This is a genomic window from Halomonas faecis, assembly GCF_010993975.1.
GTDB lineage: Bacteria > Pseudomonadota > Gammaproteobacteria > Pseudomonadales > Halomonadaceae > Halomonas > Halomonas faecis.
The window spans coordinates 167,503-223,021 of sequence record NZ_JAACZO010000056.1; the positions used below are offsets into that span (position 1 = coordinate 167,503).

At 63.9% G+C, this 55,519-nt stretch carries 59 protein-coding genes, 4 tRNA genes and 1 pseudogene (1 of these 64 cut by a window edge); 13 read left to right on the top strand and 51 right to left on the bottom strand.

Going from position 1 to position 55,519, the window contains the following annotated elements; genetic code table 11:
* The first annotated feature begins 23 nt into the window (after nt 1-23).
* Nucleotides 24-824 (top strand): TlpA family protein disulfide reductase, encoded by an 801-nt coding sequence (locus tag GFD32_RS16640; protein ID WP_163577712.1) that lies wholly within the window; start codon nt 24-26, stop codon nt 822-824.
* Between the two features lie 107 nt (nt 825-931).
* Nucleotides 932-3,880 (top strand): RNA polymerase-associated protein RapA, encoded by a 2,949-nt coding sequence (rapA, locus tag GFD32_RS16645; protein ID WP_163577713.1) that lies wholly within the window; start codon nt 932-934, stop codon nt 3,878-3,880.
* A gap of 6 nt (nt 3,881-3,886) precedes the next feature.
* Here rapA and GFD32_RS16650 read toward each other — a convergent pair whose 3' ends face one another.
* Nucleotides 3,887-4,792 (bottom strand): TIGR01777 family oxidoreductase, encoded by a 906-nt coding sequence (locus tag GFD32_RS16650; protein WP_163577714.1) that lies wholly within the window; start codon nt 4,790-4,792, stop codon nt 3,887-3,889.
* Between the two features lie 87 nt (nt 4,793-4,879).
* Between GFD32_RS16650 and GFD32_RS16655 the strand changes: the two genes are divergently transcribed.
* From GFD32_RS16655 to GFD32_RS16690, 8 genes and pseudogenes are all read left to right on the top strand, one after another.
* Entirely contained in the window at nt 4,880-5,911 is a 1,032-nt protein-coding gene (locus tag GFD32_RS16655; protein WP_163577715.1) for an NAD(P)/FAD-dependent oxidoreductase, read from the top strand.
* 185 nt (nt 5,912-6,096) lie between these two features.
* On the top strand, nt 6,097-7,005 hold the full coding sequence (locus GFD32_RS16660) for a MerR family transcriptional regulator (protein WP_163577716.1): 909 nt from the start codon (nt 6,097-6,099) through the stop codon (nt 7,003-7,005).
* Between the two features lie 28 nt (nt 7,006-7,033).
* Nucleotides 7,034-8,461: a deoxyribodipyrimidine photo-lyase gene (gene phrB / locus GFD32_RS16665; RefSeq protein WP_163577717.1), complete on the top strand. Its 1,428-nt coding sequence runs from the start codon at nt 7,034-7,036 to the stop codon at nt 8,459-8,461.
* An 18-nt stretch (nt 8,462-8,479) separates the two neighbouring features.
* Entirely contained in the window at nt 8,480-8,920 is a 441-nt protein-coding gene (locus GFD32_RS16670) for a nuclear transport factor 2 family protein (RefSeq protein WP_163577718.1), read from the top strand.
* A gap of 41 nt (nt 8,921-8,961) precedes the next feature.
* Nucleotides 8,962-9,753 carry an SDR family NAD(P)-dependent oxidoreductase gene (locus GFD32_RS16675; RefSeq protein WP_163577719.1) on the top strand — a complete coding sequence of 264 codons (792 nt, stop codon included), beginning with the start codon at nt 8,962-8,964 and terminating at the stop codon, nt 9,751-9,753.
* On the top strand, nt 9,750-11,078 hold the full coding sequence (locus GFD32_RS16680; RefSeq protein ID WP_163577720.1) for an NAD(P)/FAD-dependent oxidoreductase: 1,329 nt from the start codon (nt 9,750-9,752) through the stop codon (nt 11,076-11,078). The genes GFD32_RS16675 and GFD32_RS16680 overlap by 4 nt, the downstream gene beginning before the upstream one ends.
* A complete protein-coding gene (locus GFD32_RS16685; RefSeq protein WP_407081084.1) occupies nt 11,075-11,872 on the top strand; it encodes a DUF1365 domain-containing protein in 798 nt (265 codons plus the stop codon). Before GFD32_RS16680 ends, GFD32_RS16685 begins: the two co-directional genes overlap by 4 nt.
* Nucleotides 11,869-13,138: pseudogene (locus tag GFD32_RS16690) on the top strand (class I SAM-dependent methyltransferase). Before GFD32_RS16685 ends, GFD32_RS16690 begins: the two are co-directional and overlap by 4 nt.
* A gap of 6 nt (nt 13,139-13,144) precedes the next feature.
* Here GFD32_RS16690 and GFD32_RS16695 read toward each other — a convergent pair.
* A complete protein-coding gene (locus GFD32_RS16695; protein WP_163577722.1) occupies nt 13,145-15,013 on the bottom strand; it encodes a putative bifunctional diguanylate cyclase/phosphodiesterase in 1,869 nt (622 codons plus the stop codon).
* A gap of 247 nt (nt 15,014-15,260) precedes the next feature.
* Here GFD32_RS16695 and fabA point away from each other — a divergent pair, with 247 nt between their 5' ends.
* Nucleotides 15,261-15,776 (top strand): 3-hydroxyacyl-[acyl-carrier-protein] dehydratase FabA, encoded by a 516-nt coding sequence (gene fabA, locus GFD32_RS16700; RefSeq protein WP_163577723.1) that lies wholly within the window; start codon nt 15,261-15,263, stop codon nt 15,774-15,776.
* Between the two features lie 13 nt (nt 15,777-15,789).
* Complete coding sequence (gene fabB, locus GFD32_RS16705; RefSeq protein ID WP_163577724.1) at nt 15,790-17,007, top strand: beta-ketoacyl-ACP synthase I; 1,218 nt, start codon at nt 15,790-15,792, stop codon at nt 17,005-17,007.
* 70 nt (nt 17,008-17,077) lie between these two features.
* Here the strand turns inward: fabB and GFD32_RS16710 are convergent, their stop codons facing one another.
* From GFD32_RS16710 to GFD32_RS16725, 4 genes are read right to left on the bottom strand one after another with little or no spacing between them, the layout of a single operon-like run.
* Entirely contained in the window at nt 17,078-17,839 is a 762-nt protein-coding gene (locus GFD32_RS16710) for a lysophospholipid acyltransferase family protein (protein WP_163577725.1), read from the bottom strand.
* Nucleotides 17,836-18,723, bottom strand: a complete 888-nt coding sequence (locus GFD32_RS16715) for a sugar nucleotide-binding protein (protein ID WP_163577726.1) — start codon at nt 18,721-18,723, stop codon at nt 17,836-17,838. The genes GFD32_RS16710 and GFD32_RS16715 overlap by 4 nt, the downstream gene beginning before the upstream one ends.
* A gap of 24 nt (nt 18,724-18,747) precedes the next feature.
* Nucleotides 18,748-19,290 (bottom strand): single-stranded DNA-binding protein, encoded by a 543-nt coding sequence (gene ssb, locus GFD32_RS16720; RefSeq protein WP_163577727.1) that lies wholly within the window; start codon nt 19,288-19,290, stop codon nt 18,748-18,750.
* A gap of 57 nt (nt 19,291-19,347) precedes the next feature.
* Nucleotides 19,348-20,769: an MFS transporter gene (locus GFD32_RS16725; RefSeq protein ID WP_163577728.1), complete on the bottom strand. Its 1,422-nt coding sequence runs from the start codon at nt 20,767-20,769 to the stop codon at nt 19,348-19,350.
* Nucleotides 20,770-20,930: 161 nt separating this feature from the next.
* On the opposite strand from GFD32_RS16725, the gene uvrA reads away from it, so the two are divergent.
* A complete protein-coding gene (uvrA, locus tag GFD32_RS16730; RefSeq protein ID WP_163577729.1) occupies nt 20,931-23,801 on the top strand; it encodes an excinuclease ABC subunit UvrA in 2,871 nt (956 codons plus the stop codon).
* A 145-nt stretch (nt 23,802-23,946) separates the two neighbouring features.
* Here uvrA and rplQ read toward each other — a convergent pair whose 3' ends face one another.
* From rplQ to GFD32_RS16955, 45 genes are all read right to left on the bottom strand, one after another.
* Nucleotides 23,947-24,339 carry a 50S ribosomal protein L17 gene (rplQ, locus tag GFD32_RS16735; RefSeq protein WP_163577730.1) on the bottom strand — a complete coding sequence of 131 codons (393 nt, stop codon included), beginning with the start codon at nt 24,337-24,339 and terminating at the stop codon, nt 23,947-23,949.
* Nucleotides 24,340-24,378: 39 nt separating this feature from the next.
* Nucleotides 24,379-25,377 carry a DNA-directed RNA polymerase subunit alpha gene (locus GFD32_RS16740; protein ID WP_163577731.1) on the bottom strand — a complete coding sequence of 333 codons (999 nt, stop codon included), beginning with the start codon at nt 25,375-25,377 and terminating at the stop codon, nt 24,379-24,381.
* 84 nt (nt 25,378-25,461) lie between these two features.
* The gene (gene rpsD, locus GFD32_RS16745) at nt 25,462-26,082 is read right to left on the bottom strand and encodes a 30S ribosomal protein S4 (protein ID WP_163577732.1); all 621 of its coding nucleotides are present in this window, start codon (nt 26,080-26,082) and stop codon (nt 25,462-25,464) included.
* Between the two features lie 12 nt (nt 26,083-26,094).
* Nucleotides 26,095-26,481, bottom strand: coding sequence for a 30S ribosomal protein S11 (gene rpsK, locus GFD32_RS16750; RefSeq protein ID WP_163577733.1), 387 nt, complete (start codon nt 26,479-26,481; stop codon nt 26,095-26,097).
* A gap of 39 nt (nt 26,482-26,520) precedes the next feature.
* On the bottom strand, nt 26,521-26,877 hold the full coding sequence (gene rpsM / locus GFD32_RS16755; RefSeq protein WP_089688508.1) for a 30S ribosomal protein S13: 357 nt from the start codon (nt 26,875-26,877) through the stop codon (nt 26,521-26,523).
* 122 nt (nt 26,878-26,999) lie between these two features.
* Nucleotides 27,000-27,113 carry a 50S ribosomal protein L36 gene (gene rpmJ / locus GFD32_RS16760; protein ID WP_031384759.1) on the bottom strand — a complete coding sequence of 38 codons (114 nt, stop codon included), beginning with the start codon at nt 27,111-27,113 and terminating at the stop codon, nt 27,000-27,002.
* Between the two features lie 29 nt (nt 27,114-27,142).
* Entirely contained in the window at nt 27,143-28,474 is a 1,332-nt protein-coding gene (gene secY, locus GFD32_RS16765) for a preprotein translocase subunit SecY (RefSeq protein ID WP_163577734.1), read from the bottom strand.
* On the bottom strand, nt 28,475-28,909 hold the full coding sequence (rplO, locus tag GFD32_RS16770; RefSeq protein WP_163577735.1) for a 50S ribosomal protein L15: 435 nt from the start codon (nt 28,907-28,909) through the stop codon (nt 28,475-28,477).
* A gap of 3 nt (nt 28,910-28,912) precedes the next feature.
* On the bottom strand, nt 28,913-29,095 hold the full coding sequence (gene rpmD / locus GFD32_RS16775) for a 50S ribosomal protein L30 (RefSeq protein WP_089688582.1): 183 nt from the start codon (nt 29,093-29,095) through the stop codon (nt 28,913-28,915).
* Between the two features lie 5 nt (nt 29,096-29,100).
* Entirely contained in the window at nt 29,101-29,601 is a 501-nt protein-coding gene (gene rpsE, locus GFD32_RS16780; protein WP_089688515.1) for a 30S ribosomal protein S5, read from the bottom strand.
* A gap of 11 nt (nt 29,602-29,612) precedes the next feature.
* Entirely contained in the window at nt 29,613-29,963 is a 351-nt protein-coding gene (gene rplR, locus GFD32_RS16785) for a 50S ribosomal protein L18 (protein ID WP_163577736.1), read from the bottom strand.
* Nucleotides 29,964-29,972: 9 nt separating this feature from the next.
* The gene (rplF, locus tag GFD32_RS16790; RefSeq protein ID WP_163577737.1) at nt 29,973-30,503 is read right to left on the bottom strand and encodes a 50S ribosomal protein L6; all 531 of its coding nucleotides are present in this window, start codon (nt 30,501-30,503) and stop codon (nt 29,973-29,975) included.
* A 9-nt stretch (nt 30,504-30,512) separates the two neighbouring features.
* Nucleotides 30,513-30,905: a 30S ribosomal protein S8 gene (gene rpsH, locus GFD32_RS16795; protein ID WP_163577738.1), complete on the bottom strand. Its 393-nt coding sequence runs from the start codon at nt 30,903-30,905 to the stop codon at nt 30,513-30,515.
* 35 nt (nt 30,906-30,940) lie between these two features.
* Nucleotides 30,941-31,246, bottom strand: a complete 306-nt coding sequence (rpsN, locus tag GFD32_RS16800) for a 30S ribosomal protein S14 (RefSeq protein WP_163577739.1) — start codon at nt 31,244-31,246, stop codon at nt 30,941-30,943.
* Between the two features lie 10 nt (nt 31,247-31,256).
* Nucleotides 31,257-31,796 (bottom strand): 50S ribosomal protein L5, encoded by a 540-nt coding sequence (gene rplE / locus GFD32_RS16805; RefSeq protein ID WP_089688526.1) that lies wholly within the window; start codon nt 31,794-31,796, stop codon nt 31,257-31,259.
* A gap of 18 nt (nt 31,797-31,814) precedes the next feature.
* A complete protein-coding gene (gene rplX, locus GFD32_RS16810) occupies nt 31,815-32,132 on the bottom strand; it encodes a 50S ribosomal protein L24 (protein ID WP_163577740.1) in 318 nt (105 codons plus the stop codon).
* Nucleotides 32,133-32,146: 14 nt separating this feature from the next.
* Nucleotides 32,147-32,518, bottom strand: a complete 372-nt coding sequence (gene rplN, locus GFD32_RS16815) for a 50S ribosomal protein L14 (protein WP_163577741.1) — start codon at nt 32,516-32,518, stop codon at nt 32,147-32,149.
* 39 nt (nt 32,519-32,557) lie between these two features.
* A complete protein-coding gene (gene rpsQ / locus GFD32_RS16820; RefSeq protein WP_163577774.1) occupies nt 32,558-32,818 on the bottom strand; it encodes a 30S ribosomal protein S17 in 261 nt (86 codons plus the stop codon).
* 1 nt (nt 32,819) lies between these two features.
* On the bottom strand, nt 32,820-33,011 hold the full coding sequence (gene rpmC, locus GFD32_RS16825; protein WP_163577742.1) for a 50S ribosomal protein L29: 192 nt from the start codon (nt 33,009-33,011) through the stop codon (nt 32,820-32,822).
* Nucleotides 33,011-33,424, bottom strand: coding sequence for a 50S ribosomal protein L16 (gene rplP / locus GFD32_RS16830; RefSeq protein ID WP_163577743.1), 414 nt, complete (start codon nt 33,422-33,424; stop codon nt 33,011-33,013). The genes rpmC and rplP overlap by 1 nt, the downstream gene beginning before the upstream one ends.
* Before the next feature lie 15 nt (nt 33,425-33,439).
* The gene (rpsC, locus tag GFD32_RS16835; protein WP_163577744.1) at nt 33,440-34,138 is read right to left on the bottom strand and encodes a 30S ribosomal protein S3; all 699 of its coding nucleotides are present in this window, start codon (nt 34,136-34,138) and stop codon (nt 33,440-33,442) included.
* A gap of 11 nt (nt 34,139-34,149) precedes the next feature.
* On the bottom strand, nt 34,150-34,482 hold the full coding sequence (rplV, locus tag GFD32_RS16840; RefSeq protein ID WP_097790618.1) for a 50S ribosomal protein L22: 333 nt from the start codon (nt 34,480-34,482) through the stop codon (nt 34,150-34,152).
* 18 nt (nt 34,483-34,500) lie between these two features.
* A complete protein-coding gene (gene rpsS / locus GFD32_RS16845; protein ID WP_009098993.1) occupies nt 34,501-34,776 on the bottom strand; it encodes a 30S ribosomal protein S19 in 276 nt (91 codons plus the stop codon).
* Nucleotides 34,777-34,798: 22 nt separating this feature from the next.
* Nucleotides 34,799-35,626: a 50S ribosomal protein L2 gene (gene rplB / locus GFD32_RS16850; RefSeq protein ID WP_163577745.1), complete on the bottom strand. Its 828-nt coding sequence runs from the start codon at nt 35,624-35,626 to the stop codon at nt 34,799-34,801.
* 17 nt (nt 35,627-35,643) lie between these two features.
* Nucleotides 35,644-35,940, bottom strand: a complete 297-nt coding sequence (rplW, locus tag GFD32_RS16855; RefSeq protein WP_089688543.1) for a 50S ribosomal protein L23 — start codon at nt 35,938-35,940, stop codon at nt 35,644-35,646.
* Nucleotides 35,937-36,542 (bottom strand): 50S ribosomal protein L4, encoded by a 606-nt coding sequence (gene rplD, locus GFD32_RS16860; RefSeq protein ID WP_163577746.1) that lies wholly within the window; start codon nt 36,540-36,542, stop codon nt 35,937-35,939. The genes rplW and rplD overlap by 4 nt, the downstream gene beginning before the upstream one ends.
* A gap of 14 nt (nt 36,543-36,556) precedes the next feature.
* Nucleotides 36,557-37,195, bottom strand: a complete 639-nt coding sequence (gene rplC / locus GFD32_RS16865; RefSeq protein WP_163577747.1) for a 50S ribosomal protein L3 — start codon at nt 37,193-37,195, stop codon at nt 36,557-36,559.
* 153 nt (nt 37,196-37,348) lie between these two features.
* A complete protein-coding gene (rpsJ, locus tag GFD32_RS16870; RefSeq protein ID WP_089688549.1) occupies nt 37,349-37,660 on the bottom strand; it encodes a 30S ribosomal protein S10 in 312 nt (103 codons plus the stop codon).
* Nucleotides 37,661-37,823: 163 nt separating this feature from the next.
* Nucleotides 37,824-39,017 carry an elongation factor Tu gene (gene tuf / locus GFD32_RS16875; protein ID WP_163577748.1) on the bottom strand — a complete coding sequence of 398 codons (1,194 nt, stop codon included), beginning with the start codon at nt 39,015-39,017 and terminating at the stop codon, nt 37,824-37,826.
* A gap of 29 nt (nt 39,018-39,046) precedes the next feature.
* Nucleotides 39,047-41,167 (bottom strand): elongation factor G, encoded by a 2,121-nt coding sequence (gene fusA / locus GFD32_RS16880; protein WP_163577749.1) that lies wholly within the window; start codon nt 41,165-41,167, stop codon nt 39,047-39,049.
* Between the two features lie 96 nt (nt 41,168-41,263).
* Nucleotides 41,264-41,734 carry a 30S ribosomal protein S7 gene (gene rpsG, locus GFD32_RS16885; protein WP_163577750.1) on the bottom strand — a complete coding sequence of 157 codons (471 nt, stop codon included), beginning with the start codon at nt 41,732-41,734 and terminating at the stop codon, nt 41,264-41,266.
* 133 nt (nt 41,735-41,867) lie between these two features.
* Complete coding sequence (gene rpsL / locus GFD32_RS16890) at nt 41,868-42,242, bottom strand: 30S ribosomal protein S12 (protein ID WP_089688555.1); 375 nt, start codon at nt 42,240-42,242, stop codon at nt 41,868-41,870.
* Nucleotides 42,243-42,420: 178 nt separating this feature from the next.
* Nucleotides 42,421-46,638, bottom strand: coding sequence for a DNA-directed RNA polymerase subunit beta' (gene rpoC, locus GFD32_RS16895; RefSeq protein WP_163577751.1), 4,218 nt, complete (start codon nt 46,636-46,638; stop codon nt 42,421-42,423).
* A gap of 86 nt (nt 46,639-46,724) precedes the next feature.
* Nucleotides 46,725-50,804, bottom strand: coding sequence for a DNA-directed RNA polymerase subunit beta (gene rpoB, locus GFD32_RS16900; RefSeq protein WP_163577752.1), 4,080 nt, complete (start codon nt 50,802-50,804; stop codon nt 46,725-46,727).
* A gap of 233 nt (nt 50,805-51,037) precedes the next feature.
* A complete protein-coding gene (gene rplL, locus GFD32_RS16905; protein ID WP_163577753.1) occupies nt 51,038-51,412 on the bottom strand; it encodes a 50S ribosomal protein L7/L12 in 375 nt (124 codons plus the stop codon).
* Between the two features lie 92 nt (nt 51,413-51,504).
* Entirely contained in the window at nt 51,505-52,008 is a 504-nt protein-coding gene (rplJ, locus tag GFD32_RS16910; protein ID WP_089688564.1) for a 50S ribosomal protein L10, read from the bottom strand.
* A gap of 265 nt (nt 52,009-52,273) precedes the next feature.
* Complete coding sequence (gene rplA, locus GFD32_RS16915) at nt 52,274-52,966, bottom strand: 50S ribosomal protein L1 (protein ID WP_163577754.1); 693 nt, start codon at nt 52,964-52,966, stop codon at nt 52,274-52,276.
* A 2-nt stretch (nt 52,967-52,968) separates the two neighbouring features.
* A complete protein-coding gene (gene rplK / locus GFD32_RS16920; RefSeq protein WP_163577755.1) occupies nt 52,969-53,400 on the bottom strand; it encodes a 50S ribosomal protein L11 in 432 nt (143 codons plus the stop codon).
* An 89-nt stretch (nt 53,401-53,489) separates the two neighbouring features.
* Nucleotides 53,490-54,023, bottom strand: coding sequence for a transcription termination/antitermination protein NusG (nusG, locus tag GFD32_RS16925; protein WP_089688567.1), 534 nt, complete (start codon nt 54,021-54,023; stop codon nt 53,490-53,492).
* Between the two features lie 8 nt (nt 54,024-54,031).
* Nucleotides 54,032-54,400, bottom strand: coding sequence for a preprotein translocase subunit SecE (gene secE, locus GFD32_RS16930; RefSeq protein ID WP_163577756.1), 369 nt, complete (start codon nt 54,398-54,400; stop codon nt 54,032-54,034).
* A 75-nt stretch (nt 54,401-54,475) separates the two neighbouring features.
* Nucleotides 54,476-54,551: transfer RNA gene (locus GFD32_RS16935), tRNA-Trp, on the bottom strand.
* A gap of 139 nt (nt 54,552-54,690) precedes the next feature.
* Nucleotides 54,691-54,765, bottom strand: a tRNA-Thr gene (locus GFD32_RS16940).
* 11 nt (nt 54,766-54,776) lie between these two features.
* Nucleotides 54,777-54,850: transfer RNA gene (locus GFD32_RS16945), tRNA-Gly, on the bottom strand.
* A 48-nt stretch (nt 54,851-54,898) separates the two neighbouring features.
* Nucleotides 54,899-54,982: transfer RNA gene (locus GFD32_RS16950), tRNA-Tyr, on the bottom strand.
* Nucleotides 54,983-55,092: 110 nt separating this feature from the next.
* Nucleotides 55,093-55,519 carry the 3' portion of a type III pantothenate kinase gene (locus tag GFD32_RS16955; RefSeq protein ID WP_163577757.1) on the bottom strand. 413 nt of this gene lie beyond the right edge of the window, so the window shows 427 of its 840 coding nt (coding positions 414-840); its start codon lies beyond the right edge, outside the window — the gene reads right to left on this strand; the stop codon is at nt 55,093-55,095.

Genomic DNA, 55,519 nt, shown 5'->3' on the forward strand with positions numbered 1-55,519 from the left:
CGACCCGTAACGGAGCCCCTTCCATGGACGCTATCGCCCTTGGCCCCGTGCTGATTTCCATGCCGCGCCTGTACGCGCTGGTCTGCGCTGCGCTACTGCTCGTTGCCGCCTGGCTGCTGCTGGGCCTCTCGTCGGCCGCGCGAGCGCACTGGTTCAACGGCCTGATGCTGACCTGGCTGGTGGGCGCCCGGCTGGGCCATGTGGCACTCAACCTGGATGCCTACACTGCCGCGCCGCTGGATGTCCTCAAGCTGTGGCAGCCCGGTTATCACGGTCTGTGGGGACTGCTCGCGGCCCTCGTCTGGACCGGCTGGACCCTGCGCGACCACCTGCTGCGCCTGATCGGCGCCATGGCGCTGACGCTCGGCGCCTCGGTGCTGTGGCTGGTGCTCGTCACCCTGGCTCCACTGGGCAGCGATGGCGGCCTGCGCGAACTGCCCGACCTCACCCTGGAGAACCTTGAGGGCGAAGCGGTCGAGCTGACGTCGCTGGCCGGCGAGCCCGTGGTGCTCAACCTGTGGGCCACCTGGTGTCCGCCCTGCCTGCGCGAACTGCCCCTGCTCGCCGAAGCCGATCAGCGCGACGACGTCACCGTGGTGGTGGCCAACCAGGGCGAAGAGCTGCTCCAGGTAACCCGCTATCTGGACGAGCAGGAGCTGAACTTCCGCTATCCGCTGCTCGACCCCAAGCAGGAACTGATGGTGCTCAGCGAATCGCCGGGGCTGCCCACCACCCTGCTCTTCGATGCCGAGGGCCGCGTGGCCGAGCGCCACGTGGGCGAACTGACTCGCGCTCAGCTCGATGCCTGGCTCGATCACGACTAACACCCTCTTAAGCCGCGCGGGGCTTTCAGGTAGAATCCTCCGCCCCATGGCCGCCAGCCTCACGATGGCGGCTCGCGCACCGTGACATCGGCATCCTTCGAGGCAGCATGAGCGACTTTTTCCCCGGCCAGCGCTGGATCAGCGACGGCGAGGCCGAACTCGGCCTGGGCACCATCTTGAACAGCGATTCACGCAGCGTCACCGTGCTGTTCGGCGCCAGCCAGGAAACCCGAACCTACAGCAGCCGCCAGGCGCCGCTGACCCGGGTAGTGTTCGGCAGCGGCGACCGCATCCAGGCCGCCGATGGTTGGACGTTGACCGTCGACGATACCAAGGAGGTGAACGCTCTGATCGTCTACATCGGCGAGGACGAGCAAGGTGAACTCACCGAGCTGCCCGAGGCGCGCCTGGCCGACACCATGCAGTTCGACCAGGCCCGCGACCGCCTACTCACCGGCCAAGTCGACCGCAACGACTGGTTCGACCTGCGCTTCCGTACCCTGCATCACCATCACCGCGTGGAGCAGAACCCAGCGCTGGGCCTGGCCGGCCCACGCATCGACCTGATTCCCCACCAGCTCTACATCGCCGACGAAGTCTCGCGGCGCCATGCACCGCGGGTTCTCCTGGCCGACGAGGTGGGGCTGGGCAAGACCATCGAGGCAGGGCTTATCCTGCATCGCTTGCTGCTTACCGGCCGCGCCGAGCGCGCACTGATTCTGGTGCCGGCGAGCCTCAGCCATCAGTGGCTGGTGGAGCTGCTGCGCCGCTTTGCCCTGGAGGTGACGCTGCTCGACGAGCAGCAGAGCCAGGCCCATGGCGACACCAATCCCTTCGATGCCGGCCAGTTGATCCTCGCCAGCCAGGACTGGCTGTTCGCCAACCCTCACCGCCAGACCCAGGCCGCGGCCTGCGACTGGGATCTGCTGATCGTCGACGAGGCCCACCACCTCGACTGGAGCGAGGACCGGGTCGGCCCCGGCTACGCCTGCGTGGAGCGCCTGGCCGCCGAGAGCGAGGGCGTGCTGCTGCTCACTGCCACCCCTGAGCAGATGGGCATCGAGAGTCACTTCGCCCGCCTGCGCCTGCTCGACCCGGACCGCTACCACAGCCTGCCGGCCTTCCGCGAAGAGGAAGCCCACTACGTCGAGGTCGCCGATGCCATCGACGCCCTGGAGCGCCTGCCCGGTGCCGAGACCGACCGTCAGCGGGTCGCCGCGGTGATCGACGAACCCGACAGCCTGGCGCTGCTCGCCACCCTGGCCAACGCCGAGGCCGACGAGCCCCAGCGAACGACCGCCCGGGAGCAGCTGCGCGATCAGCTGCTCGACCGCCATGGCACCGGCCGGGTGATGTTCCGCAACAGCCGCCGCCACGTGGGCGGTTTCCCCGAGCGCCGCCTGCACGTGGCGCCGCTGGCACCGCCTGCCGCCTACCGCCGGGTGCTGCGCAGACTGGCCCGCGACGAGGACTACCTGGACGAGCTGCTGATCGAGACCGGCCTCGGCCATCCCGAGGTGCTGGTCTACCCGGACGCCATGTACCGGGCGCTGACCGATGACCCACTGAACGAGGAACCCTGGTGGCAGATCGACCCGCGGGTCACCTGGCTGCTGGAGCGCCTGGCCGATGACGGCGAGACAGGGCTCGCCGGCGACAAGGTGCTGGTGATCGCCCACGATCGCGAGACCGCCGAAGGCCTGGCCGAGGCGCTACGCGTGCTGGGCGGCTACCACGCTCCGCTGTTCCACGAAGGGCTCTCCCTGGTCGAGCGCGACCGCGCCGCAGCGGCCTTCGCCGACGAGGAAGAGGGCTGCCAGGTGCTGGTGTGTTCGGAGATCGGCTCCGAGGGACGCAACTTCCAGTTCTGCCGCCACTTGGTGATGTTCGACCTACCGCTGCACCCCGACCAGCTGGAACAGCGCATCGGCCGCCTGGACCGCATTGGCCAGCGCCATGCCATCGAGCTCCACGTCCCGGTGTTCGAAGCCAGCCCCGGCGAGCAGCTGCTACGCTGGTACCGTGATGGCATGGACGCCTTCAGCTCACCCCACGGCATCGGCAGCGAGATCTTCGATGCCTTCGGCGATGCCCTGGCGGATGCCCTGCTGGACGATGCGGCCCTGGATGAAGTGATCGAGGAGACTCGAGCGCTGTTCGAGAGCCGCCTGGCCGAGCGCGATGCCGGCCGCAATCGCCTGCTGGAGTGGGGCGCCTGCCGTTCCGAGCGCGCCGAGGCGGTGGCGGCGGAAATCCACGAACTGGACGAAGATCACGCCCTGCCCCGCTACCTGGACCTGGCACTGGACATCTTCGGCGTCGACAGCCAGGAGCTGGGTGGCGGCATCCAGCATCTGGTGGCGGGACCGCAGATGCTAGATGGCCTGCCCGGCCTGGCCAAGGGCGAGGAAGGTTTCTCCGCCACTTTCTCCCGCTCGCGGGCCCTGGCCCGGGACGACGTTCAGCGGCTTTCCTGGGAACATCCGTTGTTGCGCGAGATGATGGGGCGCATCCTCGACGGCACCATGGGCAACACCGCCCTGGCGCTGCTCGAGCACCCGACGCTGCCCGCCGGCCGCGTCATGGTGGAGCTGATCTACCGCACCCACTGCCCGGCACCGAGAAAGCTGCATCTCAACCGTTTTCTTCCGCCTACCGCCGTGCGCGTACTGCTCGACGAGTCCGGCGCCAATCTCACCGACAAGATCTCCTTCACGGGGCTGGCCAGGAACGTGAAAAAGGTGAAGAAGGCCATGGCCCGCGACCTGATCCGCAGCCGCCTGACGGTGCTGCGCGAGCTGCTCGATAGCGGGGAGGCCGAAGCGGAGCGCGAGCTGCCGAGCATCGTCGAGGCCGCCCAGGCCCGCATGCGCGAGGAGCTCGACGGCGAGCTGGCGCGCCTGATGGCGCTGGCACGACGCAACCCCGCAGTACGCGACGACGAGCTGACGGCGCTGCGCGACGAGCGCGCCGCGCTGGACGCAGCCATCGAAGGCACCCGCCTGCGCCTGGACGCCGTTCGGGTGGTCGTCACCGTCGGCGAGGAAGCGCGCTGAAGGCATCTAGCCCAGGATATCCGCCAGGGCGGCCTCCAGCGTCTCAAAGCGGAATGTGAAGCCCGCCTCGAGCAGCCGCTTGGGGCGCATGTCGGCGCCGGTGAGCAACAGCCGCGACATCTCACCGAGCGCGGTCTCCAGCACGATGGCCGGTACCGGGAAAAACGCCGGGCGCCCCAGCTGCCCGGCCAGAGCGCGGGCGAACTCGGCGTTGGTGACCGGATGCGGAGCACTGCCGTTGAACGGTCCCTCCAGGTCGTCGCGCTCCAGCAGAAAGAGAATCGCCCGCACCAGGTCCTCGCGGTGAATCCATGGCATGGACTGCCGCCCGCTGCCGAAACGCCCGCCCAGCCCCAACTTGAAGGGCGGCAGCATCTTCTGCAGGCTGCCACCGTCGGCGTCCAGTACCAAGCCGATGCGCAGCAATGCCACCCGCGTACCGAACTCCTCCGCCTCCCTGGCGGCATCCTCCCAGCGCTTGCACAGCCGATGGGCGAACTCGTCATGAGGCGGCGTCTCCTCGCTCACTTCGCGATCGCCCTGGTCACCGTAGTAGCCCATGGCCGAGCCCGACACCATCACCTGCGGCACGGGGTCGCCGCGCTGTGACAGTTGCTCGCATAGAATCACCAGATCGCGAGTGACATTGACCCGCGAATCGATCAGCCGCGTTTTCTGCTCGTCGCTCCAGCGCTTCGCAGCGATGGACTCACCGGCCAGGTTGACGATGGCTTGCGGTGGCGATTCAACGAAATCGAGCACCGAATGGCGGATGTCGGTACCCGTCGGCAGACGCGAACGCACCGCTTCGGGGTCGCGGGATACCACCAGCAGCTCATGCCCAGCCTCCGACAGTCGCTGACACAGCCGCTGGCCGACGAAGCCGCTGCCTCCCGTAATCAACACGCGCATAGCGATTTCCTCCCGTGAGACAGATATTGTACATATATTGTACATACCTGTTAGTCTAGTAGAAACTCTACCCGGTGCGAGACCGTAATGACCACGATCGACCGCCCCAACACCGCCGTCATCGGCGCCGGCGTTGCCGGACTGGCCTGCGCCCGTGCTCTCCAGGACGCCGGCCATCCGGTCACGCTGTTCGAAAAAGCCCGCGGACCGGGAGGACGCATGGCGAGCCGGCACCTCGGCACGGTCACGGTGGATCTCGGTGCACAGTACTTCAGCGTAAGGGATGAAGCCTTCCGAGGCGAAGTCGAGCAGTGGGTGGCCGCTGGTGTGGTGGCCACTTGGCCAGCCAGCCACTACCGGGTCGACGGCAATGCTTGGCAGGCACACAGCGACCGAGCCCAGCGCTACGTCGGCATGCCGCGCATGAGTGCGGTCACCCGCCATCTGGCACGGGGGTTGTCTGTGGTGACCGAGACCCGAATCTCGCGTCTTGCCGAAGAGGCCGATGGCTGGTGGCTGAGCGATCCCGAGGGAGTGGAACACGGCCCTTTCGACCGGGTAGTGATCAGCGCCCCGGCTCCCCAGGCACAAGCCCTGGTGGAGCCACACGACACCACCCTGGCCTCGGCCTGCCGACGACTCGCCCAGCATCCCTGCTGGGCCGCCTGGGTACGCTTCGATGCAGCACTGCCGGCGATGCCCGGTGTGGCGCCGGGGTGGCAGGCGGCAACGTTGCACGACGGCCCGTTACGCTTCGTAGCCCGCAACGACCACAAGCCTGGCCGCGAGCGGCAGGGCGAAAGCCTTACCCTGCTGGCCCGTACCGACTGGAGCGAAGCCCAATACGATGCGTCTGCCGACTGGGTCGCCGAACAGCTTCTGGCCGCCTTCTTCGCTGCCCTGCCCGATGGCACCCACCTGCCGCTGCCCGTAGCCACGGGCGCGCATCGCTGGCGCTACGCGCAACCGGCATCGCCCGGCGACACCCGCTCTCATGACTACCGCACGACCGCCAGCGGACTGGCCCTGTGCGGCGATGGCTGGCGTGGTCCCCGAGTGGAGGATGCCTGGCTCTCGGGGCACCATCTCGGCCAATCCCTGACTCGCTCCCAGCCATGAGCCGGAAGCGCATTCTCCGCCTTCACGGGGGCATTGCCCGCCGTCATCGCGGTGCGCGCCATGAAAACCACGGCGATCGAATCGCAACGGTTGTACATGGCGCGTTTGGTGTACAATATTAGGCGACACAGAGCCCCGCGCGCTTCACCGGGCCGAATTCGCGCAAGCAAGAGGCAAACTCCGTCATGACCGACCCCCATCCGACCGACACACCGCTCTACCCCATTCGCGAGGTGTCCCGTCTCACGGGCGTCAATTCGGTCACCCTGCGCGCCTGGGAGCGCCGCTACGGCCTGATTCGCCCCCAGCGCACCCCCAAGGGGCACCGCCTCTATGCCCGGGAGGACATCGAGCGCGTCGAGCGAATTCTTCAGTGGCTCAACCGGGGCGTGCCCGTCAGCCAGGTCAAGGATCTGCTCGACCAGCCGGAAACCGCCGGCGCTCCCGAACCCGCCTCCGACGACTGGCCCAGTCAGCGTCGCCAGCTTGCCGCCGCCGTCGAGGCCCTCGACTTGGCACGTCTGGAAACGCTGTTCAATCAGAGCCTGGCCCTGTACCCGGTAAACACCTGCCTCGCCGAGCTATGGCAGCCAACGGTGCGCCAGTTGGAAGAGCACTGGGACGAACAGCTGGGAGCCCGCTTGCAGCGGCTGAGCCTGGAAGCCTTCCTGCGCACGCGCATCGGCACGCGCCTGTATCACGCCAACCAGATCTCGCTGGGACCCACGCTGCTCATCACCCCGCTGCCCGACGACCCCGGCCCACTTTGGCTGCTGTTGACCGCCCTGGCAGCCAGCGATGCCGGCTATCGCGTCCAGTTGTTCGACGCCTCGCTGCCCCTGGCCGAACTGCCCCTGGCAGTCGAGCGCCTCAAGGCCAACGCCCTGCTGCTGGCCAGTGGCCGTGCCGAGCGCGCCGAACTGATTCGCCGCCAGTTACCCAGGCTCGCCGAGCAACTCGACGTACCCCTGGCACTGTGTGGCCCGGTAGCGCGAATTCGCGAGGCGGATCTCACCGACAGTGCCGTGGCGCTGCTGGGTGATGATCTCCCTCAGGCCGTGGCACGTCTGCGCCCGTTACTGCGCGAAGGCTGAGTCCCACCGTGACCGAAGGATCCCTGCCATGTCGCCCGTGCTGATGTGGTTTCGCAGCGACCTGCGCATCCACGACAACACCGCTCTGGCAACCGCCGCCCGGCAAGGGCCGGTGATCGCTATCTTTCTGCGTAGCGTGCCGCACTGGCGTCGCCACGGCCACGGTGCCAACAAGCTCGACTTCTGGCAGCGCGGCGTGGTGGCGCTGCGCGAGTCCCTCGCCGGTCTTGGCATCCCTCTGCTGCATCGCGATATCGACGACTTTCGGGACGCCCCCGGCGTCTTGCTGGCCCTGGCACACGAGCACGGCGCCAGGGCACTGCATTTCAATCACGAGTACCCGCTAGACGAACAGCGCCGCGATAGCGCGGTGATGGCCGCCTTCACCCAGGCAGGCCTGGCAGTCCATGGCCACCATGATGCCGTGGCCTTCGCGCCGGGTGAACTGCTCACCGGGAAAGGTGACTACTATGGCGTTTTCACCCCCTTCGCCAAGGCCTGGCACCGTCAGCTGACGCCGCGGCGCTTGGCACTGCATGATGCGCCCGCGCCTCAGACGACGCCGGGGATCGAATCCAGCCCGCTACCCGAGCTGCCTGCAGTGGAGGATGCGCCCGTCGATGCCAGTCAGTGGCCCGCGGGCGAAGACGCGGGCGGCGACCGCCTCGAGCGCTTCCTGCGATTTCGCGGGCGCCACTATTCCGCGCAACGCGACTTCCCCGGCGTGCGGGGCACCAGCGAGCTATCACCCTACCTGGCGTTGGGCATGCTCTCCCATCGCCAGTGTCTTCAGGCGGTGCTCGCCGAGAACGACGGCAGCCTGGCAGAGGGCAACGCAGGCCTGACCAGTTGGGTCAATGAACTGGTCTGGCGTGAGTTCTACCGCCACGTGGTCGTCGGTTTTCCGCACGTCTGCCGTCACCAGCCCTTCCAGGCCTGGACCCGAGACCTTCCCTGGCGCGACGACGAGGCCGGCTTCACCGCCTGGTGCCAAGGGCGTACCGGTTACCCCATCGTCGACGCTGCCATGCGCCAGCTGGTGCAGACCGGCTGGATGCACAACCGCCTGCGCATGGTCAGCGCCATGTTCCTGGCCAAGCACTTGCTGATCGACTGGCGTCGCGGCGAGGCCTTCTTCCTCCGCCACCTGGTGGATGGCGAGTTCTGTGCCAACAATGGTGGCTGGCAATGGGCAGCCTCCACCGGCACCGACGCAGTGCCTTACTTTCGCATTTTCAATCCCACCACCCAGGCCCAGCGCTTCGATCCGGAAGGCAGCTTCATCGCCGACTTTGTACCGGAGCTGTCAAACCTTTCTCCTCGCCAGCGCCATGACCCACCCAACGACGCCCGGCAGCGTCTGCACTACCCAGCGCCCATCGTCGACCACAAGGCCGCGCGCCAGCGCGCCCTGGAAACGTTCAGCGCATTGAAAACACCCACAAATCGTCTCTGATCGACCAGGAGGTCGCGCATGCCCACCGACCCGTCACTGGAGGCGTTCTGCGCCTTTTTCAATAAACTCGACAAGACCTATACAAAAAAGCTCTACGAGATCTATACTGATGACGTGGTGTTCAGGGACCCCCTCCACCATATCGAGGGGCGTGACGCCTTGAAGCGTTACTTCGACACGCTGTACGCCAACGTCAGTTCCTGTCGTTTCGAGTTTCACGACGCGCTGCAGCAAGACAGAGAGGCCTGCGTCACCTGGACGATGCACCTACAACATCCACGGCTGTCGGGCGGTCAGCCGATCTCGGTATCAGGCTGTTCGCGCCTGACGTTCTCTGTCGATGACCCACAGCGGGTCTGTCGACACCACGACTACTTCGACGTGGGCACCATGCTCTACGAACGGCTACCGCTAGTCGGGCCCACGATTCGCTGGATCAAACGCCGCGTCGGCGACTGACGACCACCGAGTCGGCGCCAGGCGGCAGGAGAGGAACACGCATGACGGCTCTCAGCGGCTCACGCCGCATCTGGCTGACCGGCGCCAGCTCCGGCATCGGTCTCGCCCTGGCCCGGCGCCTGCTGACCCAAGGGCACCGAGTGGCTCTCAGCGCCCGCCGCGAAGCGCCGCTGACCGAGCTTGCCGGAGCGGGAAACAATGCCCTGGTGGTACCGTTCGATACCACCGATACGCAAGCGGTGGCACGCGCCGCCGAGCGCATCGACGACGCCTTCGGCGGCCTCGATCTGGCGCTGCTCAACGCCGGCACCTGCGAGTACCTGAACGCCCGCCACTTCGACATGCCCCTGGTGGCACGGGTCCTCGACGCCAACCTCTACGGCACGCTGCACTGCCTGGATGCGGCACTACCACTGCTGCGCCGGGCACGCGCAGCGAACGGCCGACCGCTACTCGCCGTGACCTCGAGCGCCGCCGCCTACCTGCCGCTGCCGCGTGCCGAGGCCTACGGCGCCTCCAAAGCGGCGCTGAGCCACTTCATGGAGGCCTTGCGTATCGACCTGGCCGACGAAGGAATCGACGTGAGCGTGATCCATCCCGGCTTCGTGAAGTCGCCCCTCACCGACCGCAACGATTTCCCCATGCCGCTGCGCATCAGCGCCGAAGCCGCCGCCCAGGCGATCCTCGAAGGTCTGGAGCGTCGCCGTCTGGACATCCACTTTCCCCGCCGCTTCACGCTGGCGCTACGCCTGTTGGGGGTGCTTCCCCCGGGTCTGCGCTTCCGGCTCGGGCGGCGGCTGGCCCGCCCCACCGACATGGAGAGCCGCCCATGAATGCCCCCGTTTCCCGGCCCGATAGGCCTCAGCGCATTGCCGTAGTCGGCAGCGGCATCAGCGGTCTCGCCGCCGCCTGGTACCTCAGCGCCCACCACGAAGTCACCCTCTTCGAGGCCGCCGACCGCCTGGGAGGCCATACTGCCACCGTCGACGTGAACGTCACGGGTCGCGACTACGCCATCGACACCGGCTTCATCGTCTTCAACGACCGTACCTATCCGCATTTCCGCGCACTGCTCGCCAACCTCGGGGTAGCCGCCCAGCCCACCGAAATGAGCTTCTCGGTACACGAAACGGACCGCGATTTCGAGTACAACGGGCACACTCTGGGCACGCTCTTCGCCCAGCGACGCAACCTGTTGCGCCCCCGTTTTCACCGCCTGCTGGCCGATATCCTGCGTTTCAACCGCCGAGCGATGCGCGACCTCGATAGCGGCCGGCTGGCCGACACCCTGACCCTCGGCGAATACCTGGCTGCCGGCGGCTACGGTCACGACTTCGCCACCCGCTATCTGCTGCCCATGGGGGCGGCCATCTGGTCGGCCAGCCTGGCCGATCTGCGCACCATGCCGGCACAGTTCTTCGTGCGCTTCTTCCACTGCCACGGTTTGCTCTCCCTAAGCGACCGACCGCAGTGGTACACCCTGGTGGGCGGCTCACGGGCCTACATCCCGGCCCTGACGGCTCCCTATGCGCAGCGCATTCGCCTGGCCACGCCGGTGCTCGGCCTGCGCCGCCTGGCCGATGGAGTGGCCCTGCGCACCGCAAGCGGCTACGAGCGCTTCGATCAGGTGGTGCTGGGCTGCCATGCCGACCAGGCCCTGGCACTGCTCGACGACCCCAGCCCGGCGGAGCGCGACATCCTCGGCGCACTGCCCTATCGCGACAACCAAGTGGTACTACATACCGACACGCGTCTGCTGCCGCGCCGTCGCCGCGCCTGGGCAAGCTGGAACTATCGCCTGGACGGCCGCGGCGATGGAGCCCGGGTATCGGTCACTTATGCCATGAACATCCTCCAGCGCATCGACGCTCCCGAAACGTTCTGCGTCACTCTCAATGACAGTGCCGCCATCGATCCACGCCGCATATTGGGTCGCTATACCTATGCCCACCCGCAGTTCAGCCGCGCCGGCCTCGCTGCCCAGGCGCGACACGGCGAGATCTCCGGCGCGGCACAACGCACCCACTATTGCGGTGCCTACTGGCGCAACGGCTTCCATGAGGATGGCGTTTGGAGCGCCCTACGCGTGGCACACGAGCTGGCAGCGGCGACCTCGCCACATCGCCACGTCGCGGCTCCTCTGGAGGTTGCGTCGTGATGCCGACACCGCACTCCCGGGTGTACCGCGGCACGCTGCGCCATCGGCGCTTCGTGCCTCGCCACCACGCCTTTCGCTACCGTCTGTGGATGCTGTGGCTCGACCTCGACGAGCTGCCATCGCTCTTCGACGGGGTTCCCGGCTTCAGCGCCAGACGCCCGGCGTTGGCACGCTTCCGTCGAGAGGATCATCTCCAGGGCTCGTTCACGAACTGTCCGGCGCCTCACGATCGACCGCTGGCCGAGTCGGCCCGCGCGGCGGTGGCCGCACAGCTGGGCAGCGCTCCGACGGGGCGCGTGTGCCTGCTCACCCAACTGCGTACGTTCGGCTCGGGCTTCAACCCACTGTCGCTGTACTACCTGCACGATGAGACCGGAGCGCTGCGCGCCGTGCTCGGCGAGGTCACCAACACCCCCTGGAAGGAACGCGCTTACTACGCCTGTCGCGTGAACCCTCAGCGCCACAGCCATGCTTCCACCTTCGTCAAGCGAATGCATGTCTCGCCCTTCCTGCCCATGGACATGACCTACCGGTGGCGTTTCAACACGCCGGGCGACCGGCTTCTGATGCACATGGAGAACTGGCGGGAGGCTGAGCGCCATTTCGACGCCACCCTGACGCTGACCGGCGAACCGGCCACCCGCACTGCCCTGCTCGGCGCCCTGGCCCGCCAACCCGCCATGAACCTCGCCACGCGCCTGGGCATCCACTGGCAGGCGTTGCGCCTGTGGCTGAAGGGCGTGCCGATCCATGACCATCCTCCCCACTCGCCTTCCGAGGAGACGACACCGTGACCACGCTACGCTCCGCCACCTCTCGTCCCCAGCCGGCGCCTTGCAACCGCCTTTCGCGGTGGTTGAAACCCAGGCTGCTCGCCACCCTCGATCGCCTCGAAGGCGGACGGATCATGGTGATCGAAGGCAGCGACTGCCACCACCTGGGTCAGGGCGGCACCCTGCACGCCACCGTGGTCATACGCAACGGCGAGGTGTGGAAACGCCTGGCGCTGGGCGGCAGCGTCGGCGCTGCAGAGGCCTACATCGACGGCGATTGGGAGGTCGACGACCTGGTCACCCTGGTGCGCCTGTTCGCGCTCAATCTCGAGCGGGTCAACGGCGAACTGGAAACCGGTTCGGCACGGTTAGGCCGCTGGCTGCTGGGCGCGCTCTACTGGCTGCAGCGCAACAGCCCAGCCGGGGCGAAACGCAACATCACCGCCCATTACGACATCGGCAACGATTTGTTCGCCACCTTCCTCGACCGCGACCACGCCATGTACTCCAGCGCGCTCTTCCCCCACCCCGAAGCCAGCCTGGAAGAGGCCTCCACCCACAAGCTCGACCGCCTCCTCGACCGGCTCGATGTGCGTGCCGAGCATCATCTGTTGGAGATCGGCACCGGCTGGGGGGGGCCTGGCTCTCCACGCGGCAAAGACCCGCGGCTGTCGGGTCACCACCACGACCATCTCCGAAGAGCAGTACGCTTTTACTGCCCGACGCATCGCGGAAGAGGGGCTTGGCGAGCGCATCACCCTGCTCAAGCGGGACTACCGGGAGCTTTCCGGCCGCTACGACCGACTGATCTCGGTGGAGATGATCGAGGCGGTGGGCCACCAGTACCTGGACGCTTATCTGGCGACCCTCGACCGGCTCCTCACCGACGACGGCCTGGCCATGCTGCAGGCCATCACCATCCGCGATCAGCGCTACGCGGCGGCCCGGCGCGAGGTGGATTTCATCAAACGCCATGTCTTTCCCGGCGGCTTCCTGCCCTCGCACCACGCCATTCTCGTCGGCCTGACGCGGCGCACCTCGCTCAACGTACTGGCCCTGGAGGAGATCGGCCCCCACTATGCCCGCACCCTGCGTGAATGGCGACACCGCTTCGAGGCCAACCTGGAGCGTATACGACGACTGGGCTACGACGAACGCTTCATTCGCCTGTGGCGCTACTACCTGTGTTACTGCGAAGGGGGATTCCTGGAACGCACCATCGGTACCTGCCACCTGCTACTGGCCAAGCCCGGTGCACGGCCGGCACCGCTCAGCGGTGCCCCGTGAGTTCGCTCAGGCGGTCGGCTCGGAGCCCAACGCCGAGGAATCGGCGCGTGCCGACGCCGTGGCCTGCTGCCACTGGTCGATCAATGCCTGAGCCGGAACCGGGCGAGCGAACAGGAAGCCCTGAACCAGACTGCAGCCAGCCGCATTCAGGAAGTCGAGCTGCTCCTGGGTCTCCACGCCCTCGGCAATGACATCCAGATCCAGGCCGCGAGCCATGGCCAGGACGGCGCCCACGATGGCGGCATCCGCTGCCTCGTCGGGGAGCGAGCGGATAAAGGCACGGTCGAGCTTGATCTTGTCCAAGGGCAGGTGCTTGAGGTAGCTCAGCGAGGAGTAGCCGGTGCCGAAGTCGTCGATGGCAATGCGATGTCCGCGGGCGCGCAACGCCTTCAAACGCGGCACGATATCACCCGCACGCTCGTCGAGCAGCACCGACTCGGTGATCTCGAGACCGAGCTGAGCGGCAGGAATGCCGTGACGTGCCAGCCCCGACGAAAGTGCCGACTCGAGCTCGCCCTGGAACATCTGGATCGCCGAGATGTTGATCCATACCGGCAGCGCCGGCAGCCCCAGTTCCCGCCAGCGCGCCATCTGCGCCAGCGCCTCGTCGATCACCCAATTGCCCAGCGGCCCCATCAGGCCATGGCGCTCGGCCAGCGGAACGAACTCTCCTGGCGACACCATGCCGTGCTCGGGATGACGCCAGCGCAGCAGAGCCTCCATCCCCACCACGCCGCCGTCCTGGGTGCGATGCTGGGTCTGGTAATGCAGTTCCAGCTGTTCGCCGGTGGCCAGGGCGTCGCGCAACGCATAGACCAGCGCCATATGAGGGCTGTCCTGGACATCGAGGGCCGGGCGAAAGCGTTGACTGACGTTGCGACCGTGCCGCTTGGCGGCATACAGCGCCGACTCAAGGCGCTGGAAGAGCACGCCGGAATCGCGGCCATCTTCCGGAGCACGACAGCTGCCGATGGAGAGCCCCAGGCGCAGCGTGCGGCTAGCCACCTCGAAGGGCTCGCTCATGTGCTGGCGCAGACCCGCCACCCATTTTTCGTGGTCGTCGAAGGTGGTCGTGCGGATGACCAAAAACTCGTCGCCGCCCAATCGACCCACGACACCGCCGGCCACGTGACGCGCCAGGCGCTGGCCGAAACGGGCCAATAGACGGTCGCCCTGCTCGACGCCCAGGCTGTCGTTGACCGATTTGAAGCCGTCGATATCGATGATCGCCATGTCGAGGCTCTCGCCGGCGCGCAGGTGGCGCAACCGCGACGTCATGAGGTCATGCAGGCGACGGCGATTGGGCAGGCCGGTGAGCGGATCTTCGAAACCGATGCGCCGCAAATCCTGTTCACGCGCCTTGTGCACCGAAATGTCGCTGAAGGTGCCGACGTAGTGAGTGATGCGCCCTTGGCGATCGACGACGGCCTTGAGGCGCAGCCACTCGGGATACTCATCGCCCTGCTTGCGACGGTTCCATATTTCACCCTCCCAGCGCCCCTTGGTTTCCAGGGTCTGCCACAGCCGCTGAAAGAACGCACTGTCGTGACGGGCTGCCACCAGGTTGGCGGCATTGAGCCCGCGCACTTCGTCCTCGCTGAAGCCGGTGATGCGGGTGAAAGCGGGGTTGACGGCCAGGATGTGGTTCCCGGCATCGGTGATCTGTACCCCCTCCTCGGAGAGCATCAGCGCCTGCTGCATCAGCTCGGCATTCTGGCGGTCGCGGCGTAGCTGCCGCCAGGTATCTGCCAGGCCCAGCACCACCACGCCCATCGCCACCAGCCGAAGGCCTGGCGACGGCAACCAGACGCAGGCCGGCAAGGCTGCCAGGGCAAGCCAGAACAGGGGGCGATTGAGGGTCAGCGAAGGCGCCATGTAGGCTCCTGGTGGGCGGCGATGAGCGCAGGATAACGCGTCACGGCAAGACGTCGTGAGTAGAGAACGGTATCGTCATCTTGCGCCAATACTTTACCCTCTGGGCCGGGTGACGTCATGCTGGCGTGCATTCGCCCGCCACGGCCAGTAGACTAGTGCGGGGCTGTCCGGCGGGGCGGCCGCCTGCGCCAGGCCGCATCGTTATGCCCGCGGCTGGCCCACGACAACTGCGACTCGGAACGACTCAGTGACCAAGCAACACTCTTTCGAACGCGAAGAACTGCTGGCATGCTCGCGCGGCGAGCTGTTCGGTCCCGGCAATGCCCAGCTGCCGGCCCCCAACATGCTGATGCTCGATCGCATCACGCACATCCATGAGCAGGGCGGCCAGTTCGACAAGGGCGAGTTGATCGCCGAACTGGATATCCATCCCGACCTATGGTTCTTCGAGTGCCACTTCCCCGGCGACCCGGTGATGCCCGGCTGCCTGGGTTTGGATGCCATGTGGCAACTGGTCGGCTTCTACCTCGGCTGGCTCGGCCATCCCGGTCGCGGTCGCGCCTTGGGCTGCGGCGAGGTCAAGTTCACCGGCCAGATCCTCCCCGAGGCCGAAAAGGTCAAATATCATATCCACATCAAGCGCATCATCACACGGCGCCTGATCCTCGGCATTGCCGATGGCATGGTGTCGGTGGATGGCCGCGAAATCTACCAGGCCCAGGACCTGCGCGTTGGGCTATTCACCTCCACTGCGAATTTCTGATCAGGAGGCTTCCATGAGACGAGTGGTAGTCACTGGCCTGGGCATCGTATCCTGCCTGGGCAACGACCGGGAAACCGTCGTCGAGGCGCTCAGAAACGGGCGCTCCGGCATTCGCTTCAAGGAGGAGTACGCCGAACGCGGCTTCCGCAGTCAGGTCGCCGGGGTCGTCGACATCGACCTCGACGCTCTGGTCGATCGCAAGCTGCGCCGCTTCATGGGCGATGCCGCAGCCTATGCCTATGTCTCCATGGCCCAGGCCGTCAAGGATTCCGGTCTCACGCCCGAGCAGGTATCCAACGAGCGCACCGGACTGATCGCCGGCTCGGGCGGTGCTTCCAGCGCCAACCAGGTGGAAGCTGCCGACGTGATGCGCGAGAAGGGGCTGCGCCGCGTGGGGCCTTACCGGGTCACACGCACCATGGGCAGCACCGTTTCCGCCTGCCTGGCCACGCCGTTCGCCATCAAGGGGGTCAACTATTCGATCTCCTCGGCTTGCGCCACCTCGGCCCACTGCATCGGCAACGCCATGGAGCAGATTCAGCTCGGCAAGCAAGACGTGGTCTTCGCCGGCGGCGGCGAAGAAGAGCACTGGACGCTGTCCTGTCTGTTCGATGCCATGGGCGCACTGTCGACCCACTACAACGATGCGCCCGACAAGGCCTCTCGCCCCTACGATCAAGCCCGTGACGGCTTCGTCATCGCTGGTGGCGGCGGCATGCTGGTACTCGAGGAGCTGGAGCACGCCAAGGCGCGCGGGGCGACGATCTACGCCGAGCTGGTCGGCTACGGCGCCACCTCCGACGGCTACGACATGGTCGCCCCCTCCGGCGAGGGTGCGGTACGCTGCATGCGCCAGGCGCTGGCCACCGTGGATGGCGAGATCGACTACATCAACACCCACGGCACCTCCACACCGGTGGGCGACGTCGCCGAGCTCAAGGCGATCCGTGAGGTATTCGGCGATTCCACGCCAGCGATGAGTTCCACCAAGTCGCTGACCGGCCACTCCCTGGGCGCCACCGGCGTTCAGGAGACGATCTACTCCCTGCTGATGATGGAGCAGGGCTTCCTGGCCGCCTCCGCCAACATCGAAAATCTCGATGAGCAGGCCGAGGGCTTCGACATCGTCGACCGTCGTCGCGACGGCGTGACCGTGGAGCGCATCCTCTCCAACAGTTTCGGCTTCGGCGGCACCAACGCCTGCCTGGTATTGCAGAAATACCGCGGCTGAAACCACGTCAAGCGACCACCGCCAACGGCGCCCCGCGGGGCGTCGTTGGCATTCGGGCTTGCCTTGCCGCTCAGGCCTGAGGGCTTTCCACCGCCTCTCGGCTCGGTGCAGCCGGCCGCGGCACATCGGATATCTCCGCCAGGCGCGCCTCGACCCACGCCTCCACCTCCACCAGCACCTCCTCGGGGGTACGCCCCTCGGTGGCAATCGGCTCGCCCACGACCAGGCGCAACGTTCCCGGGTTCTTCACCCAGTGCCGTCCCGGCCAGCGCTCACCGGCATTGTGCGCCACCGGCACCACCGGCACACCGGCTCGACAGGCGATCACCGCACCGCTCTTGCTGTAACGCTTGCGAGCTCCCGGATCGACGCGCGTTCCCTCGGGAAAGATCAGCACCGACAAGCCCTCTTCCAGACGCTGCTTGCCTTGGGTCAGTACTTGCTTCATGGCGCGCGCTGGCCGGGAACGATCCAGCGCGATGGGATGCAGCAGGCGCAACCCCCAGCCGAATAACGGGATGTTGAGCAACTCCTTCTTGAGCACCGTGCATACCGGCGGCTTGATCAGCTGCAGATAGACGGTTTCCCACTCGCTCTGATGATTGGACAGTATCACGCAAGGCCCGGGCGGCAGCCGCTCGCGCCCTCGAATCTCGTAGCGCACGCCGCACACGAGGCGAAACCAGGCAATGATGAAATGGTTGTAAAGGTTGAGCAGGCGATAACGCGACTTGAGCGGCAGAAACGGAGAAGGCAGCAGGAATAGCAGGCCGCAGACCAGCATGGCGGCAAAATAGCCGATATAGAAGATCCCGCTACGGATGACGTTCATGGTTGGGCATTACCTTCGTCTTGCACCGGTGCACGCACCTGCACCCACTCGTCCAGCATGCGCCCCACCTCCAGCCGCCAGGGGCGCTGGTGCACACCGAACGCTTCCAGTACGCGACGGCAGTTGAGCACGCGACGCAGCGGCTGATCGTGATGGTGCTTGAGGGCCTTGACCTCACCAAGATACGGCTGCTCGCCGAGCCCTTCCAGGCGCGTCGACAGCTGGGTTCGCACCATGGAAGCGAAGGTGTAAGCGCTCACTGGCTCGGTGCCCGCCAGGTGGTAAGCCCCCCATGCCTGAGAGCCACACACCAGCTGATGGAGCATGCCGACCAGCGCCATGGCCACGGCATCCGCCGACGTGGGGCAGAAGATCACGTCCTGGGCGGCGCGCACGGCGTCGCCTGCCATCAGACTGTCGATGAGCCCGCCCAGCCAAGCATGGCTTCCCTCCAGGGCGAACAGCGGGCCGAGACGCACGATCAGGTGGTGGGGATGACCGCTGCGTACGCGGTCGCCGATGGCGATCAGTCGCCGCAGGCTCTCGTCACGCGGCGCCGGAATGACGTGCTCATCGATGGGGGCATCGAAGCCATCCTGGTAGAGCTGATCGGAGACGCACCACACCAGGGGCGTGGCAGTCTCCCGGCACGCTGTCAGGCAATCGTCCACGCCTTCGCCATGGGCGATCACCGCGGCCGGCTCGATATCCATGGGTCCGGCAAGCGGCGGTATGATCACCGCATCCGGTGCCAGATCGCGCAACTGCTGCGCCGACACCGACAACCCCGGCTCGATGACCAGCTCGGTGTCGCTGCGGCGGTGCGCAATCCGTGCCAGCGCCAAGTTCAGGCAATGTCCGGCATCCAGTATCAGCAGCTTCACGCGTACCCCTCGATATCCCGGCGATCAGAAAGGGATTTCATCATCGAAGTCGTCGAAGCTGCCCGGGTCGGGAGCGCCATAGTTGCCCTGCTGCTGGGGCGGATCGTTGGCCGGCTGCCGGTTGGGTTGGGCTGCAGGACGCTGTGGCTGGCCACCCTGCTGCTGGGGTGCGTTGCCATAGCCACCCTGTGGCTGCTGACCCATGCCCCCGCCCTGGAAATCGCCACCGCTGCGCGAGTCGAGCATCTGCATGTCGTTGACGACGATCTCGGTGGTGTAGCGGTCCTGACCGTCCTGGCCCTGCCACTTGCGGGTCTGCAGGCGCCCTTCGACATAAATGCGCGATCCCTTCTTGAGATACTGCTGGGCGATCTCCGCCAGTTTGTTGAACATCACCACGTTGTGCCACTCGGTTCGCTCCTGGCGCTGACCGCTCTGGCGGTCCATCCAGGTGTCGGTGGTGGCCAGACGCAAGTTGGCGACGGGGTTGCCGGAAGGCATGAAACGGATATCCGGGTCCTGCCCCAGATTGCCGATGAGAATGACTTTATTGACGCCGCGGGCCATGCTGAACTCCCTGTTGTCTGTCATGAGGCGCGCAGTGCGCGCAGTCGGCTCGTCGTATCACGAGCGCGGTTGCTGTCCCAGCGTACCGGACTCTTCGGCGGTATGCTGGGAACGGGTCAGGCGCGCCAGCGCCTGCTCGTCGAGATGCTGGCGATCCACCTTGAGGTAGGCCAGCCGCTCCTCGGGGACGACCAACACGTCCTCGACACCGGCCACCTCGGCAAAACGGGTCATCAGTGTCTCCAGGGCGTCCTCTGGCTGGTCGGCGTCCAGTGCCACCACTTCGCTGGCCAGGTGGGGCGGCGTCGGCATGCCAAGCATCAACGCCCCCCACGCCAGGGTCAGCGCTGCAGCTCCCAGGAACACGGCGTCCAGCCCCCACTGCTGGGCCAGAAAACCGCCCAGCACCCCGCCGAGAAAGGCGCCCAGGAACTGGCTGGTGGAGTAGATGCCCATGGCGGTGCCCTTGGCGCCCGCCGGCGCCAGCTTGCTGAGCATCGACGGCAGGGTCGCCTCGAGCAGATTGAAACCGATGAAGAACACCAGCAGCCAGGCGAACAGCGTCACGCTGCCGCCGGCCAGGCCAGCCAGGCCGAACAGGCTCGCGGCGATCGCCGCAATGGCAAGCAGGCACATGCTCTTCATGCGCTGGCGCTTCTCGGCAACGATCACCAGCGGCACCATGCCGATGAACGCCAGGGCCATGACGCCGAGATAGGTCAGGCCGTGTCGGTCGACGGCGATGCCCGCCTCGACCAGGCGGAACGGCACGGCGACGAAGATGGCCATCAACACCAGGTGCAGAGCGAAAATCGACAGATCGAGCCGCCACAGGTCGGCACGCGTGACGATATCGGTCAGCTGTCGGCGGTCCATGCCCACATCCCGATGACGCAATCGGCGTGGCGCCGGGGGTACCAGCCAGGCCAGCACGGCAAGGCCCACCAGGGCCAGGCCGGCGGAGAACCAGAATACGGCCGCCAGGCCGAAGCTTGCCGCCAACCAGGGCCCGATAACCATGGCCACGGCGAAAGCGACACCGATGGAGAGCCCGATGGTGGCCATGGCGGCGGTGCGTACCTGCTCGCGGGTCTGATCGGCGAGCAACGCCATGATGGCGGCTGCCACGGCACCACTGCCCTGCAGGCAGCGCCCGACGATCACCCCGCCGATGCTGTCGGCGTTCGCCGCCACCACGCTGCCCACCAGGAAGAGCAGCAGCCCAGCGGCAATGACCGGCTTGCGCCCCACACGGTCGGACATCATGCCGAAGGGAATCTGCAGGATCGCCTGGGTCAGACCGTAGATGCCCAGCGCCAGGCCCACCAGCAGCGGCGTGGCGCCGGTCAGGTCATCGGCATACAGCGCCAGCACCGGCAGCACCATGAACAGCCCCAGCATGCGTGACGCGTAGAGCCCGGCCAGGCCGGTGATGGCACGCCGTTCGGCGGTGAGCAACAATCCTGAGACCTTGCGCATAGGCAATCGCGCGTCCTTTGATGGGCGGGCCGCAGCCCCATGGTCGAAACGACCATTCTAGCGCCTCTGGCCGGTGCGGGAAACGCCACTCGGCAGGCGCTTTGCCGCTCACCGCCCGGCGACCGTATAATGGACGTTTTGCCGCGCGACACGAGGTGGGAATGGACAGGATTCTGGTCAGGGGTGCCCGCACTCACAATCTCAAGCAGATCGACGTCGACCTGCCCCGCGACAAGCTGATCGTAGTCACCGGACTCTCCGGCTCAGGCAAGTCATCGCTGGCCTTCGACACCCTTTACGCCGAGGGGCAGCGCCGCTACGTCGAGTCGCTCTCCACCTACGCGCGGCAATTCCTGTCGATGATGGAAAAACCCGACATCGACCACATCGAAGGGCTGTCGCCTGCCATCTCCATCGAGCAGAAGTCCACCTCCCACAACCCGCGTTCCACCGTGGGCACCATCACCGAGATCTACGATTACCTGCGCCTGCTGTTCGCCCGCGCCGGCACCCCGCGCTGCCCCGAGCACGGCGAGGATCTCGAGGCGAGCACGGTGTCGCAGATGGTCGACCAAGTGCTGGCGCTGCCCGAAGGCAGCAAGCTGATGCTGCTCGCGCCGGTGGTATCGGGCCGCAAGGGCGAACACCTGCAACTCCTCGCCGAGCTTCGTGCGCAGGGCTTCGTGCGCGCCATGATCGACGGCCAGGTGCTCGAACTCGACGACATCGCCCCGCTGGACAAGAACAAGAAACACGACATCAGCGTGGTGGTCGACCGCATCAAGGTTCGCGACGGCCTGCAGCAGCGTCTCGCGGAGTCTTTCGAAACCGCCCTGAACCTGGCGGACGGCACGGCCGTGATCCACTTCATGGACGGCGAGGCGGAGGACATCCCCTTCTCTTCACGCTTCGCCTGCCCGGTGTGCGGCTACGCCATCGCCGAACTCGAACCGCGCATGTTCTCATTCAACAACCCGGCCGGCGCTTGCCCTACCTGCGACGGCCTAGGCGTGCAGCAGATCTTCGATCCCGCCAAGCTGATCAGCCATCCCGAGCTATCACTCGCCGAAGGGGTGATCAAGGGCTGGGACCGGCGCAGCGTCTATTACTTCAGCCAGCTTCAGTCCGTCGCCGAACACTATCGTTTCACTCTGGAGACGCCCTGGCAGGAGCTGGCGCGTCACGAACGCGACGTCATTCTTCACGGCAGCGGCCATGACGACATTGCCTTCCACTACGTCAACGACCGTGGCCGCAAGGTAACCCGCGAACACCCTTTCGAAGGGGTACTACCCAACATGCAGCGGCGCTATCGCGAAACCGAATCGAGCATGGTGCGCGAAGAACTGGCTCGCTACATCGCCGAGCGCCCCTGCCCCACCTGTGCGGGATCGCGGCTGCGCAAGGAGGCCCGCCACGTCTTCGTCGACGGCCGCAGCCTCCCCGATCTCGTGGCCCTGCCCATCGGCGAGGCTTGGGCGTACTTCCAGCAGCTGACGCTGTCGGGGCGCAAGGGGGAGATCGCCGTCAAGATCGTCAACGAGATCCAGGCCCGCCTGGAGTTTCTCGTCAACGTCGGCCTGGACTACCTCAACCTGGAACGCAGCGCCGACACTCTCTCCGGTGGCGAGGCACAGCGCATTCGCCTGGCCAGCCAGATCGGCGCCGGCCTGGTGGGCGTGATGTACATCCTCGACGAGCCCTCCATCGGGTTGCACCAGCGCGACAACGACCGGTTGCTGCGCACCCTGACCCGCCTGCGCGACCTGGGAAACACCGTGATCGTGGTGGAGCACGACGAGGAGGCCATTCTGGCCGCCGACCACGTGCTGGATATCGGCCCCGGCGCCGGTGTACACGGCGGCCGGATCGTCGCCCAGGGCACGCCCAAGGATGTCATGGCGTGCCCTGACTCCCTCACCGGCCAGTATCTCGCCGGCAAGCGGCGCATCGAGGTGCCGCCATGGCGCATTCCCGGTAATCCCGAAAAGACGCTGCTCCTCACCGGCGCCAGCGGCCACAACCTTCACGACGTCACCCTCACGCTGCCTCTGGGCCTCTTCGTCTGCGTCACCGGCGTATCCGGCTCGGGCAAGTCGACGCTGATCAACTCGACGCTGATGCCCATCGCCGCGCGTGAGCTCAACCGAGCCACGACGCTCACTCCAGCGCCTTACGAACGCATCGAAGGGCTCGAACTGCTCGACAAAATCATCGACATCGACCAGAGCCCCATCGGCCGCACGCCACGCTCCAACCCGGCTACCTACACCGGCATCTTCACCCCCATCCGCGAGCTCTTCGCTGGCACACAGGAAGCCCGCTCACGCGGCTACAAACCCGGCCGGTTCTCGTTCAACGTCAAGGGCGGACGCTGCGAGGCATGCCAGGGCGAGGGAATGATCAAGGTGGAGATGCACTTCCTCCCCGACATCTACGTACCCTGCGACGTCTGCAAAGGCAAGCGCTACAATCGCGAAACGCTAGAGGTCCAGTACAAGGGCAAGAACATTCACGAGGTGCTGGAGATGACCGTGGAGGAGGCGCTGGCCTTCTTCAGTCCGGTACCGGCCATCGCCCGGCGCCTGCAGACGCTGATGGACGTGGGCCTCTCCTACATCCGCCTGGGGCAGAGCGCCACCACTCTCTCGGGTGGCGAAGCTCAGCGCATCAAGCTGGCCAGGGAGCTCGCCAAGCGGGATACCGGCCAGACGCTCTACATCCTCGACGAGCCCACCACGGGGCTGCATTTCGAGGACATCCGCCAGCTGCTCACCGTGCTGCACCGCCTGCGCGACCACGGCAACACCATCGTGGTGATCGAACACAACCTCGACGTCATCAAGACTGCCGACTGGCTCGTTGACCTGGGCCCCGAGGGCGGCGCCGGCGGCGGGCGAATCATCGCCGAGGGCACCCCGGAACAGGTCGCCGCCATGGAGGGCTCGCACACCGGACGCTTTCTCAAGTCGCTGCTGGAAAGGCACGCCACGGGCCACGAGCCACGGACTACGCGTGCAGCGGAGACCTGACCAACTTCGAAGCTCGAAGCTCGAAGCTCAAGCCTGCGGAGCAGGTGTTCTTACAGCTCCCGGCGAAGCCGGGCACAAAAAACCGGCTCCCTTCAGGGAGCCGGTTTTTTGTCAGCGCTTGCCGAAGCCGGAGGGCCGGCGAGGATCACTCCTCGATGGCTTCCTCGACCTCCTCGACGACCGGACGGTCGACGAGCTCGACATAAGCCATGGGCGCATTGTCGCCGGTGCGGTAACCGCACTTGAGAATGCGCACATAGCCGCCGGGACGCTCAACGTAGCGCGGGCCCAGCTCGTTGAAGAGCTTGCCGACCGCTTCCTTGGAGCGAGTGCGGCTGAAGGCCAGACGACGGTTGGCAACGCTGTCCTGCTTGGCCAGGGTGATCAGCGGCTCGATGACGCGCCGCAGTTCCTTGGCCTTGGGCAGGGTTGTCTTGATCACTTCGTGCTCGATCAACGACACGCTCATGTTCTTGAACATGGCCTGGCGATGCGAGCTGGTACGATTCAGGTGACGACCACTCTTACGATGACGCATGGTTGTGATTCCTTACCAAACTGGGACTCGAGTCGACGCTCAGGCAGAGGTCTTGTCGTCCTTCAGGCTTGCCGGGGGCCAGTTTTCCAGCCGCATGCCCAGAGACAGACCGCGGGCCGCCAATACGTCCTTGATCTCGTTCAACGACTTCTTGCCGAGATTGGGCGTCTTGAGCAGCTCCACCTCGGTGCGCTGGATGAGATCGCCGATGTAGTAGATGTTCTCGGCCTTCAGGCAATTGGCACTACGCACGGTCAACTCGAGATCGTCGACGGGACGCAGCAGGATGGGATCGATGTGATCCTCTTCCTCTTCGACCTCCTGCTCCTTGTCGGCTTCCAAATCGACGAACGCGGCCAACTGCTCCTGCAGGATGGTGGCGCTGCGACGGATGGCCTCTTCCGGATCCAGGGTGCCGTCGGTTTCCAAGTCGATGATCAGCTTATCGAGATCGGTACGCTGCTCGACGCGTGCCGCATCGACGGAATAGGAGACGCGGCGCACCGGACTGAAGGTGGCATCCAACTGCAGGCGACCGATGGCGCGGGACTCGTCGTCGGCATCCAAGCGAGTATCGGCCGGCTCGTAGCCACGCCCTCGCGCGACCTTGAGCTGCATCTTGAGCTCGGCGCCCTCGTTCACGTGAGCGATGATGTGGTCGGGATTGACGATTTCGACGTCGTGGTCGAGCACGATATCACCCGCAGTCACCACGGCCGGGCCCTGCTTGTTCAGCGAGAGCATCGCCTCGTCGCGACTGTGCATGCGGATGGCCACATCCTTGAGATTCAGCAGAATCTCGATGACGTCTTCCTGAACCCCTTCGATGGCGCTGTACTCGTGCTCGACACCGGCGATCTCGGCTTCCACCACGGCACAGCCGGGCATGGACGAGAGCAGGATACGACGCAGCGCATTCCCCAGGGTGTGGCCGAAACCGCGCTCGAACGGCTCGAGCACGATCTTCGCGTGGTGAGCGCTGATCTCTTCGACCTTGATATCGCGCGGACGGAGAAACTCTGTCACTGAACGCTGCATAACTACACCTATAAGGCTGCCAAACGGTTACTCGGTACTCGGCGCCGACCCCAGCCGGGGCCGGCACGACGCGAACAGCGACGCTTACTTCGAGTACAGCTCGACGATCAGGTTTTCGTTGATGTCGGCAGACAGGTCGCCGCGTTCCGGGATAGCCTTGAAGGTGCCTTCCATCTTCTTCGCGTCCACCTCGATCCAGGCCACATCACCGCGGTTGGCAGCGATGCCGAGCGCATTCTGGATACGCGCCTGATTCTTCGCCTTCTCGCGGACGGACACCACGTCACCGGGCTTGACCTGATAGGACGCCACGTTGACGGACCGGCCATTGACGGCAATCGCCTTGTGGCTCACCAGCTGGCGTGCCTCGGAACGGGTGGAGCCGAAGCCCATGCGGTAGACGACGTTGTCCAGTCGGGACTCGAGCAGCTGCAGCAGGACTTCGCCGGTGGCCCCGGAGCGGCGGGCCGCTTCCTTGTAGTAGCTGCGGAACTGCTTCTCGAGCACGCCGTACATGCGGCGCACTTTCTGCTTCTCGCGAAGCTGCAAGCCGTAGTCGGAAAGACGCTGACGGCGCTGGCCGTGCACACCCGGAATCTGCTCGGATTTGCACTTCTTCTCGAAGGGAGTGACACCGCTCTTCAGAAAGAGGTCGGTGCCTTCACGACGAGACAGTTTGCACTTCGGTCCAATATAACGAGCCATGAATCTGTCTCCTTAAACGCGGCGTTTCTTCGGCGGACGGCAGCCATTGTGGGGAATGGGCGTCGCGTCGGTGATGCTCTGCACGCGGAAGCCGGCGGCGCTCAGCGCGCGCACGGCGGATTCACGGCCCGGACCGGGGCCTTTGACCAGCACGTCGACGTTTTTCACACCATACTCGGCTGCAGCATTGGCTGCACGTTCGCTTGCCACTTGAGCAGCGAACGGGGTGCTCTTGCGAGAACCACGAAAACCCGAACCACCGGCAGTCGCCCAGGAGAGCGCGTTGCCCTGGCGGTCTGTGATCGTCACGATCGTGTTGTTAAAAGAGGCGTGGATATGCGCGACGGCATCCACTACCTGCTTTTTAACCTTCTTGCGGTTGCTACGCGGGTTAGCCATGTTGATGTCGTTTCCTGTCGTTACGCCAGAACGTGCGTGTTACTTGCGAATCGGCTTGCGCGGGCCCTTGCGGGTACGCGCATTGGTCTTGGTACGCTGACCACGCAGCGGAAGACCGCGACGATGACGCAGACCACGATAGCAACCCAGGTCCATGAGACGCTTGATATTGAGCGTCACATCACGACGAAGGTCACCTTCCACGGTGTACTTGCCGACTTCACTACGCAGGGTATCCACTTCCTCAGAGGACAGCTCCTGGATCTTGGTGGTCGGCGCGATGCCGGCGGCGGCACAAATGTCACGTGCACGCGTACGGCCAATCCCGAAGATATAGGTCAGCGAGATCGCCGCATGCTTGTTGTCCGGGATATTGACGCCTGCTATACGGGCCATCAGCTTACTCCGAAATTTGAGCGGCTTGCTCGTTGGGTCACTACAAAAGGCGCAACAGCATACCCCTTTATCCGGACAAGGACAAGGGGCATGCCGGCACCGCTTTCAATGAACGCCAGAAATCAACCCTGGCGCTGTTTGTGCCGCGGCTCCGTGCAGATGACGCGGACGGCGCCGTTGCGACGGATGATCTTGCAGTTGCGGCACATTTTCTTGACGGAAGCTCGAACTTTCATCGTTCTCTCCAAATCGCGTGCGGCACGCCTCAGCGCATGATGCCGCCGCTACCGTAGCCTTTCAGGTTGGACTTCTTCATCACCGAGTCGTACTGATGCGACATGAGGTGCGACTGTACCTGAGCCATGAAGTCCATGATCACCACCACCACGATCAGCAGCGACGTACCGCCAAAGAAGAACGGCACGTTCCAGGCGACGATCAGGAACTGTGGCATCAAGGAAACGCCCGTGATGTACAGAGCACCGAACAAGGTTAGACGCGTCATGACCTTGTCGACGTAGCGAGCGGTTTGCTCGCCGGGGCGAATACCCGGCAGGAAGGCCCCCGACTTCTTGAGGTTGTCGGCGACGTCCTTGGGATTGAAGACCAGCGCTGTGTAAAAGAAGCAGAAGAATATCACCGCTGCGGCGAAAAGCAAGATGTACAGCGGTTGGCCCGGGCCCAGCGCCTGGGAAGCACGCTGCAACCACTCCATACCGTCGCCGGCACCGACCCACTGCCCCAGCGACGCCGGGAACAGCAGGATGCTCGAGGCGAAGATCGCCGGAATCACGCCCGCCATGTTCACCTTGAGCGGCAAGTAGCTACTCTGGCCGGCATACATCTTGTTGCCCACCTGGCGCCGCGGGTAGTTCACCGTGATACGGCGCTGACCCCGCTCGATGAACACCACGAAGGCCACGGTGGCGATACCCAGTGCAGACAGCGCCAGCAGCGGCAGCACGTTCCATGCCCCTTCGTTGCGGGCCAGCTCGAAGGCCTGTCCCACGGCGCCCGGAAGCCCGGCAACGATACCCGCGAAGATCAGCAGCGAAATGCCGTTGCCGATGCCCTTCTCGGTAATCTGTTCACCCAACCACATCAGAAACACCGCCCCCGTGACGAAACTCACGATGGCAGTGAAATAGAAGCTGAAGTCGGCCGTGTACGCGATTCCCTGACTGGCCAGCCCCACCGACATGCCGGTAGCCTGGATCAGCGCCAGCAACACCGTACCGTAGCGGGTGTACTGGCTGATCTTGCGGCGGCCGGCCTCGCCTTCCTTCTTCAGCTGCTCGAGCTGTGGCGAGACGGCGGTCAGCAGCTGCATGATGATCGACGCCGAGATGTAGGGCATGATGCCCAGCGCCATGATGCTCATGCGCTCCAGGGCACCGCCCGAGAACATGTTGAACATGCCCAGGATGGTACCCTGCTGCTCCCTGAACAAGGCAGCAAGCTGGTCAGGATTGATACCGGGCACGGGAATGTGGGCACCGATGCGGTACACCACGATGGCGAGGAGCACGAAGCGCAGGCGCGCCCATAGTTCACTCAAACCGCTGCCCATCGCCGGCATGTTTCCTGACTTGGCCATTTAGTCCTCTACCTTGCCGCCGGCGGCTTCGATCGCGGCACGGGCACCCTTGGTGACCTTGAGACCGCGCACGGTGACCGCCTTGTTCAGTTCGCCGGAAAGAATGACCTTCGCATGCTGCGTGGCGTCCTTCAGCACGTTGGCCTGCTTCAGCGTTTCCAGAGTGGCTTCGTCGCCAGCGACTTTGGCCAGCTCGGCCAGGCGCACTTCCTCGGAAACCAGCGATTTCGCGGAGGTGAAGCCGAACTTGGGCAAACGACGCTGCAACGGCATCTGGCCGCCTTCGAAACCAGGCTTCACCGTACCGCCACTGCGTGACTTGAGACCCTTGTGGCCACGGCCACCGGTCTTGCCGAGGCCCGAGCCGATGCCACGGCCGACGCGCTTCTCGGCGTGCTTGGAGCCCGGTGCCGGGCTCAGTGCATTGAGTTTCATGGATTACTCTCCCTCTACCCGCACAAGGTAGTTGACCTTGTGGATCATGCCGCGGACGGCAGGGGTGTCTTCCAGTTCCACCGTGTGACCGATCCGGCGCAGCCCAAGGCCTTTCATGGTGGCCTTATGCTTGGGCAACGTACCGATGGTGCTGCGGGTCTGGGTAACCTTGATCGTTGCTGCCATGGTATTCACCCCGTGATCGCTTCGACGCTCAAGCCGCGCTTGGCGGCGATGTCGTCCGGCGACTGCATGGAGGCGAGACCGTTGACGGTCGCCCGCACCACGTTCACCGGATTGGTGGAGCCGTAGCATTTGGCCAGGACGTCGTGGACGCCAGCCAGCTCGAGTACGGAGCGCATGGCGCCGCCGGCGATGATCCCGGTACCCTCAGAGGCCGGCTGCATGTACACCTTTGAGGCACCGTGACGCGCCTTGACCGGGTACTGCAGGGTATGACCCTTGAGGCTCACCTTGACCATGTTGCGACGTGCTTGATCCATCGCCTTCTGGATCGCGACCGGCACTTCGCGTGCCTTGCCGCGGCCAAAACCTACGCGACCGTTGCCATCGCCGACGACGGTCAGGGCGGTGAAACCGAAGATCCGGCCACCCTTGACCACCTTGGCGACACGGTTGACCTGCACGAGTTTCTCTTGCAGATCGCCGGTGTTCTGTTCGTTCTTCGCCATCGTAAAACCCTTTAGAATTCCAGGCCGCCTTCACGTGCGGCGTCGGCCAGGGCCTTGACGCGGCCGTGGTACTTGAACCCGGCACGGTCGAAAGCCACCTGGGAGATGCCAGCCTGCTTGGCGCGTTCGGCAATCAGTGCGCCCACCTTGGCGGCAGCGTCCGAGTTACCGGTCGCACCCTCACGTAGCGCCTTGTCCAGCGTGGAAGCGCTGGCCAGAACCTTGGCGCCATCCGGCGAGATGATCTGCGCGTAGATGTGACGCGGGGTACGGTTGACACACAGGCGATACACGCCCTGCTCGCGCATCTTGGCGCGAGCGCGGCGGGCACGACGGAGACGAGATTCTTTCTTCGCGTTCATAACCCTGCCTTACTTCTTCTTGGCTTCTTTGCGACGCACCTGCTCGTCGGCGTAACGAACACCCTTGCCCTTGTAGGGTTCGGGCGGACGGAAGGCGCGGATTTCCGCAGCGACCTGGCCGAGCTTCTGCTTGTCCGCGCTTTTCAGCACGATCACGGTGTTCTTGGGCGTTTCCGCCGTGACACCGTCAGGCAGTGTGTAATCGACCGGGTGCGAGAAGCCCAGTGTCAGGTTGAGCGTCTGGCCCTTGGCCTGGGCACGATAGCCGACACCATTGATCTCGAGGGTCTTGGTGAAACCCTCGGAGGTGCCGGTGACCAGGTTCTGGACCAGAGCGCGCGTGGTACCGGCCATCGCCCAGGACTTGGCCGTCTCGCTGGGAGTGAAGGTCAGCTGACCCTCCTCCTGGCCGATGACCACGTCGGGGTGGACGGACATGGAAAGCGTGCCCTGGCTGCCCTTGACGGTCAGCTGGTCGCCGTCGAGCTTGACGTCGACGCCGGCAGGCACTTTAACCGGATATTTGGCTACGCGGGACATTCCAAACTCCTAGAATACGGTGCAGATGACTTCGCCACCGACGCCGGCCTGACGGGCGGCACGATCGGTCATCACGCCCTGCGAGGTGGTGACGATCGACACGCCCAGACCGTCTGCCACCTTGGGCAGGGAGTCCTTGCCGCGGTACTGCCGGAGGGACGGCTTGGAAGCCCGCTGCAGGTGCTCGATGACCGGCTTGCCCTCGAAATACTTGAGGGTCACGGTCAGCTCGGGCTTGGCACCCTCGGCCACCGCGAAGTCGGCGATGTAGCCCTCTTCCTTCAGCACGCGGGCCACCTCGACCTTGAGCTTGGAGGACGGCATGGAAACCGTCTCCTTGGTGGCCTGCTGCGCATTGCGGATACGGGTGAACATATCCGCCAGAGTGTCTTGCATGCTCATTTACGTTGCGCTCCTGATGATTCCACGTGGCGGTCTTACCAGCTGGACTTCTTGAGCCCAGGGACCTCGCCACGCATGGCGGCTTCACGCAGCTTGTTGCGGCCCAGGCCGAACTTGTTGTAGTAGCCGTGCGGGCGACCGGTCACGCGGCAGCGATTGCGCTGGCGAACCGGGCTAGAGTCGCGCGGCAACTGTTGCAGCTTGAGCGTTGCGTCGAAGCGCTCTTCGTCGGAAGCGTTCACGTCCTGGATGACTGCCTTGAGCTGGGCGCGCTTGGCCGCGTACTTCTCGACCAGCTTCGCGCGCTTGAACTCACGCTCTACCATGCTTTTCTTTGCCATGATCCCACCCTTATCTCTTGAACGGGAAGTTCAGCGCGCTGAGCAGAGCACGCCCTTCCTCATCGGTGTTGGCGGTGGTGGTGATGGTGACATCCAGACCACGAATCCGGTCGATCTTATCATACTCGATCTCCGGGAAGATGATCTGCTCACGCACCCCCATGGAGTAGTTGCCACGACCGTCGAAGGACTTCGGGTTGAGACCACGGAAGTCACGTACGCGGGGGATCGCGATGTTGACCAGACGATCGAGGAATTCCCACATGCGCTCGCGGCGCAGGGTCACCTTGATGCCGATCGGCCAACCTTCGCGCACCTTGAAGCCCGCGATGGACTTGCGCGCCTTGGTCACCACCGGTTTCTGACCGGAGAGTTTCTCCAGGTCGGCGATGGCATTCTCGATCAGCTTCTTGTCGCTGGTCGCGTCGCCGATGCCCATGTTCAAGGTCACCTTGGAGACCCGCGGCACCTGCATCACGTTGGCGTAGCTGAACTGCTCTTTGAGTTGAGCCACCACCTCGTTCTGATAACGTTCTTTCAAGTTCGCCATTTTGCTACCCGACTCGCGTTAGGCGTCGATCTGCATCTGCGTCGACTTGTAAATGCGTACCTTGGTACCGTCTTCCTTAACCTGGAAGCCGACGCGATCCGCCTTACCGGTCTCCTGATTGAAGATCGCCACGTTGGACGCGTGAATCGGAGCCTCGCGCTCGACGATACCGCCCTGCTTGCCCGCCATGGGGTTGGGCTTGGTGTGACGCTTGATCATGTTCACACCGGACACGACGAAGCGTTCGTCCTTGAGGACGCGCTTCACGGTGCCGCGCTTGCCCTTGTCCTTGCCGGCGATGACGATCACTTCATCGTCACGTTTGATCTTTTGCATATCCGCCTCGCTCCTTACAGCACTTCGGGCGCCAGGGAAATGATCTTCATGAACTTCTCGGTACGAAGCTCACGGGTCACCGGTCCGAAGATACGGGTACCGATCGGCTGGTCGTTGGTATTGTTCAACAGAACCGCCGCATTTCCGTCGAAGCGGATCAGCGAGCCGTCATTACGACGAACGCCGCTGCGGGTGCGAACCACCACCGCCTTGAGCACCTGGCCCTTCTTGACCTTGCCACGCGGGATGGCTTCCTTCACCGTTACCTTGATGATGTCGCCCACGCGGGCATAGCGGCGGTGAGAACCACCCAGCACCTTGATGCACTGCACCCGGCGCGCTCCGCTGTTGTCGGCGACATCCAGCATTGTCTGAGTCTGAATCATCGGTTTTCTCCAAACCTAACCTGACTGCACTCGCCGAGCTCAGCCCTTGGCCTGCTCGATCACCTCGACCAGGGTCCAGGCCTTCTTGCGTGACAGCGGACGACACTCCTGGATGGAGACCGTGTCACCGATCTTCGCCTGGTTGGCCTCGTCATGGGCATGCAGCTTGGTGGAGCGCTTCATGTACTTACCGTAGATCGGGTGGCGCTCGCGGCGCTCGATCATCACGACGATGGATTTTTCCATTTTGTCGCTCACCACCTTGCCGGTGAGCGTACGGGCTTTCTTCTCTTCGGCCATCTCAGTCACCTGCCTTCTCGTTGAGCACCGTCTTGACGCGGGCGATATCCCGACGGACCTGCTTGAGCAGATGTGTCTGGCTCAGCTGGCCGGTGGCCTTCTGCATGCGCAGGTTGAACTGCTCCTTGAGCAGCTCGAGGAGCTGCTCACGGAGATCCTCGACTGACTTTTCGCGAATTTCCTGGGCTTTCATCACATCACCGTCCGTTTCACAAAGGTGGTGGAGACCGGGAATTTCTGAGCGGCCAGGGCGAATGCCTCACGCGCCAGCTCTTCGGAAACCCCTTCGATCTCGTACAGCATGCGACCGGGCTGAATCTGTGCGACCCAGTACTCCACGGAGCCCTTGCCCTTACCCATACGAACTTCCAAGGGCTTCTTGGAGATCGGTTTGTCGGGGAACACGCGGATCCAGATCTTGCCACCACGCTTGACGTGGCGAGTGATCGCACGACGTCCGGCCTCGATCTGACGAGCGGTGACGCGACCCCGGCCAGTGGCCTTGAGGCCATACTCGCCGAAACTCACCTTGCTGCCGCGATGCGCCAGACCACGATTGCGGCCCTTCTGCACCTTGCGGAATTTCATGCGCTTGGGTTGTAACATCGACTCGCTCTCCCCTTACCTGGAACCTTTCTTCTTGGAGGGCGCGGCCTGCGGCTGCTTGGCCTTGGCGCGTACCTCCTCGATGCCCCCGAGGATTTCACCCTTGAAGACCCACACCTTGACACCGATGATGCCGTAGGTGGTTTTCGCCTCAAAGGTGGCGTAGTCGATGTCCGCCCGCAGGGTATGCAGCGGCACACGGCCTTCGCGATACCATTCGGTACGCGCGATTTCCGCACCGCCGAGACGACCTGACAACATCACCTTGATGCCGCCAGCGCCCAGGCGCATGGCGTTCTGTACGGAACGCTTCATGGCGCGACGGAACATCACACGACGCTCGAGCTGGCCGGCGATGTTCTGCGCGACGAGCTTGGCATCGAGTTCCGGCTTGCGAACTTCCTCGATGTTGACGTGCACCGGCACGCCCATCATGGCGCTGACATCACGACGCAGGCGGTCGACGTCCTCACCCTTCTTGCCGATCACGATGCCCGGACGGGCAGTGTGAATGGTGATACGGGCGTTGTTCGCCGGACGCTCGATAGTGATGCGGCTCACGGACGCATTCTTCAGGCGCTCCTCGAGGAAGCGACGCACTTCGAGGTCGTTGTTCAGCTTGTCGGCATAGGTATCGCCCTCGGCGTACCACACGGAGGTGTGGTCCTTGACGATGCCCAACCGAATGCCTGTTGGATTGACTTTCTGACCCATCTGGTCGACTCCTACTTCTCGGCTACCTTGACGGTGATGTGGCAGGTGCGCTTCAAAATGCGATCCGCACGGCCCTTGGCGCGCGGACGGATGCGCTTGAGCGTCATGCCCTCATCGACGCAGATGGTCGAGACACGCAGCTCGTCGATATCCATGCCGTTGTTTTCTTCCGCATTCGCGATGGCGGACTGCAGCACCTTCTTGACCAGCTTGGCAGCCTTCTTCGGTGAGAAGGTCAGCAGGTCGAGCGCTTCGGCGACCGGTTTACCGCGCACCTGGTCAGCCACCAAACGGGCCTTCTGGGCGGATAAACGAGCGCCACGCAGCTTAGCTGTGACTTCCATCTCTCAATCCTCTCTGGCTTACCGTTTGGCTTTCTTGTCCGCCGCATGACCGCGATAGGTGCGGGTGGCAGCGAATTCGCCCAGCTTGTGGCCAACCATTTCCTCGGAGACGTGCACCGGGACGTGTTGGCGACCGTTATGGACTGCAATGGTGAGCCCGACCATGTTCGGCAGGATCATGGAACGACGCGACCAGGTCTTGATCGGTTTGCGGTCGTTCTTCTCCACTGCAGCCTCAACCTTCTTCAGCAGATGAAGGTCAATGAAGGGACCTTTCTTCAGTGAACGTGGCACAGCCGTTACCCCTTAATGTCTGTTACTTGGCCTTGCGGCGACGAACGATGAGCGCATCGGTGCGCTTGTTCTTGCGGGTCTTGTGGCCTTTGGTGGGAATGCCCCACGGCGACACCGGATGACGACCACCGCTGGTGCGGCCTTCACCGCCGCCGTGCGGATGGTCCACCGGGTTCATGGCCACGCCGCGAACGGTCGGGCGCACCCCTCTCCAGCGCTTCGCACCGGCCTTGCCAAGCTGACGCAGGCTGTGCTCGGAGTTGCTCACTTCCCCCAGGGTCGCGCGGCACTCGGCCAGCACCTTGCGCATTTCGCCGGAGCGCAGGCGCAGGGTGGCGTAGTTGCCTTCACGGGCCACGACCTGGGCGCTGGTACCGGCACTGCGGGCGAGCTGAGCGCCCTTTCCGGGCTTGAGCTCGATGCAGTGCACGGTGGAACCCAGCGGGATGTTACGCAGCGGCAGAGCATTGCCCTTCTTGATCGCTGCGTTCACGCCGGACTCGAGACGGTCACCGACCTTCACGCCCTTGGGCGCGATGATGTAGCGACGCTCACCGTCCAGGTACTTGAGCAGTGCGATGTGAGCACTGCGATTGGGATCGTACTCCAGGCGTTCGACGATGGCCGGAACGCCATCCTTGGTGCGCTTGAAATCGATGACCCGGTAGTGCTGTCGATGCCCACCGCCCACGTGACGGGTGGTGATGCGACCGTTGTTGTTGCGCCCACCGCTGCGCGACTGCTTCTCGAGCAGCGGCGCATAGGGCTTGCCCTTGTACAGCTCGTCACCGACGATCTTGACGACGTGGCGACGACCGGCGGATGTGGGTTTCGTCTTGACGATTGACATGATCCGTACTCCTGCCCTTATTCGGCGCCAGTGAAGTCTTCGAGCGTCTCGCCGGCCGCCAGGGTCACGTAGGCCTTGCGATAACCGTTGCGACGCCCCATGCCCTGCGCACTACGCTTGGTCTTGCCCTTGACGTTCAGGGTCTGGACACGGTCGACCTTCTTGCCGAACAGCGCCTCGACGGCCTTCTTGATCTCGGGCTTGGTCGCATCACTGGCCACCTTGAACACGTACTGGTTGCGTTCGGCAGCCATGGCGGCTTTCTCGGTCACGTGAGGGCCGAGCAGCACCTTGAATACACGCTCCTGGTTCATGCCAGCTTCTCCTCGAATTTACGCAGGGCGGAGACGGTGACGAGCACCTTGTCGAAGGCGACCAGGCTCACCGGATCGGCAGCTGCCACGTCCACCACATCCACGTTGGGGATGTTGCGAGCAGCCAGGTAAAGGTTCTCGTCGAGTTCTTCTGTGACGATCAGCGCCTTCTCCAGGCCCAGCTCGTCCAGCTTGGCCACGAGCTGCTTGGTCTTGGGGGCTTCCACACCGAAAGTGTCGACGGCGACGAGACGATCCTGGCGAACCAGCTCGGAGAGAATGGCGCGCATCGCCGCGCGGTACATCTTGCGGTTCACCTTCTGGGTGTAGTCCTGCGGGCGTGCCGCGAAAGTTACCCCGCCGCTGCGCCACAGGGGCGAGCGAATGGTGCCGGCACGAGCGCGACCCGTTCCCTTCTGGCGCCACGGCTTCTTGCCGCCGCCGCGCACGTCGGAACGGTTCTTCTGGGCGCGAGTGCCCTGACGGCCAGCCGCCAGATATGCGGTGACGACCTGGTGCACCAGCGCCTCATTGAATGCGTTGCCAAAGGTGGCATCGGACACTTCTACGGTACCCGCGCCTGCAGCAAGATTCAGATTCATCGGTAAACTCCCCTTCAGCCAGCTTTGACGGCACTGCGCACGATGACGTCGCTGCCGGTGGCACCAGGCACGGCGCCCTTGATCAACAGCAGGTTGCGTTCGGCATCGACCCGCACGACTTCGAGGCTCTGAACGGTGCAGCGGGCATTGCCCATCTGTCCGGCCATCTTCTTGCCCTTGAAGACGCGACCCGGTGTCTGACACATGCCAATAGAGCCCGGCGCACGGTGGGCCAGGGAGTTACCGTGGCTGTTGTCCTGGGTGTGGAAATTCCAGCGCTTGACGGCGCCCTGGAAGCCCTTGCCCTTGGAGGTGCCGGTCACGTCGACGATTTGACCAGCTTCGAAGAGGGATACGGTGAGTTCGCCGCCCACTTCCGGAGTCTCGCTGCCTTCGGGAAGGCGGAACTCCATCAGCGAACGACCGGCCTCGACACCTGCCTTGGCGAACTGCCCGGCCTGGGCTTTGGTCAAGTGCTTGGCCTTGCGGGAACCGGTTGTCACCTGAACCGCTGCGTAACCATCGGACTCGACGGACTTCACGCGAGTGATGCGATTCGGCTCAACCTCGATCACGGTTACGGGCACGGATGCGCCATCTTCGGTGAAGACGCGGGTCATCCCGGCCTTCTTTCCGACTAAACCGATAGTCATTCTCAGTCTCCTTTAGTGTACGGGGCTATCACCCGCTATGGCTGCCCTTTCCAGAGCATTCCACTAGCACGTTGTGTAGCGCCTCACGGCGCGGCGGCTGCTGCTCGAACGACGCGAATGTCGAGCGCTGGGCCGCGGGTGTCTAGTGTGGTGTCAATCGAGCTTGATCTGCACGTCCACGCCGGCGGCGAGGTCGAGCTTCATCAGGGCATCGACGGTCTTTTCGGTCGGCTCGACGATATCGAGGACGCGCTTGTGCGTGCGAATCTCGTACTGGTCGCGCGCGTCCTTGTTGACGTGCGGCGAGATCAGCACGGTATAGCGCTCGCGGTTGGTCGGCAGCGGGATCGGACCGTGGACCTGCGCGCCGGTCCGCTTGGCGGTTTCGACGATCTCCGCGGCGGACTGGTCGATCAGGCGGTGGTCGAACGCCTTCAACCGAATGCGAATCTTCTGGTTCTGCATTTGCCCTAAACTCCAATGGAAGTCGACGGCCTAAGCCGCCTACCCACGCATTCAAAGGATGCGCATTATAGGCACGCCGCACACGAGAGTCAAACCCTTCGTGGCGGTGCGCAGAAAGGGGGCTCCTTGCGGAGCCCCCTTCGATCACTCAGCAGCTCGGTACTTACTGAATGATCTTGGCCACGACGCCAGCGCCGACGGTGCGGCCGCCTTCGCGGATGGCAAAGCGCAGACCTTCGTCCATGGCGATCGGGGCGATCAGATTGACGGTCATCTTGACGTTGTCGCCCGGCATGACCATCTCGACGCCCTCCGGCAGCTCACAGGTACCGGTGATGTCGGTGGTACGGAAGTAGAACTGCGGACGGTAGCCCTTGAAGAAGGGGGTATGACGACCACCCTCATCCTTGGACAGCACGTAGACCTCGGCCTCGAACTGGGTGTGCGGGGTGATGGTACCCGGCTTGGCCAACACCTGACCGCGCTCGACGTCGTCGCGCTTGGTGCCACGCAGCAGGGCACCGATGTTCTCGCCGGCACGACCTTCGTCGAGCAGCTTGCGGAACATCTCGACACCAGTGACGACGGTCTTGGTGGTATCTTTGATACCGACGATCTCGACCTCTTCACCGGCCTTGACGATGCCGCGCTCGACACGACCGGTCACCACGGTACCGCGGCCGGAGATGGAGAAGACGTCCTCGATCGGCATCAGGAACGGCTGATCGATGGCACGCTCCGGCTCCGGAATGTACTCGTCCAGGGCCTTGATCAGGTTGGCAACGGCAGTGGTACCCATGCCGTTGTCGTCCTTGCCTTCCAGAGCCATCAGGGCGGAACCGGTAATGATCGGCGTGTCGTCGCCAGGGAAGTCGTACTCGCTGAGGAGCTCGCGCACTTCCATCTCGACCAGCTCGAGCAGCTCCTCGTCGTCGACCATGTCGGCCTTGTTGAGGAACACGACGATGTACGGTACGCCGACCTGACGCGACAGCAGGATGTGCTCGCGGGTCTGCGGCATGGGGCCGTCGGCGGCGCTGCACACCAGGATCGCGCCGTCCATCTGGGCCGCGCCGGTGATCATGTTCTTCACGTAGTCGGCGTGCCCGGGGCAGTCGACGTGCGCGTAGTGGCGCGTCTCGGACTGGTACTCCACGTGAGAGGTGGCGATGGTGATGCCGCGCTCACGCTCTTCCGGGGCGTTGTCGATGGAGTCGAACTCACGCCAGTCGCCGCCGAACACCTCGGCAGAAACGCGGGTCAGGGCCGCAGTCAGCGTGGTCTTGCCGTGGTCGACGTGACCGATGGTGCCGACGTTGATGTGCGGTTTGGAACGTTCGAATTTTTCCTTAGCCACTGCTTTAACCTCTTTACGTTAGCTAACGGTTAACCGTTCTGGTTGATGACGGCTTCAACGACGCTGGACGGCGCCTCTTCGTAATCCGCAAACTCCATGACGTAGCTTGCGCGGCCCTGGGTCTGAGAACGCAGATCGGTCGCGTAACCGAACATCTCAGCCAACGGAACCCGGGCGCGGATAATCTTGCCGGCCGGCGAGTCATCCATGCCCGATACCAGGCCGCGACGGCGGTTCAGGTCGCCCATGACATCCCCCATGAACTCCTCGGGCGTCACGACTTCGACCTTCATCACCGGCTCCAGCAGCACGGCCTTGGCCTTCTTGGCACCTTCTTTGATCGCCATGGAAGAAGCGACCTTGAACGCGGTCTCGTTGGAGTCCACGTCGTGATAGGAACCATCGTACAGCGTAACCTTGACGTCGATCATCGGGTAGCCCGCGATGACACCGTTCTGCAGCTGCTCGTAGGCCCCTTTCTCGACGGCCGGCACGTATTCCTTGGGAACCACGCCGCCGACGATTTCCGAAGCGAATTTGAAGTGCATTTCTTCATCTTCGCCCTTATCTTCCGCTGTGAGCGGCTCGATCCGCAGATGCACGTGACCGTACTGCCCGCGACCGCCCGACTGACGCACGAACTTGCCTTCCTGCTCGACGCTATGCTTGATCGTCTCGCGGTAGGCAACCTGCGGCTTGCCGATGTTGGCCTCGACCTTGAACTCGCGGCGCATGCGGTCGACGAGGATGTCCAGGTGCAGCTCGCCCATCCCTGAAATGATCGTCTGACCGGTCTCTTCGTCGGTCTTGACCTGGAAGGAGGGATCTTCCTGAGCCAGCTTGCCCAGGGCCACGCCCATCTTTTCCTGGTCGGCCTTGGATTTCGGCTCCACGGCCACGGAAATCACCGGGTCCGGGAACTCCATGCGCTCAAGCACGATCTTGCTGTTAATGTCGCACAGGGTGTCGCCGGTGGTGACGTCCTTCAGGCCGATGCAAGCGGCGATGTCGCCGGCGCGCACTTCCTTGATCTCTTCGCGGGAGTTGGAGTGCATCTGCACGATACGGCCGACGCGCTCCTTCTTCTGCTTGACGGAGTTGTAGACGCTGTCGCCGGAATTGAGGACACCGGAGTAGACACGGATGAAGGTCAGGGTGCCGACGAAGGGATCGGTGGCGATCTTGAAGGCCAGCGCGGCAAAGGGCGCACTGTCATCGGCCTCGCGGGTCTCGATGGTGCCGTCCTTGTCGTCCATCTCGCCTTCGATGGCCTTCACCTCGGTGGGCGACGGCATGTATTCGATGACACCGTCGAGCACCGCCTGCACGCCCTTGTTCTTGAACGCCGAACCGCAGGTAACCAGCACGATCTCGTTGTCCAGGGTACGACGACGCAGACCAGCCTTGATCTCTTCGACGGAGAGCTCGCCCTCTTCGAGGTACTTGTCCATCAGCTCTTCGGAGGCTTCGGCAGCCGCCTCGACCATCTGCTCGCGATACTCTTCGGCAGTTTCCTGAAGCTCGGCGGGAATGTCCTCGAGCTCGTAGTTCATGCCGAGGCTGTCTTCGTCCCAAACGATGGCTTTCATCTGCAGCAGATCGATGACGCCCTTGAACTCGTCTTCGGTGCCCCAGTTGATCTGGATCGGCACGGCGTTGGCACCCAGCCGTTCCTTGAGCTGACTGACGACCATGAAGAAGTCGGCACCGGTGCGGTCCATCTTGTTGACGAACACCATGCGCGGCACTTCGTACTTGTTGGCCTGACGCCATACGGTCTCGGTCTGTGGCTGTACGCCAGAGCTGCCGCACAGCACCACCACAGCGCCATCCAGCACGCGCAGGGAGCGTTCCACCTCGATGGTGAAGTCGACGTGCCCGGGGGTGTCGATGATATTGATGCGGTGCTCGTCGAACTGCTTGTTCATGCCCTGCCAGAAGCAGGTGGTCGCCGCAGAAGTGATGGTGATGCCGCGCTCCTGCTCCTGCTCCATCCAGTCCATGGTGGCAGCGCCATCATGCACCTCGCCCACCTTGTGGGAGAGGCCGGTGTAGAACAGGATACGCTCGGTCGTGGTGGTCTTGCCGGCGTCGACGTGAGCCACGATACCGATATTGCGGTAGCGCTTGAGCGGGGTCTTGCGTGGCACGATGGAATTCTCCATTGCTGTGAAGGGCCACCCCACTGAGTGGCGCTTCGTGTATGGAACTCGTCGTCTGAAGCGGCGCTTGCAGTAACGCGGCGCTTAGAAACGGTAGTGGGAGAAAGCCTTGTTGGCCTCTGCCATGCGATGCACGTCTTCCCGCTTCTTGACGGCCGAGCCCTTGCCTTCGGCGGCATCCAGCATCTCGCCGGCCAGGCGCTGCACCATGGTCTTCTCGCCTCGACGACGCGCGGCATCCACCAGCCAGCGCATGGCCAGAGCCTGACGACGCGAGGGGCGAACTTCTACCGGCACCTGATAGGTCGCACCGCCGACGCGGCGCGACTTGACTTCGACCATGGGCTGAATGGCTTCCAGCGCCTTGTCGAAGATCTCCAGCGGCTCTTCCTTACTGCGCTCGGCAACCCTGTCCAGCGCACCGTAGACGATACGCTCAGCAACGGACTTCTTGCCGCTGACCATCAGGTGGTTCATGAACTTCGCCAGACGCTCGCTTCCGAACTTGGGATCCGGCAGGATTTCGCGCTTGGCTACAACTCTTCTTCTAGGCATGACAAGCCCTCTGTTGAAGGGTCCTTCAGGCAAACCCGGCACTCACGCCACCCGCTCTTCGCAGGCAATCACGCCGTCCGGCCTTACTCTTATCAGACCAAAACCTTTTCCGTGTGATATCCGTCCCGGCCAATCAGACCTTGGGACGCTTGGTGCCGTACTTGGAACGGCCCTGCTTGCGGTTCTGCACACCGGAGGTATCCAGCGCACCCCGCACGGTGTGATAGCGCACGCCCGGCAAGTCCTTGACGCGGCCGCCGCGGATCAACACGACGGAGTGCTCCTGGAGGTTGTGACCTTCGCCGCCGATGTACGAGGAAACCTCGTAACCGTTGGTCAGGCGCACACGACACACCTTACGCAGCGCCGAGTTCGGCTTCTTCGGGGTGGTCGTATAGACGCGAGTGCACACACCGCGCTTCTGCGGACAGGCCTGCAGCGCCGGCACGTCGCTCTTGGCGGCGGGGCGCTTGCGCGGCTTGCGCACGAGCTGATTGATCGTTGCCATTGATTGCTCCGAATGGGTTGCCTTGGCGGAAGCGAGTCGCTGTTCGCTTCCTGTCTTGCGTACCTTTTCGCAGCGGGCGGGCGCACCCGCCCCACTGTTAAAGGCTGCGCATTCTAATGTCTGACCGGGGCGGACGTCAAGCAGGGGGCTAATACCCCCTGCCGTCGTCCTCGTCCGCCTAGAGGTCGTCGTCATCCGAGTCCAGTGCCGTGAGCTGGGCGCCCAGCTCCTGCTCGACATCGTAGGCCGACGGATGGAAGGTGCGCTCGGCCTCGTCGCGCTTGCGACGGCGCTCCTGGTGATGGGCCAGCCCCGTCCCCGCGGGAATCAGGCGACCCACCACCACGTTCTCCTTCAGGCCACGCAGGTAGTCGCGCTTGCCAGTCACTGCCGCCTCGGTCAACACGCGAGTGGTCTCCTGGAACGAAGCTGCGGAGATGAACGACTCGGTGGCCAGGCTGGCCTTGGTGATGCCGAGCAGCAGACGCTCGTACCGAGCCGGGAACTTCTCTTCCTTTTCCAGGCGCGCGTTCTGCTCGAGCACGCGAACGAGCTCGACCTGATCGCCGGGAATGAAGTCGGAGTCGCCGGCGTCGGTGATCTCCACCTTGCGCAGCATCTGACGCACGATCACCTCGATGTGCTTGTCGTTGATGCCCACGCCCTGCAACCGGTAGACGTCCTGCACCTCGGCAGTGATGTACTTGGCCAGCTCGGCAATGCCCAGCAGACGCAGGATGTCGTGAGGGTTGCTCGGCCCATCGGAGATCACTTCGCCTTTCTCGACGGTCTCGCCTTCGAAGACCGCGATCTGACGCCACTTCGGGATCAGCATCTCGAACGGATCGCCGTCGTTGGGGGTGATCGTCAGGCGCCGCTTGCCCTTGGTTTCCTTGCCGAAGCTGACGGTGCCGCTGATTTCGGCGAGAATCGACGGCTCCTTGGGCTTGCGCGCCTCGAAAAGGTCGGCGACGCGGGGCAGACCGCCGGTGATGTCCTTGGTACCGGACGCCTCCACCGGAATGCGCGCCACCACTTCGCCGATGCCGATCTGGGCGCCGTCGTCCACCGAGACGATGGCATTGCCCGGCAGCAGGTACTGTACCGGCGTATTCGAGCCGGGGACCGCTACCGGTTCGCCGGATGCATCGCTGAGCGTGATCATCGGACGCTTGTCGCGACCTGCCTGTGGACGCGATGCCGACTCGATCACCTCGATGGAAGAGAGGCCGGTCATTTCATCCACGCTGCGGTGGATGGTAACGCCTTCGACCATGTCGGCGTACTGCACGGTACCTTCGGCCTCGGCGACGATCGGGTGGGTATGCGGATCCCACTTCGCCACCGCCTGGCCGGCTTCCACGGCATCGCCGTCGCGCACGTCGAGCTCGGCACCGTAGGGCAGCTTGTAGTACTCGCGCTCGCGACCGTGATCGTCGGCCACGGCCAGGGCACTGGAGCGCGACACCACCACCAGCTTGCCATCGGCGCGCTCGACGAATTTCATGTTGTGCAGGCGCACCTTGCCGCCATGCTTGACCTGCACGCTGTCCACCGCCGAAGCGCGCGATGCCGCACCACCGATATGGAAGGTCCGCATGGTCAACTGGGTGCCCGGCTCACCGATGGACTGGGCGGCAATGACGCCCACGGATTCACCGATGTTGACTTGATGTCCGCGTGCCAGGTCGCGGCCGTAACAGGCCGAGCAGACGCCGTGGGCAGACTGGCAAGTGATCGAGCTGCGCACCACGATCTCGTCGACGCCCATGGTGTCGAGCCGAGCGCACCATGCCTCGTCGAGCATGGTGCCCTTTTCGATCAGCACCTCTTCGCTGGCCGGATCGATGACGTCGCGTGCCACCACGCGACCCAGCACGCGCTGGGCCAGCGAGACGATGATGTCGCCACCCTCGATGATCGGATGCAACGTCAGACCTTGTTCGGTGCCGCAATCCGCCTCGGTGATGACCATGTCCTGGGCCACGTCCACCAGGCGACGGGTCAGGTAGCCCGAGTTGGCGGTCTTGAGCGCCGTGTCCGCCAGGCCCTTGCGCGCGCCGTGGGTGGAGATGAAGTACTGCAGGACGTTGAGACCTTCGCGGAAGTTGGCGACGATCGGCGTTTCGATGATTGAGCCGTCGGGCTTGGCCATCAGACCGCGCATGCCCGCCAGCTGGCGGATCTGGGCGGCACTGCCCCGCGCTCCCGAGTCGGCCATGATGAAGACGCTGTTGAAGGAACCCTGCTCGACCTCGTTGCCGTCGCGATCGACCACTGTTTCCTTCTCGATACCATCCATCATCGCCCGGGCCACCTTGTCATTGGCCTTGGACCAGATGTCGATGACCTTGTTGTACTTCTCGCCGGCGGTCACGAGACCGGAGGAGAACTGATCCTCGATCTCCTTGACCTCGGCCTCGGCCCCATCGACGATCTCCGCCTTGCTTTCCGGAATGACGAAGTCGTTGACACCGATGGAAGCGCCCGACCAAGTGGCTAGGCGGAAGCCGGTGTACATCAGCTGGTCGGCGAAGATGACGGTCGGCTTGAGACCGGCGCGGCGATACACCTCGTTGAGCAGGCCGGAGATCGCCTTCTTCTTCATCGGCTGATCGACCAGCGCGAAGGGCACGCCCTCCGGCAGGATGCGGAACAGCAGAGCACGCCCCACGGTGGTGTCGTAGAGATGACGTTGCTCCTTGCGCTCACCGGTTTCCTCGTCGAACTCCACCTCGGTCAAGCGCACCTTGACTCTAGCATGCAGTGACACGTTCTGGGTGCCGAAGGCGCGTTCCGCTTCGTCGAGGTTGGCGAACACCATGCCCTCGCCCTTGGCGTTGATCTTCTCGCGGGTCATGTAGTAAAGACCCAGCACCACGTCCTGAGAGGGCACGATGATCGGCTCGCCGTTGGCCGGCGATAGCACGTTGTTGGTGGCCATCATCAGCGCCCGCGATTCGAGCTGGGCCTCCAGCGTCAGCGGCACGTGCACCGCCATCTGGTCGCCGTCGAAGTCGGCGTTGTAGGCGGCACACACCAGCGGATGCAGCTGGATCGCCTTGCCTTCGATGAGCAGCGGCTCGAAGGCCTGGATGCCGAGGCGGTGCAAGGTCGGTGCACGGTTGAGCAGAACCGGGTGCTCGCGAATGACCTCGGCGAGGATGTCCCACACCTCGGGCAGCTCGCGCTCGACCATCTTCTTGGCCGCCTTGATGGTGGAGGCCTGGCCGTTGTACTGCAGCTTGGAGTAGATGAACGGCTTGAACAGCTCCAGCGCCATCTTCTTGGGCAGGCCGCACTGGTGCAGGCGCAGGGTCGGGCCCACGGTGATCACCGAACGACCGGAGTAATCGACGCGCTTGCCCAGCAGGTTCTGGCGGAAACGGCCCTGCTTGCCCTTGATCATGTCGGCCAGCGACTTCAACGGGCGCTTGTTGGAACCCGTGATGGCCCGGCCGCGACGGCCGTTGTCCAGCAGGGCGTCCACCGCTTCCTGCAGCATGCGCTTCTCGTTGCGCACGATGATGTCCGGCGCATTGAGGTCGAGAAGCCGCTTGAGGCGGTTGTTGCGGTTGATCACCCGACGATACAGGTCGTTGAGGTCGGACGTGGCGAAGCGCCCGCCGTCCAGCGGGACCAGCGGACGCAGGTCGGGCGGCAGCACCGGGAGCACTTCCATGACCATCCACGCGGGATCGTTGCCGGAGTTGTAGAACGCCTCCAGCAGCTTCAAGCGCTTGGACAGCTTCTTGATCTTGGTCTCGGAATTGGTCTGAGGGATCTCCTCGCGCAGGCGATCGATCTCCTCGCCCAAGTCGATGTCCTTGAGCAGTGCCTGCACCGCTTCGGCGCCCATGCGCGCGTCGAAGTCGTCGCCGAACTCTTCGAGAGCCTCGAAGTACTGCTCGTCATTGAGCAGTTGGCCGCGCTCGAGGGTGGTCATGCCCGGATCGATGACCACGAAGCTCTCGAAGTAGAGCACTCGCTCGATGTCGCGCAGGGTCATGTCCAGGAACATGCCGATGCGCGACGGCAGCGACTTGAGGAACCAGATGTGGGCGACGGGGCTCGCCAGCTCGATGTGCCCCATGCGCTCGCGACGTACGGCGGCCTTGGTGACCTCGACGCCGCACTTCTCGCAGATGATGCCGCGATGCTTCATCCGCTTGTACTTGCCGCACAGGCACTCGTAGTCCTTCACCGGACCGAAGATCTTGGCACAGAACAGGCCGTCCCGCTCCGGCTTGAAGGTGCGGTAGTTGATGGTCTCGGGCTTCTTCACCTCGCCGAAGGACCAGCTGCGAATCATGTCCGGGGACGCCAGCGTGATCTTGATCGCGTCGAACTCGTCGGACTGAGACTGCGATTTGAGGACTTTCACCAAATCTTTCATGGGTCGGCTCCGTTGCGGAGTTGTCATGGGCGGGGGCGTCGCCACCCCCGCGGACCGTCATACTGTGAAGTGCAGGCGAAGCCGCCTCAGCTCTCCAGCTCGATGTCGATGCCCAGCGAGCGGATCTCCTTCACCAGCACGTTGAAGGATTCCGGCATGCCCGCCTGCATGGCGTGATCACCGTCGACGATGTTCTTGTACATCTTGGTACGTCCCTCCACATCGTCGGACTTGACGGTGAGCATCTCCTGCAGGGTGTAGGCGGCGCCGTAGGCCTCAAGGGCCCACACCTCCATCTCGCCGAAACGCTGGCCGCCGAACTGGGCCTTGCCGCCCAGCGGCTGCTGGGTGACCAGCGAATAGGAACCGGTGGAGCGCGCGTGCATCTTGTCGTCGACCAGATGGTTGAGCTTGAGCATGTACATGTAGCCCACCGTCACCTGACGGTCGAAGGCATCGCCGGTACGCCCGTCGTACAGCGTCATCTGGCCGGAGTCCGGCAGCCCGGCGAGCGTCAGCAGGTGCTTGATCTCACCCTCCTTGGCACCGTCGAACACCGGCGTGGACATGGGCACGCCCGCCTTGAGGTTCTTGGCCAAGGCAATGACCTCGTCATCGCTCAAGGTGTCGAGCTCTTCGACCCGCGTGCCCGGCGTGCTGTTGTAGACCTGGGCCAGGAAGTCGCGGATCTCGGCCACCTGGGAGGTGCGCGCTTCGCGCAGCAGTTCGTCGATCTTCATGCCCAGGCCATGGGCAGCCAGGCCCAGGTGGGTCTCGAGGATCTGCCCCACGTTCATGCGCGACGGCACGCCCAAGGGGTTCAACACCAAGTCGATCGGCTCGCCGTTGTCATCGAACGGCATGTCCTCGATGGGCATGATCGCCGAGATCACGCCCTTGTTGCCGTGACGGCCGGCCATCTTGTCGCCCGGCTGAAGGCGGCGCTTCACGGCCATGTAGACCTTGACGATCTTGAGCACGCCCGGCGCCAGGTCGTCGCCCTGAGTGAGCTTGCGCTTCTTGTCCTCGAAGCGCTCCTCCATCTCCTTGCGGCGATTCTCGAGCTGTTCATCGGCCTGGGCCAGCAGCTCGTTGAGCGACTCGTCCTGCATGCGCAGCTTGAACCATTGCTGGCGCGGCAGCTCGTCGAGGTAGCTCTCGGAGAGGATGTCGCCCTTCTTGAGCTTGGGCCCGCCGTTGACCGGCTGACCGGCCAGGGTGCGCTTGAGGCGCTCGAAGGTGGCGTCCTCGGCAATGCGGTAGGTCTCCTGGAGATCCTTGCGCACCTCGTCGAGCTGCATCTGCTCGATGGACAGTGCCCGGGAGTCCTTCTCCACACCGTCACGGGTGAACACCTGTACGTCGATCACGGTGCCACGCATGCCGGTCGGTGCACGCAGCGAGGTATCCTTCACGTCGGAGGCCTTCTCGCCGAAAATCGCCCGCAACAGCTTCTCTTCGGGCGTGAGCTGGGTTTCTCCCTTGGGCGTGACCTTGCCCACCAGGATATCGCCCGGACCGACTTCGGCACCGATGTAGACCACGCCGGCTTCGTCCAGTTTGGCCAGCGCCGACTCACCGACGTTGGGAATATCGGAAGTGATTTCTTCCGGCCCCAACTTGGTGTCGCGGGACACGCAAGTCAGTTCCTGGATGTGGATGGTGGTGAATCGGTCTTCCTGCACCGCCCGCTCGGAGAGCAGGATGGAGTCCTCGAAGTTGTAGCCGTTCCAGGGCATGAAGGCGATGCGCATGTTCTGGCCCAACGCCAGGTCGCCCATGTCGACGGACGGGCCGTCGGCGAGGATATCCCCACGCGCCACCTCGTCGCCGGGACGCACGATGGGGCGCTGGTTCATGCAGGTATTCTGGTTGGAGCGCAGGTACTTGGTGAGGTTGTAGATATCGACGCCGGCCTCGCCGCCAATGATCTCATCCTCGTTGATGCGCACCACGATGCGCTTGGCATCGACCGAGTCGATCACGCCACCGCGACGTGCCACGGCACACACGCCGGAATCGCGCGCCACGAAGCGCTCCATGCCGGTACCCACCAGCGGCTTCTCGGCACGCAGGGTCGGCACCGCCTGGCGCTGCATGTTGGAACCCATCAGCGCGCGGTTGGCGTCGTCGTGCTCGAGGAAGGGGATCAGCGCTGCGGCCACGGAAACCACCTGGCGCGGCGACACGTCCATCAGCGTGACCTGCTCGGGCCGCATGAAGGTGGTCTCACCCTTGTGGCGGACCTGCACCAGGTCATCGGCTAGCTTGTTCGATTCGTCGACGCTGGCCGACGCCTGGGCAATGACGAAGTCCCCCTCTTCGATGGCCGAGAGGTGAACCACCTCGTCGGTCACCTGACGGTCGACCACCTTACGATACGGCGTTTCCAGGAAACCGTAGCTATTGGTATGGCTGTAGGTGGCCAGCGAGTTGATCAGACCGATGTTCGGGCCTTCCGGCGTCTCGATGGGACACAGGCGGCCATAGTGCGTGGCGTGAACGTCGCGCACCTCGAAGCCGGCCCGCTCGCGGGTCAGGCCGCCCGGGCCGAGCGCGGAGACGCGGCGCTTGTGAGTGACCTCCGAGAGCGGGTTGTTCTGGTCCATGAACTGCGACAGCTGGCTGGAACCGAAGAACTCCTTCACCGCCGCGGCCACCGGCTTGGCGTTGATCAGATCCTGAGGCATCAGGCCTTCGCTCTCGGCCATGGAGAGGCGTTCCTTGACCGCACGCTCGACACGCACCAGACCCACCCGGAACTGATTCTCGGCCATCTCGCCCACGCAGCGGATGCGACGATTGCCCAGGTGGTCGATATCATCGACTTCGCCGAAGCCGTTACGGATATAGATCAGTTCCTTCAACACATCGAGGATGTCGCGCTGATCGAGCACCCCGGAACCGGTGTCGCTGTCACGACGCAAGCGGCGGTTGAACTTCATGCGCCCGACACCGGAAAGATCGTAGCGATCTTCGGTGAAGAACAGATTCCGGAACAGCGTCTCGGCGGCCTCCTTGGTGGGCGGCTCGCCCGGACGCATCATGCGGTAGATCTCGACCAGCGCCTCGAGCTGCGAGCCGGTGGTATCCAGCTTGAGGGTATCGGAAATGAAAGGCCCGCAGTCGAGATCGTTGGTGTAGAGCGTCTCCACTGTCGTGATGCCGGCCTGGCCGATCTTCTCCAGCAGTTCAGGCGTGATCTCGGTATTGCAGGGGCAGATCAGCTCGCCGGTATTGGGGTCGACCTGATCGCGAGCCAACGTCTTGCCGAACAGGTACTCCATCGGCACTTCGAGACGCTCGAGGCCGGCCTTCTCCAGCTGGCGAATGTGCTTCTGGGTGATGCGACGCCCTTCCTCGACGATGACGTTGCCATCGCCATCCTTGATGTCGAAGGTGGCGGTTTCGCCGCGCAGGCGAGACGGCACCAGATCCACGGAGAACCCGCTCTTCTCGACGTGGAAGGTACTGGTTTCGAAGAACTCGTCGAGAATCTCCTCGGCACTCATGCCCAGCGCACGCAACAACACCGACGCCGGCAGCTTGCGGCGGCGATCGATACGCACGAAGACGTTGTCCTTCGGGTCGAATTCGAAGTCGAGCCAAGAGCCGCGATACGGGATCACGCGAGCGGAATAGAGCAGCTTGCCCGACGAGTGGCTCTTGCCCTTGTCGTGATCGAAGAACACCCCAGGACTACGGTGCAGCTGGGAGACGATGACCCGCTCGGTACCGTTGACGACGAAGGTGCCGTTCTCGGTCATCAGGGGGATCTCCCCCATGTAGACCTCTTGCTCCTTGATGTCCTTGATGGCCTTGTTCGAGGAGTCGCGATCATAAATGATCAAGCGGACCTTGACCCGCAGCGGTGCCGAGTAGGTGACGCCACGCAGCTGGCACTCCTTGACGTCGAAGGCCGGAGTACCGAAACGGTAGCTGACGTACTCCAGAGCCGCATTGCCGGAGAAGCTTTCGATCGGGAAAACCGACTTGAAGGCCGCATGCAGGCCCAACTCCAGGCGCTCCTCGGCAGCACGGTCCTGCTGAAGGAAGTCGTAGTAGGAATCAAGCTGGATCGCCAGCAGGTAGGGCACATCCATCACTTGGGGCAGTTTGCCGAAATCCTTGCGGATGCGTTTTTTCTCAGTGTATGAGTAAGCCATCTGTATTCCCCAGCTTGTTCACCATGGGTGACCGTTGCGCGGTCGGCGCCACCCAACGGGCTCGGCCCCGTCAGGCGCTGACGGCAAGCCCTCAGTGGAGAGCTCGCCGTCGATATTCGTCTAGCGGCGCTGCGTGAGCGAACCGCTCTTGCAACAGAAAAAGGCCGGCAGCGGGTAGGCCCGCCACCAGCCGTGGAAGCTTACGCAGCGCGTAAAGCCTTGGGGCACAAGGGTTACTTGAGCTCCACGCTCGCGCCGGCTTCTTCCAACTTCTTTTTGGCTTCTTCGGCGTCTTCCTTGGACATCGCTTCCTTGATGGTCGCCGGAGCGCCGTCGACGGCACCCTTGGCTTCCTTCAGGCCCAGGCCGGTGATCTCGCGAACGGCCTTGATCACGTTGACCTTCTTGTCGCCTGCCCCGGTCAGCACCAGATCGAATTCGGTCTGCTCTTCAGCGGCTTCGGCTTCGCCACCGGCACCCGGGCCAGCCACGACGGCAGCCGCGGCAGAGACGCCGAACTTCTCTTCCATCGCTTCGATCAGCTCGACGACTTCCATCACGGACATGTCGGCGACGGCGTTGATGATGTCTTCTTTGGTCAGTGCCATTTCGATAATTCCTAAACTTTGCGGGAGACTCGGCGCACCGAGCGCTCGTCTTTACCAGTGTTCGATTCAGGCTACGCAGCGGAGTTCGCCGTTCAGGCGGCCTCTTCCTGCTTCTGATCGCGCAGTGCAGCCAGGGTACGAACCAGCTTGCCGGCAGATGCCTCTTTCATGACGGACATCAGCTTGGCAATCGCCTCGTCATAGGTCGGCAGGGTTGCCAGACGGTCGAGATCGCTTGCCGGAATCAGCTCGCCTTCGTAGGCCAGCGCCTTGACTTCGAAGTTCTTCTCGTCCTTGGCGAACTCCTTGAACAGACGGGCGGCGGCGCCCGGGTGCTCGTAGGAGAAAGCCAGCAGGGTGGGACCCGAGAAGCTCTCCTCCAGAATCTCCCAGGGAGTTCCGGACAGGGCGCGGCGTGCTAGGGTGTTGCGCACAACACGGATCTGCACGCCATTCTCGCGGGCCTGCTTGCGCAGGTCGGTCATTTTGCTGACCGCAACGCCACGAGAATCGGCAACCACGACGGAGAGTGCCTCCTTGGCCGCTTCACTGACCTCGGCAACGATCGCCTTCTTGCCTTCGAGTGCTAGTGGCACGGTGATCACTCCTTCATTCCGGAGCCGTGCAATGCAGGCTCCAGTGGTTACCATCTCCCCCGACGGGCCGTGGCCGAGCCGGGAGTCTTGGGTGATGGTGCTCACCAGTGTCCTGGCGGCCACACCATCTGCGCAGGCACCCTTTCGGGAGATTAAGACGCTCGGGGTACCGAGCGGCGCCTGCGGTCTTTGACGGTGCCCTGCGGGCCGGCTCGCAAGCCGAACCGCAGGGACCGCAAAGTTACTGCTCTGTCTCGACCGCCGCTCAAACGAACGCGGACTGGTCGATGGTGATGCCTGGCCCCATGGTGGTGGACAGGGTCATCTTCTTGAAATAGACACCCTTGGAAGTGCTCGGCTTGAGCTTCTTCAGGTCGGCGACGAGCGCATCGAGGTTGCCACGAATCGCATCGGATTCGAAATCGACCTTGCCCAACGTTGTGTGGATGATGCCGTTCTTGTCGGTGCGGAAGCGCACCTGACCCGCCTTGGCGTTCTTGACGGCAGTCGCCACGTCTGGGGTCACGGTGCCGACCTTGGGGTTGGGCATCAGCCCGCGCGGACCGAGGATCTGCCCCAGTTGGCCGACCACGCGCATGGCGTCCGGCGAGGCGATGACCACATCGAAGTCCAGTTGGCCCTTCTTGACCTGCTCGGCCAGATCGTCCATGCCGACGATATCGGCACCCGCTTCCTTGGCCGCATCCGCGTTGGCACCCTGAGTGAAGACGGCAACGCGCACGTCCTTACCGGTACCGTTGGGCATGACAGTGGCGCCACGCACGACCTGGTCGGACTTGCGCGGATCGACGCCCAGGTTGATGGCGACGTCCACGGACTCATTGAACTTGACGGTGGACAGCTCGGCGAGCAGAGCCACGGCCTCTTCCAGCGAGTAGACCTTGGAAGCATCGACCTTCTCGCGGATCATCTGTGCACGCTTGGACAGTTTAGCCATGATCAGAGACCCTCCACGTTCAGGCCCATGCTGCGGGCACTACCGGCAATGGTACGCACCGCGGCGTCGAGATCGGCAGCCGTCAGATCCGGCTCCTTGGTCTTGGCGATCTCTTCGAGCTGTTCACGGGTCACGCTACCCACCTTGTTCTTGTTCGGCTCACCGGAGCCAGACTTGATGCCTGCCGCCTTCTTCAGCAGGACCGCGGCGGGCGGCGTCTTGGTGATGAAGGTGAAGCTGCGGTCGGAGTAGACGGTGATCACCACGGGCGTCGGCAGCCCGGGCTCGATCTCCTGGGTGGCGGCGTTGAACGCCTTGCAGAACTCCATGATGTTCACGCCGTGCTGACCCAGCGCGGGCCCCACGGGCGGACTCGGATTGGCTTTACCCGCTGCCACCTGCAGCTTGATGTAAGCCTGAACTTTCTTGGCCATGTTGAACTCCAGTTTGGGTCGTAGCGCCTTGCGGCTCCCCGAATGATGCGGCCGTCATCCAGCCGCCTCGTGCTCGCCAGGTCGAGCCGTTATTCCTTCTCGACCTGCGCAAATTCCAGTTCGACGGGCGTCGCCCGCCCAAAAATCAGTACGCTGACCTGCAGACGACTCTTGTCGTAGTTGACCTCTTCCACGACACCGTTGAAGTCGGCGAAGGGGCCATCGACGACGCGCACGGACTGACCCGGCTCGAACAGCGTCTTGGGGCGCGGCTTGTCGGTGCCGTCCTTGACGCGCCGCAGAATGGCATCTGCCTCTTTCTGGGTGATCGGCGCCGGCTTCTCCTTGGTGCCGCCGATGAACCCCATCACCCGCGGCGTCTCGTTCACCAGGTGCCAGGTCGCATCATCCATTTCCATCTCGACCAAAACGTAGCCGGGATAGAACTTGCGTTCGCTCTTGCGGCGCTTGCCGTCTCGCATCTCGACGACTTCTTCGGTAGGCACCAGGATCTCGCCGAAGCGGTCCTCCATGCCGTAAAGCTTCACGCGCTCGTTGAGCGAGCGCATGACATGCTTCTCGAAGCCGGAATAGGCGTGAACGACGTACCAACGCTTGGACATGAGGTCTCCTAACCGATGACGCCGGACATCGCCCAGCCAAGAAGGGTATCGATCAGCCACAGCATCAGCCCGACCACCAATACGGCAACCAGGACGATGGCCGTAGTCTGGATCGTTTCCGGGCGCGTCGGCCATACGACGCGTTGAATCTCTTTCTTGGCGTTCTTGGCCAGCTCAGCAAGCTCACGACCTTTCGTCGTCGTCAGCGCGACCAGTGCCGCCACCGCGCTCAGGGCAACGACGCCCAGCACGCGATACAGGATCGCCTGATCCGCAAAGTAGGTATTGCCGGCGATGGCAAGAACCAGCAGAGTGACAACAACCGCCCACTTGAGCCCGTCGTGGCGCGACTCCTGCACCTCGGCGTTATGTTTCATGAAAACGAGACTCCTCAGAGTGCGGCGATCGAATCGACTATCTTCCGATGGATATCGAGCCAACCTGGGGAAGGTTGGCAGGCCAGGAGGGAATCGAACCCCCAACCTGCGGTTTTGGAGACCGCTGCTCTGCCAATTGAGCTACTGGCCTGTATCTGACGGCTCCACCCTTTGCAGATGGCGTGCACGACAGCGGGCGCTATGATAGCCGAGCTCCCGCCAGCTGACAACCCCCACAGCTTCGTGAGAGCCGAAAAGGAAAAGGCGAGCCATCGCTCGCCTTTCGCCATTGGAGCTCATGGACGGATTTGAACCGTCGACCTCACCCTTACCAAGGGTGTGCTCTACCCCTGAGCTACATGAGCGTGATCTTGCTTGGAGCGGGTAGCGGGAATCGAACCCGCATCATCAGCTTGGAAGGCTGAGGTTCTACCATTGAACTATACCCGCCTACCCACTCTGGCCGCCGAATCGCCAAGCCCGATTGCGGCATAAACTTGGTGGAGGGGGAAGGATTCGAACCTTCGAAGCTTTCGCGGCAGATTTACAGTCTGCTCCCTTTGGCCACTCGGGAACCCCTCCAACATGGCGGGCTATTTTACCGCCTCCTGAGGCGATGTCAAATGCCTGTTTTATCAGGCGACTTTCGCAGCCAGCGTCGATCTGGCGTCCCCAGGACGCGACGCATTTTGTCAAAGCAGTATGGAGAATGCAAGGCCGGCACGAATTTTTTCCAGCCCCGCGGGTGCCGGCACACGCGGCGCCCCCGCCATACGACCGTTCCGTTCAGCCGCAGTCAGCGGGAAGCACGCCTCCAGGCCTCCATACACCATATCCGGCCACACGGCATGGGGCGACTGCACGCCTCGCGCCACGACGCGCGCATCCCCGCCGGTGAGGAGCATCGGCAAGGCCACGCCCTCTCGGTCGCACACTTCGCTGTAGATGCGATTGACGGCGCTGACGGCGGCCAGGTAGATACCGTGATTGACCGCCTCTACCGTCCGCGTGCCCGGCAGCAGCAGCTCCTCTGCTTCACTGTCTGGGTCGATGGCCACATTGCGCGTGCCCAGCTTCAGACTCTCCTTCATCAAACGCAGACCCGGCAGAATGTAACCG

Bases quoted from the DNA above. Each gene is read 5' to 3' on its own strand.
- GFD32_RS16640 (WP_163577712.1), top strand. From the start codon at position 24: ATGGACGCTATCGCCCTTGGCCCCGTGCTGATTTCCATGCCGCGCCTG.
- rapA (WP_163577713.1), top strand. From the start codon at position 932: ATGAGCGACTTTTTCCCCGGCCAGCGCTGGATCAGCGACGGCGAGGCC.
- GFD32_RS16650 (WP_163577714.1), bottom strand. From the start codon at position 4,792: ATGCGCGTGTTGATTACGGGAGGCAGCGGCTTCGTCGGCCAGCGGCTG.
- GFD32_RS16655 (WP_163577715.1), top strand. From the start codon at position 4,880: ATGACCACGATCGACCGCCCCAACACCGCCGTCATCGGCGCCGGCGTT.
- GFD32_RS16660 (WP_163577716.1), top strand. From the start codon at position 6,097: ATGACCGACCCCCATCCGACCGACACACCGCTCTACCCCATTCGCGAG.
- phrB (WP_163577717.1), top strand. From the start codon at position 7,034: ATGTCGCCCGTGCTGATGTGGTTTCGCAGCGACCTGCGCATCCACGAC.
- GFD32_RS16670 (WP_163577718.1), top strand. From the start codon at position 8,480: ATGCCCACCGACCCGTCACTGGAGGCGTTCTGCGCCTTTTTCAATAAA.
- GFD32_RS16675 (WP_163577719.1), top strand. From the start codon at position 8,962: ATGACGGCTCTCAGCGGCTCACGCCGCATCTGGCTGACCGGCGCCAGC.
- GFD32_RS16680 (WP_163577720.1), top strand. From the start codon at position 9,750: ATGAATGCCCCCGTTTCCCGGCCCGATAGGCCTCAGCGCATTGCCGTA.
- GFD32_RS16695 (WP_163577722.1), bottom strand. From the start codon at position 15,013: ATGGCGCCTTCGCTGACCCTCAATCGCCCCCTGTTCTGGCTTGCCCTG.
- fabB (WP_163577724.1), top strand. From the start codon at position 15,790: ATGAGACGAGTGGTAGTCACTGGCCTGGGCATCGTATCCTGCCTGGGC.
- GFD32_RS16710 (WP_163577725.1), bottom strand. From the start codon at position 17,839: ATGAACGTCATCCGTAGCGGGATCTTCTATATCGGCTATTTTGCCGCC.
- ssb (WP_163577727.1), bottom strand. From the start codon at position 19,290: ATGGCCCGCGGCGTCAATAAAGTCATTCTCATCGGCAATCTGGGGCAG.
- GFD32_RS16725 (WP_163577728.1), bottom strand. From the start codon at position 20,769: ATGCGCAAGGTCTCAGGATTGTTGCTCACCGCCGAACGGCGTGCCATC.
- uvrA (WP_163577729.1), top strand. From the start codon at position 20,931: ATGGACAGGATTCTGGTCAGGGGTGCCCGCACTCACAATCTCAAGCAG.
- rplQ (WP_163577730.1), bottom strand. From the start codon at position 24,339: ATGCGTCATCGTAAGAGTGGTCGTCACCTGAATCGTACCAGCTCGCAT.
- GFD32_RS16740 (WP_163577731.1), bottom strand. From the start codon at position 25,377: ATGCAGCGTTCAGTGACAGAGTTTCTCCGTCCGCGCGATATCAAGGTC.
- rpsD (WP_163577732.1), bottom strand. From the start codon at position 26,082: ATGGCTCGTTATATTGGACCGAAGTGCAAACTGTCTCGTCGTGAAGGC.
- rpsK (WP_163577733.1), bottom strand. From the start codon at position 26,481: ATGGCTAACCCGCGTAGCAACCGCAAGAAGGTTAAAAAGCAGGTAGTG.
- rpsM (WP_089688508.1), bottom strand. From the start codon at position 26,877: ATGGCCCGTATAGCAGGCGTCAATATCCCGGACAACAAGCATGCGGCG.
- rpmJ (WP_031384759.1), bottom strand. From the start codon at position 27,113: ATGAAAGTTCGAGCTTCCGTCAAGAAAATGTGCCGCAACTGCAAGATC.
- secY (WP_163577734.1), bottom strand. From the start codon at position 28,474: ATGGCCAAGTCAGGAAACATGCCGGCGATGGGCAGCGGTTTGAGTGAA.
- rplO (WP_163577735.1), bottom strand. From the start codon at position 28,909: ATGAAACTCAATGCACTGAGCCCGGCACCGGGCTCCAAGCACGCCGAG.
- rpmD (WP_089688582.1), bottom strand. From the start codon at position 29,095: ATGGCAGCAACGATCAAGGTTACCCAGACCCGCAGCACCATCGGTACG.
- rpsE (WP_089688515.1), bottom strand. From the start codon at position 29,601: ATGGCGAAGAACGAACAGAACACCGGCGATCTGCAAGAGAAACTCGTG.
- rplR (WP_163577736.1), bottom strand. From the start codon at position 29,963: ATGAACGCGAAGAAAGAATCTCGTCTCCGTCGTGCCCGCCGCGCTCGC.
- rplF (WP_163577737.1), bottom strand. From the start codon at position 30,503: ATGTCCCGCGTAGCCAAATATCCGGTTAAAGTGCCTGCCGGCGTCGAC.
- rpsH (WP_163577738.1), bottom strand. From the start codon at position 30,905: ATGAGCATGCAAGACACTCTGGCGGATATGTTCACCCGTATCCGCAAT.
- rpsN (WP_163577739.1), bottom strand. From the start codon at position 31,246: ATGGCAAAGAAAAGCATGGTAGAGCGTGAGTTCAAGCGCGCGAAGCTG.
- rplE (WP_089688526.1), bottom strand. From the start codon at position 31,796: ATGGCGAACTTGAAAGAACGTTATCAGAACGAGGTGGTGGCTCAACTC.
- rplX (WP_163577740.1), bottom strand. From the start codon at position 32,132: ATGCAAAAGATCAAACGTGACGATGAAGTGATCGTCATCGCCGGCAAG.
- rplN (WP_163577741.1), bottom strand. From the start codon at position 32,518: ATGATTCAGACTCAGACAATGCTGGATGTCGCCGACAACAGCGGAGCG.
- rpsQ (WP_163577774.1), bottom strand. From the start codon at position 32,818: ATGGCCGAAGAGAAGAAAGCCCGTACGCTCACCGGCAAGGTGGTGAGC.
- rpmC (WP_163577742.1), bottom strand. From the start codon at position 33,011: ATGAAAGCCCAGGAAATTCGCGAAAAGTCAGTCGAGGATCTCCGTGAG.
- rplP (WP_163577743.1), bottom strand. From the start codon at position 33,424: ATGTTACAACCCAAGCGCATGAAATTCCGCAAGGTGCAGAAGGGCCGC.
- rpsC (WP_163577744.1), bottom strand. From the start codon at position 34,138: ATGGGTCAGAAAGTCAATCCAACAGGCATTCGGTTGGGCATCGTCAAG.
- rplV (WP_097790618.1), bottom strand. From the start codon at position 34,482: ATGGAAGTCACAGCTAAGCTGCGTGGCGCTCGTTTATCCGCCCAGAAG.
- rplB (WP_163577745.1), bottom strand. From the start codon at position 35,626: ATGTCAATCGTCAAGACGAAACCCACATCCGCCGGTCGTCGCCACGTC.
- rplW (WP_089688543.1), bottom strand. From the start codon at position 35,940: ATGAACCAGGAGCGTGTATTCAAGGTGCTGCTCGGCCCTCACGTGACC.
- rplD (WP_163577746.1), bottom strand. From the start codon at position 36,542: ATGAATCTGAATCTTGCTGCAGGCGCGGGTACCGTAGAAGTGTCCGAT.
- rplC (WP_163577747.1), bottom strand. From the start codon at position 37,195: ATGACTATCGGTTTAGTCGGAAAGAAGGCCGGGATGACCCGCGTCTTC.
- rpsJ (WP_089688549.1), bottom strand. From the start codon at position 37,660: ATGCAGAACCAGAAGATTCGCATTCGGTTGAAGGCGTTCGACCACCGC.
- rpsG (WP_163577750.1), bottom strand. From the start codon at position 41,734: ATGCCTAGAAGAAGAGTTGTAGCCAAGCGCGAAATCCTGCCGGATCCC.
- rpsL (WP_089688555.1), bottom strand. From the start codon at position 42,242: ATGGCAACGATCAATCAGCTCGTGCGCAAGCCGCGCAAGCGCCCCGCC.
- rpoC (WP_163577751.1), bottom strand. From the start codon at position 46,638: ATGAAAGATTTGGTGAAAGTCCTCAAATCGCAGTCTCAGTCCGACGAG.
- rpoB (WP_163577752.1), bottom strand. From the start codon at position 50,804: ATGGCTTACTCATACACTGAGAAAAAACGCATCCGCAAGGATTTCGGC.
- rplL (WP_163577753.1), bottom strand. From the start codon at position 51,412: ATGGCACTGACCAAAGAAGACATCATCAACGCCGTCGCCGACATGTCC.
- rplA (WP_163577754.1), bottom strand. From the start codon at position 52,966: ATGGCTAAACTGTCCAAGCGTGCACAGATGATCCGCGAGAAGGTCGAT.
- rplK (WP_163577755.1), bottom strand. From the start codon at position 53,400: ATGGCCAAGAAAGTTCAGGCTTACATCAAGCTGCAGGTGGCAGCGGGT.
- nusG (WP_089688567.1), bottom strand. From the start codon at position 54,023: ATGTCCAAGCGTTGGTACGTCGTTCACGCCTATTCCGGCTTCGAGAAG.
- secE (WP_163577756.1), bottom strand. From the start codon at position 54,400: ATGAAACATAACGCCGAGGTGCAGGAGTCGCGCCACGACGGGCTCAAG.